General features: G+C 60.1%; 59 protein-coding genes (1 of these 59 cut by a window edge). 35 read left to right on the top strand and 24 right to left on the bottom strand.

Annotated elements, in window-relative coordinates; all coding sequences use genetic code 11:
- From ACXAG8_RS15055 to ACXAG8_RS15030, 6 genes are all read left to right on the top strand, one after another.
- Positions 1-319: the 3' end of a DUF2161 domain-containing phosphodiesterase gene (locus ACXAG8_RS15055; protein ID WP_475227735.1), read on the top strand. It extends 356 nt beyond the left edge of the window; the window shows 319 of its 675 coding nt (coding positions 357-675); its start codon lies beyond the left edge, outside the window; it ends in the stop codon at positions 317-319.
- Between the two features lie 151 nt (positions 320-470).
- On the top strand, positions 471-758 hold the full coding sequence (gene groES / locus ACXAG8_RS15050) for a co-chaperone GroES (protein WP_170423103.1): 288 nt from the start codon (positions 471-473) through the stop codon (positions 756-758).
- 57 nt (positions 759-815) lie between these two features.
- Positions 816-2,459, top strand: a complete 1,644-nt coding sequence (gene groL / locus ACXAG8_RS15045; RefSeq protein ID WP_475227731.1) for a chaperonin GroEL — start codon at positions 816-818, stop codon at positions 2,457-2,459.
- Positions 2,460-2,698: 239 nt separating this feature from the next.
- A complete protein-coding gene (locus ACXAG8_RS15040) occupies positions 2,699-3,541 on the top strand; it encodes a DMT family transporter (RefSeq protein WP_475227727.1) in 843 nt (280 codons plus the stop codon).
- Between the two features lie 38 nt (positions 3,542-3,579).
- A complete protein-coding gene (locus ACXAG8_RS15035; protein WP_475227724.1) occupies positions 3,580-4,353 on the top strand; it encodes an alpha/beta fold hydrolase in 774 nt (257 codons plus the stop codon).
- Positions 4,350-5,504 carry an alpha-D-ribose 1-methylphosphonate 5-triphosphate diphosphatase gene (locus tag ACXAG8_RS15030; protein WP_475227721.1) on the top strand — a complete coding sequence of 385 codons (1,155 nt, stop codon included), beginning with the start codon at positions 4,350-4,352 and terminating at the stop codon, positions 5,502-5,504. The genes ACXAG8_RS15035 and ACXAG8_RS15030 overlap by 4 nt, the downstream gene beginning before the upstream one ends.
- A gap of 67 nt (positions 5,505-5,571) precedes the next feature.
- Here the strand turns inward: ACXAG8_RS15030 and ACXAG8_RS15025 are convergent, their stop codons facing one another.
- The 3 genes from ACXAG8_RS15025 to ACXAG8_RS15015 all read right to left on the bottom strand — a co-directional run bounded on the left by ACXAG8_RS15025 (position 5,572) and on the right by ACXAG8_RS15015 (position 7,426).
- Entirely contained in the window at positions 5,572-6,639 is a 1,068-nt protein-coding gene (locus ACXAG8_RS15025) for a 5-(carboxyamino)imidazole ribonucleotide synthase (RefSeq protein ID WP_475227718.1), read from the bottom strand.
- Positions 6,632-7,120: a 5-(carboxyamino)imidazole ribonucleotide mutase gene (gene purE, locus ACXAG8_RS15020; RefSeq protein WP_475227715.1), complete on the bottom strand. Its 489-nt coding sequence runs from the start codon at positions 7,118-7,120 to the stop codon at positions 6,632-6,634. The genes ACXAG8_RS15025 and purE overlap by 8 nt, the downstream gene beginning before the upstream one ends.
- Positions 7,121-7,201: 81 nt before the next feature.
- Entirely contained in the window at positions 7,202-7,426 is a 225-nt protein-coding gene (locus tag ACXAG8_RS15015) for a YdcH family protein (RefSeq protein ID WP_475227709.1), read from the bottom strand.
- A gap of 164 nt (positions 7,427-7,590) precedes the next feature.
- Here ACXAG8_RS15015 and ACXAG8_RS15010 point away from each other — a divergent pair, with 164 nt between their 5' ends.
- From ACXAG8_RS15010 to ACXAG8_RS14995, 4 genes are all read left to right on the top strand, one after another.
- Positions 7,591-8,004: an Hsp20 family protein gene (locus ACXAG8_RS15010; RefSeq protein WP_475227706.1), complete on the top strand. Its 414-nt coding sequence runs from the start codon at positions 7,591-7,593 to the stop codon at positions 8,002-8,004.
- Positions 8,005-8,007: 3 nt separating this feature from the next.
- The gene (locus ACXAG8_RS15005) at positions 8,008-8,232 is read left to right on the top strand and encodes a DUF1150 family protein (protein WP_475227703.1); all 225 of its coding nucleotides are present in this window, start codon (positions 8,008-8,010) and stop codon (positions 8,230-8,232) included.
- 110 nt (positions 8,233-8,342) lie between these two features.
- A complete protein-coding gene (locus ACXAG8_RS15000; RefSeq protein WP_475227700.1) occupies positions 8,343-9,230 on the top strand; it encodes a PhzF family phenazine biosynthesis protein in 888 nt (295 codons plus the stop codon).
- Positions 9,227-10,087, top strand: a complete 861-nt coding sequence (locus tag ACXAG8_RS14995; protein ID WP_475227697.1) for a glycosyltransferase family 10 domain-containing protein — start codon at positions 9,227-9,229, stop codon at positions 10,085-10,087. Before ACXAG8_RS15000 ends, ACXAG8_RS14995 begins: the two co-directional genes overlap by 4 nt.
- Positions 10,088-10,193: 106 nt before the next feature.
- On the opposite strand, the gene ACXAG8_RS14990 is transcribed toward ACXAG8_RS14995, so the two are convergent.
- The 3 genes from ACXAG8_RS14990 to trxB all read right to left on the bottom strand — a co-directional run bounded on the left by ACXAG8_RS14990 (position 10,194) and on the right by trxB (position 14,871).
- Positions 10,194-11,912, bottom strand: coding sequence for a bifunctional sulfate adenylyltransferase/adenylylsulfate kinase (locus ACXAG8_RS14990; RefSeq protein WP_475227694.1), 1,719 nt, complete (start codon positions 11,910-11,912; stop codon positions 10,194-10,196).
- 195 nt (positions 11,913-12,107) lie between these two features.
- Positions 12,108-13,799: an adenylate/guanylate cyclase domain-containing protein gene (locus tag ACXAG8_RS14985; RefSeq protein ID WP_475227689.1), complete on the bottom strand. Its 1,692-nt coding sequence runs from the start codon at positions 13,797-13,799 to the stop codon at positions 12,108-12,110.
- Between the two features lie 130 nt (positions 13,800-13,929).
- On the bottom strand, positions 13,930-14,871 hold the full coding sequence (gene trxB / locus ACXAG8_RS14980; RefSeq protein WP_475227684.1) for a thioredoxin-disulfide reductase: 942 nt from the start codon (positions 14,869-14,871) through the stop codon (positions 13,930-13,932).
- A gap of 223 nt (positions 14,872-15,094) precedes the next feature.
- On the opposite strand from trxB, the gene ACXAG8_RS14975 reads away from it, so the two are divergent.
- Positions 15,095-15,595 carry an Lrp/AsnC family transcriptional regulator gene (locus tag ACXAG8_RS14975; protein ID WP_475227680.1) on the top strand — a complete coding sequence of 167 codons (501 nt, stop codon included), beginning with the start codon at positions 15,095-15,097 and terminating at the stop codon, positions 15,593-15,595.
- 119 nt (positions 15,596-15,714) lie between these two features.
- Here the strand turns inward: ACXAG8_RS14975 and ACXAG8_RS14970 are convergent, their stop codons facing one another.
- The 5 genes from ACXAG8_RS14970 to lgt all read right to left on the bottom strand — a co-directional run bounded on the left by ACXAG8_RS14970 (position 15,715) and on the right by lgt (position 19,936).
- On the bottom strand, positions 15,715-16,497 hold the full coding sequence (locus ACXAG8_RS14970; protein ID WP_475227677.1) for a Hint domain-containing protein: 783 nt from the start codon (positions 16,495-16,497) through the stop codon (positions 15,715-15,717).
- 333 nt (positions 16,498-16,830) lie between these two features.
- The gene (locus ACXAG8_RS14965) at positions 16,831-17,181 is read right to left on the bottom strand and encodes a hypothetical protein (protein ID WP_475227674.1); all 351 of its coding nucleotides are present in this window, start codon (positions 17,179-17,181) and stop codon (positions 16,831-16,833) included.
- A 48-nt stretch (positions 17,182-17,229) separates the two neighbouring features.
- Complete coding sequence (gene pgeF / locus ACXAG8_RS14960) at positions 17,230-17,988, bottom strand: peptidoglycan editing factor PgeF (RefSeq protein ID WP_475227671.1); 759 nt, start codon at positions 17,986-17,988, stop codon at positions 17,230-17,232.
- Complete coding sequence (locus tag ACXAG8_RS14955; RefSeq protein ID WP_475227668.1) at positions 17,985-19,052, bottom strand: class I SAM-dependent methyltransferase; 1,068 nt, start codon at positions 19,050-19,052, stop codon at positions 17,985-17,987. The genes pgeF and ACXAG8_RS14955 overlap by 4 nt, the downstream gene beginning before the upstream one ends.
- The gene (lgt, locus tag ACXAG8_RS14950; protein ID WP_475227663.1) at positions 19,049-19,936 is read right to left on the bottom strand and encodes a prolipoprotein diacylglyceryl transferase; all 888 of its coding nucleotides are present in this window, start codon (positions 19,934-19,936) and stop codon (positions 19,049-19,051) included. Before lgt ends, ACXAG8_RS14955 begins: the two co-directional genes overlap by 4 nt.
- Before the next feature lie 97 nt (positions 19,937-20,033).
- Between lgt and ACXAG8_RS14945 the strand changes: the two genes are divergently transcribed.
- The 4 genes from ACXAG8_RS14945 to ACXAG8_RS14930 all read left to right on the top strand — a co-directional run bounded on the left by ACXAG8_RS14945 (position 20,034) and on the right by ACXAG8_RS14930 (position 22,292).
- Positions 20,034-20,282 (top strand): accessory factor UbiK family protein, encoded by a 249-nt coding sequence (locus tag ACXAG8_RS14945; RefSeq protein WP_475227658.1) that lies wholly within the window; start codon positions 20,034-20,036, stop codon positions 20,280-20,282.
- Between the two features lie 324 nt (positions 20,283-20,606).
- A complete protein-coding gene (locus ACXAG8_RS14940) occupies positions 20,607-21,107 on the top strand; it encodes a type III secretion system chaperone family protein (RefSeq protein ID WP_475227655.1) in 501 nt (166 codons plus the stop codon).
- A 38-nt stretch (positions 21,108-21,145) separates the two neighbouring features.
- Positions 21,146-21,961: a pyrroline-5-carboxylate reductase gene (gene proC / locus ACXAG8_RS14935; protein WP_475227652.1), complete on the top strand. Its 816-nt coding sequence runs from the start codon at positions 21,146-21,148 to the stop codon at positions 21,959-21,961.
- Positions 21,954-22,292, top strand: coding sequence for a tRNA-binding protein (locus ACXAG8_RS14930; RefSeq protein WP_475227647.1), 339 nt, complete (start codon positions 21,954-21,956; stop codon positions 22,290-22,292). Before proC ends, ACXAG8_RS14930 begins: the two co-directional genes overlap by 8 nt.
- Positions 22,293-22,313: 21 nt before the next feature.
- Here the strand turns inward: ACXAG8_RS14930 and ACXAG8_RS14925 are convergent, their stop codons facing one another.
- Entirely contained in the window at positions 22,314-22,892 is a 579-nt protein-coding gene (locus ACXAG8_RS14925) for a thymidine kinase (RefSeq protein ID WP_475227644.1), read from the bottom strand.
- 359 nt (positions 22,893-23,251) lie between these two features.
- Between ACXAG8_RS14925 and ACXAG8_RS14920 the strand changes: the two genes are divergently transcribed.
- Positions 23,252-23,713 carry a hypothetical protein gene (locus ACXAG8_RS14920; protein ID WP_475227639.1) on the top strand — a complete coding sequence of 154 codons (462 nt, stop codon included), beginning with the start codon at positions 23,252-23,254 and terminating at the stop codon, positions 23,711-23,713.
- Positions 23,714-23,863: 150 nt separating this feature from the next.
- Here ACXAG8_RS14920 and ACXAG8_RS14915 read toward each other — a convergent pair whose 3' ends face one another.
- On the bottom strand, positions 23,864-24,991 hold the full coding sequence (locus ACXAG8_RS14915) for a beta-ketoacyl-ACP synthase III (RefSeq protein WP_475227634.1): 1,128 nt from the start codon (positions 24,989-24,991) through the stop codon (positions 23,864-23,866).
- A 154-nt stretch (positions 24,992-25,145) separates the two neighbouring features.
- Between ACXAG8_RS14915 and ACXAG8_RS14910 the strand changes: the two genes are divergently transcribed.
- The 3 genes from ACXAG8_RS14910 to ACXAG8_RS14900 are packed head-to-tail and all read left to right on the top strand — an operon-like array spanning position 25,146 to position 29,703.
- Complete coding sequence (locus ACXAG8_RS14910; protein ID WP_475227630.1) at positions 25,146-25,613, top strand: MarR family winged helix-turn-helix transcriptional regulator; 468 nt, start codon at positions 25,146-25,148, stop codon at positions 25,611-25,613.
- Entirely contained in the window at positions 25,610-26,647 is a 1,038-nt protein-coding gene (locus tag ACXAG8_RS14905; protein ID WP_475227626.1) for an efflux RND transporter periplasmic adaptor subunit, read from the top strand. Before ACXAG8_RS14910 ends, ACXAG8_RS14905 begins: the two co-directional genes overlap by 4 nt.
- A gap of 11 nt (positions 26,648-26,658) precedes the next feature.
- Positions 26,659-29,703 carry an efflux RND transporter permease subunit gene (locus tag ACXAG8_RS14900; RefSeq protein WP_475227617.1) on the top strand — a complete coding sequence of 1,015 codons (3,045 nt, stop codon included), beginning with the start codon at positions 26,659-26,661 and terminating at the stop codon, positions 29,701-29,703.
- Positions 29,704-29,795: 92 nt separating this feature from the next.
- On the opposite strand, the gene carB is transcribed toward ACXAG8_RS14900, so the two are convergent.
- Complete coding sequence (carB, locus tag ACXAG8_RS14895; RefSeq protein WP_475227610.1) at positions 29,796-33,140, bottom strand: carbamoyl-phosphate synthase large subunit; 3,345 nt, start codon at positions 33,138-33,140, stop codon at positions 29,796-29,798.
- Between the two features lie 171 nt (positions 33,141-33,311).
- Between carB and ACXAG8_RS14890 the strand changes: the two genes are divergently transcribed.
- The 4 genes from ACXAG8_RS14890 (at position 33,312) to aspS (ending at position 37,960) form a co-directional block, all read left to right on the top strand.
- A complete protein-coding gene (locus tag ACXAG8_RS14890) occupies positions 33,312-34,445 on the top strand; it encodes an aminodeoxychorismate synthase component I (protein ID WP_475227605.1) in 1,134 nt (377 codons plus the stop codon).
- Positions 34,400-35,056: an aminotransferase class IV family protein gene (locus ACXAG8_RS14885; protein WP_475227600.1), complete on the top strand. Its 657-nt coding sequence runs from the start codon at positions 34,400-34,402 to the stop codon at positions 35,054-35,056. The genes ACXAG8_RS14890 and ACXAG8_RS14885 overlap by 46 nt, the downstream gene beginning before the upstream one ends.
- A gap of 116 nt (positions 35,057-35,172) precedes the next feature.
- Complete coding sequence (locus tag ACXAG8_RS14880) at positions 35,173-35,724, top strand: CPBP family glutamic-type intramembrane protease (RefSeq protein WP_475227592.1); 552 nt, start codon at positions 35,173-35,175, stop codon at positions 35,722-35,724.
- 460 nt (positions 35,725-36,184) lie between these two features.
- Complete coding sequence (gene aspS, locus ACXAG8_RS14875) at positions 36,185-37,960, top strand: aspartate--tRNA ligase (RefSeq protein WP_475227585.1); 1,776 nt, start codon at positions 36,185-36,187, stop codon at positions 37,958-37,960.
- Between the two features lie 194 nt (positions 37,961-38,154).
- On the opposite strand, the gene ACXAG8_RS14870 is transcribed toward aspS, so the two are convergent.
- Positions 38,155-38,874, bottom strand: a complete 720-nt coding sequence (locus tag ACXAG8_RS14870) for a response regulator (protein ID WP_475227578.1) — start codon at positions 38,872-38,874, stop codon at positions 38,155-38,157.
- A 135-nt stretch (positions 38,875-39,009) separates the two neighbouring features.
- On the opposite strand from ACXAG8_RS14870, the gene mce reads away from it, so the two are divergent.
- Both mce and ACXAG8_RS14860 read left to right on the top strand, forming a co-directional pair.
- A complete protein-coding gene (gene mce / locus ACXAG8_RS14865) occupies positions 39,010-39,414 on the top strand; it encodes a methylmalonyl-CoA epimerase (RefSeq protein WP_475227575.1) in 405 nt (134 codons plus the stop codon).
- Between the two features lie 22 nt (positions 39,415-39,436).
- Positions 39,437-39,712: a DUF1467 family protein gene (locus ACXAG8_RS14860; protein WP_475227569.1), complete on the top strand. Its 276-nt coding sequence runs from the start codon at positions 39,437-39,439 to the stop codon at positions 39,710-39,712.
- A 3-nt stretch (positions 39,713-39,715) separates the two neighbouring features.
- Here the strand turns inward: ACXAG8_RS14860 and ACXAG8_RS14855 are convergent, their stop codons facing one another.
- Positions 39,716-40,414: an EI24 domain-containing protein gene (locus tag ACXAG8_RS14855; protein ID WP_475227563.1), complete on the bottom strand. Its 699-nt coding sequence runs from the start codon at positions 40,412-40,414 to the stop codon at positions 39,716-39,718.
- Positions 40,411-40,989 (bottom strand): nitroreductase family protein, encoded by a 579-nt coding sequence (locus ACXAG8_RS14850; protein ID WP_475227555.1) that lies wholly within the window; start codon positions 40,987-40,989, stop codon positions 40,411-40,413. Before ACXAG8_RS14850 ends, ACXAG8_RS14855 begins: the two co-directional genes overlap by 4 nt.
- Positions 40,990-41,124: 135 nt before the next feature.
- On the opposite strand from ACXAG8_RS14850, the gene ACXAG8_RS14845 reads away from it, so the two are divergent.
- Positions 41,125-41,400 (top strand): DUF167 domain-containing protein, encoded by a 276-nt coding sequence (locus ACXAG8_RS14845; RefSeq protein WP_475227548.1) that lies wholly within the window; start codon positions 41,125-41,127, stop codon positions 41,398-41,400.
- Here ACXAG8_RS14845 and ACXAG8_RS14840 read toward each other — a convergent pair.
- Complete coding sequence (locus ACXAG8_RS14840) at positions 41,388-41,633, bottom strand: hypothetical protein (RefSeq protein WP_475227540.1); 246 nt, start codon at positions 41,631-41,633, stop codon at positions 41,388-41,390. The genes ACXAG8_RS14845 and ACXAG8_RS14840 overlap by 13 nt on opposite strands.
- A 120-nt stretch (positions 41,634-41,753) precedes the next feature.
- Between ACXAG8_RS14840 and ACXAG8_RS14835 the strand changes: the two genes are divergently transcribed.
- From ACXAG8_RS14835 to ACXAG8_RS14815, 5 genes are all read left to right on the top strand, one after another.
- Positions 41,754-42,464, top strand: a complete 711-nt coding sequence (locus ACXAG8_RS14835) for a M48 family metallopeptidase (RefSeq protein WP_475227533.1) — start codon at positions 41,754-41,756, stop codon at positions 42,462-42,464.
- Positions 42,461-42,829 (top strand): YigZ family protein, encoded by a 369-nt coding sequence (locus tag ACXAG8_RS14830; RefSeq protein ID WP_475227525.1) that lies wholly within the window; start codon positions 42,461-42,463, stop codon positions 42,827-42,829. Before ACXAG8_RS14835 ends, ACXAG8_RS14830 begins: the two co-directional genes overlap by 4 nt.
- Before the next feature lie 71 nt (positions 42,830-42,900).
- Entirely contained in the window at positions 42,901-43,152 is a 252-nt protein-coding gene (locus tag ACXAG8_RS14825; protein ID WP_475227518.1) for a DUF6455 family protein, read from the top strand.
- A gap of 14 nt (positions 43,153-43,166) precedes the next feature.
- Positions 43,167-43,436 carry a DUF6455 family protein gene (locus ACXAG8_RS14820; protein ID WP_475227512.1) on the top strand — a complete coding sequence of 90 codons (270 nt, stop codon included), beginning with the start codon at positions 43,167-43,169 and terminating at the stop codon, positions 43,434-43,436.
- On the top strand, positions 43,328-43,693 hold the full coding sequence (locus ACXAG8_RS14815; protein WP_475228215.1) for a DUF6455 family protein: 366 nt from the start codon (positions 43,328-43,330) through the stop codon (positions 43,691-43,693). The genes ACXAG8_RS14820 and ACXAG8_RS14815 overlap by 109 nt, the downstream gene beginning before the upstream one ends.
- 5 nt (positions 43,694-43,698) lie before the next feature.
- On the opposite strand, the gene ACXAG8_RS14810 is transcribed toward ACXAG8_RS14815, so the two are convergent.
- On the bottom strand, positions 43,699-43,941 hold the full coding sequence (locus ACXAG8_RS14810) for a CDGSH iron-sulfur domain-containing protein (RefSeq protein ID WP_475227508.1): 243 nt from the start codon (positions 43,939-43,941) through the stop codon (positions 43,699-43,701).
- A gap of 225 nt (positions 43,942-44,166) precedes the next feature.
- Here ACXAG8_RS14810 and ACXAG8_RS14805 point away from each other — a divergent pair, with 225 nt between their 5' ends.
- Complete coding sequence (locus ACXAG8_RS14805; protein WP_475227504.1) at positions 44,167-44,355, top strand: hypothetical protein; 189 nt, start codon at positions 44,167-44,169, stop codon at positions 44,353-44,355.
- Between the two features lie 94 nt (positions 44,356-44,449).
- Here the strand turns inward: ACXAG8_RS14805 and rimO are convergent, their stop codons facing one another.
- Positions 44,450-45,847: a 30S ribosomal protein S12 methylthiotransferase RimO gene (gene rimO / locus ACXAG8_RS14800; RefSeq protein ID WP_475227501.1), complete on the bottom strand. Its 1,398-nt coding sequence runs from the start codon at positions 45,845-45,847 to the stop codon at positions 44,450-44,452.
- 98 nt (positions 45,848-45,945) lie between these two features.
- Here rimO and ACXAG8_RS14795 point away from each other — a divergent pair, with 98 nt between their 5' ends.
- Complete coding sequence (locus ACXAG8_RS14795) at positions 45,946-47,946, top strand: AsmA family protein (RefSeq protein WP_475227496.1); 2,001 nt, start codon at positions 45,946-45,948, stop codon at positions 47,944-47,946.
- A gap of 43 nt (positions 47,947-47,989) precedes the next feature.
- Here ACXAG8_RS14795 and ACXAG8_RS14790 read toward each other — a convergent pair whose 3' ends face one another.
- The 4 genes from ACXAG8_RS14790 to ACXAG8_RS14775 are packed head-to-tail and all read right to left on the bottom strand — an operon-like array spanning position 47,990 to position 52,576.
- Positions 47,990-49,486, bottom strand: coding sequence for a phosphomannomutase/phosphoglucomutase (locus tag ACXAG8_RS14790; protein ID WP_475227490.1), 1,497 nt, complete (start codon positions 49,484-49,486; stop codon positions 47,990-47,992).
- Positions 49,487-49,501: 15 nt separating this feature from the next.
- Complete coding sequence (kdsA, locus tag ACXAG8_RS14785) at positions 49,502-50,335, bottom strand: 3-deoxy-8-phosphooctulonate synthase (protein WP_475227484.1); 834 nt, start codon at positions 50,333-50,335, stop codon at positions 49,502-49,504.
- Between the two features lie 5 nt (positions 50,336-50,340).
- Positions 50,341-51,939: a KpsE/RkpR family capsule polysaccharide export protein gene (locus ACXAG8_RS14780; RefSeq protein WP_475227481.1), complete on the bottom strand. Its 1,599-nt coding sequence runs from the start codon at positions 51,937-51,939 to the stop codon at positions 50,341-50,343.
- Positions 51,917-52,576, bottom strand: a complete 660-nt coding sequence (locus ACXAG8_RS14775) for an ABC transporter ATP-binding protein (RefSeq protein ID WP_475227478.1) — start codon at positions 52,574-52,576, stop codon at positions 51,917-51,919. The genes ACXAG8_RS14780 and ACXAG8_RS14775 overlap by 23 nt, the downstream gene beginning before the upstream one ends.
- Positions 52,577-52,763: 187 nt before the next feature.
- Here ACXAG8_RS14775 and ACXAG8_RS14770 point away from each other — a divergent pair, with 187 nt between their 5' ends.
- A complete protein-coding gene (locus ACXAG8_RS14770) occupies positions 52,764-53,351 on the top strand; it encodes a uracil-DNA glycosylase family protein (protein WP_475227475.1) in 588 nt (195 codons plus the stop codon).
- Positions 53,344-54,132, top strand: coding sequence for an SseB family protein (locus ACXAG8_RS14765; protein ID WP_475227472.1), 789 nt, complete (start codon positions 53,344-53,346; stop codon positions 54,130-54,132). Before ACXAG8_RS14770 ends, ACXAG8_RS14765 begins: the two co-directional genes overlap by 8 nt.
- Positions 54,133-54,253 lie beyond the last annotated feature (121 nt).

Here is a 54,253-nt window from a genome sequence, read left to right as displayed (position 1 = left end):
AAGCAAGGCCAAGGCCGCCCGGCTGCTGCGCGAGTTTGAGCGGTTGGAGGGTGATCCCAATGCGGGCGGTGCGACGCGGCACGGAATTGTCACCGCCTATCGGCAGGACGCCTTGAAATGCGCGGCACATCTGGCTGTGCAGGGGGCCAGCAAGGGGGCGGATGTCGCCAAGGCCACCGGGGTCGCCGAGGCAACGCGGCTGATGCGTACCAATCACTATGGGTGGTTCGACAAGGTTGAGACCGGCACCTATGCCCTGACCCCCGAGGGGCAGGAGGGTCTGAAACACTGGGCCTACAGCTGGGAAGAAACCGGCTGAACCTGCGTTTGAAATTTTCCGCCAGTGCTTGTTGACTCGTGGCTTTCGACCGCCTAGCTATACGCCGTTATCACTCATATGACTTGAGTGCTAACGCCTCGCCGCAGGCGGGGAAAGGATAGATAAACTTTGAGCCCAAGGAGCTGCAAAGATGGCATTGAAACCGCTTCATGACCGTGTGCTGGTTCGTCGCGTGGAAAGCGAAGAGAAAACCGCAGGCGGCCTGATCATTCCTGACAGCGCAAAAGAAAAGCCCAGCGAAGGCGAAGTCGTCGCAACCGGCGAAGGCGCGCGCAAGGACAGCGGCGAGCTGATCGCAATGGCGGTCAAGGCTGGCGACAAGATCCTGTTCGGCAAATGGTCGGGCACCGAGGTTCAGGTCGACGGCGAAGAGCTGCTGATGATGAAAGAAAGCGACATTATGGGGATCATCGAGTAAGCGCGCAGCGCTTCACTCTGATCTTCATTCACAACTTATTTCTCAAGGAGAGACGACATGTCTGCAAAGGACGTCAAGTTTGACACCGATGCCCGTAACCGCATGCTGGCCGGTGTGAACATCCTGGCCGATGCTGTGAAAGTGACCCTGGGCCCCAAAGGCCGCAACGTGGTTCTGGACAAATCCTTTGGCGCACCGCGCATCACCAAAGACGGTGTTTCGGTTGCCAAGGAAATCGAACTGGAAGACAAGTTCGAAAACATGGGCGCGCAGATGGTGAAAGAAGTCGCCAGCCGCACCAATGACGAAGCCGGTGACGGCACCACCACCGCAACCGTTCTGGCACAAGCCATCGTTCGCGAAGGTCTGAAGCAGGTTGCAGCTGGTCTGAACCCGATGGACCTGAAGCGCGGCATCGACCTGGCAACTGCCAAGGTTGTCGAAGGCATCAAGAACGCGTCGCGTGAAGTCAAAGACTCGGCCGAAGTTGCCCAGGTCGGCACCATCTCGGCCAACGGCGAAGCCGAAATCGGTCAGCAGATCGCAGACGCGATGCAAAAGGTTGGCAACGAAGGCGTCATCACCGTCGAAGAAAACAAAGGTCTGGAAACCGAGACCGATGTTGTCGAAGGTATGCAGTTCGACCGTGGCTACCTGTCGCCTTACTTCGTCACCAACGCAGACAAGATGATTGCAGATCTGGATGACTGCATGATCCTGCTGCACGAAAAGAAACTGTCCTCGCTGCAGCCGATGGTTCCGCTGCTCGAGCAGGTGATCCAGTCGCAAAAGCCGCTGCTGATCATTGCGGAAGACGTTGAAGGCGAAGCGCTGGCAACTTTGGTTGTCAACAAACTGCGCGGCGGCCTGAAAATTGCTGCTGTGAAGGCACCGGGCTTCGGCGATCGCCGTAAAGCCATGCTGCAGGACATCGCGATCCTGACCGGTGGTCAGGTCATCAGCGAAGATCTGGGCATGAAGCTTGAGTCCGTCACCATGGACATGCTGGGCACCGCCAAGAAGATCGAGATCACCAAAGACGAAACCACCATCGTTGACGGTGCAGGCGAGAAAGCCGAGATCGAAGCACGTGTTGCCCAGATTCGCACTCAGATCGAAGAAACCTCGTCGGACTACGACCGTGAGAAACTGCAAGAGCGCGTTGCCAAACTGGCTGGCGGTGTTGCCGTTATCCGCGTCGGCGGCATGACCGAGGTTGAAGTGAAAGAGCGTAAGGACCGTGTGGACGATGCTCTGAACGCGACCCGCGCTGCCGTTCAGGAAGGCGTTGTCGTTGGCGGTGGTGTTGCACTGGTTCAGGCCGGTAAAGCACTGGAAACGCTGGAAGGCGCAAACGCTGACCAGAGCGCGGGCATCAACATCGTTCGCAAGGCAATCGAAGCGCCGCTGCGCCAGATCGCCGAGAACGCAGGTGTTGACGGTGCGGTTGTTGCGGGCAAGGTCCGTGAATCCGGCGATGTATCGTTCGGCTTCAACGCGCAGACCGAAGAATATGGCGACATGTTCTCGTTCGGCGTCATCGACCCGGCCAAAGTTGTCCGTACCGCTCTGGAAGATGCGGCATCGGTTGCTGGCCTGCTGGTCACCACCGAAGCAATGGTTGCCGACAAACCTTCGAAAGAAGGTGCAGCACCTGCCGGTGGCATGCCCGACATGGGCGGCATGGGCGGCATGATGTAAGCACGTCGAATTCGCCCTGGCGCGTTCGATGGCCTCAAGGCGGCGTGGCCAAACGGTCAAGCCGCCGGTTGAGGCGCCAAATACATGACAGGGTCGCCTTTGGGCGACCCTGTTTTCGTTTGTAATGCCCGCTGCGCAGGCATGCCTCCGGCGGGAGTATTTTCGAAAAGATGAAATGCGGTCTTGTCTCGCAGTAAAGTGAGTGGGATTTTTTGCGCGGAAAGGGCTATGGGGTTGATATGAGATTAGTTCTGCTCACTGCCCTGACCATGTGCGCCTTTGCGGCGAACTCTATCCTGAACCGTATGGCGGTCGATAGCGGGGCCAGTGATCCGGCGGGGTTTGCCGTGGTTCGGGTGTTGTCGGGGGCGGTGATCCTGGCTGTATTGGTTCTTGCGCGGGGTGGCGGCCTTTCATTGCGGTCCAGACGCAGGGTGGTGGGAGCAGGGGCGCTGTCGCTGTACATGATCGGCTTTTCCCTGGCCTACCTGACGCTGGATGCGGGTCTGGGGGCGTTGATTTTGTTCGGCGTCGTCCAAATCACCATGTTCGCGGCAAATTCGGTGGCCGGAGCCGTGCCCTCGGCGCGTCATCTGGCGGGTGCGGCCATCGCATTGGGCGGGCTGATCTGCGTTCTATGGCCCGCCGGTGCGCTGCGCGTGGACCTGACCGGTGCAGCCCTGATGACCGCGGCCGGGATAGGGTGGGCCTTGTATTCTATTGCCGGGCGGTCTGAACCGGATGCGCTGGCGGGTACGGCGGCGAATTTCGTCGTGGCCTTGCCGGTTACAGCCCTTGCCCTTTTGGCGGCAGGAGGCACCTGGCAGATGAACGGCGCCGGTTACGCGCTTGCGATTTTGTCGGGCGGCGTGACATCTGGGCTCGGATACGCCCTGTGGTACCGCGTTCTGCCCCAACTGGCACCATCCGTCGCGGCCGTGGTACAGTTGAGCGTGCCGGTCATCGCAATCTTGGCGGGCATCGCGCTGTTGGGTGAAGCGATCAGCCTGCGCCTCGTGCTTGGGGCAAGCCTGGTCTTGGGTGGCATCGCGATGGCGGTTTTGCGCGGGACGCGGCGCTAGGGGTTTCCCCTGTTCGGATTAGGGATTATCTGGCGGGAATGAGAGTTCTGATCGCGCTATTCTTGTGTCTTTCGCCGGCTGCCGCCGCTGCGAAATGCGTCGTCCTGCTTCATGGTCTGGCCCGTACCGAAGCCTCTTTTTCGGTCATGGAGCAGCTGTTTCGCATTCATGACTATACCGTGGTTGTTCCCGGCTATCATTCGACCGACCTGCCTATTTCCGAACTTGCGAGCCAAACGCTGCCGGATGCGTTCGAGGCTTGCGGAAAGGAAAAGATCAACGTGGTGGCGCATTCCATGGGGGGTATCCTGTTGCGCTATTGGCTTCAGGACAACCATCCGGGAAACCTGGGACGGGTTGTCATGCTTGGCCCGCCGAACCAGGGCAGCCAGCTTGTCGACGAATTGGGCGATTGGGAGGTGTTCGGCCTGCTGAATGGCCCGGCCGGTCTGGCGCTGGGCACCGGTCCCGAAGGGGTGCCGCGTCAACTGCCGCCGGTCGATTTCGAACTGGGTGTCATCGCCGGGAAAAACTCGTTGAACCTGGTGTTTTCTTCCCTGATCGACGGGCCGGATGACGGAAAGGTCTCGGTCGAAACGACAAAGGTGGACGGAATGGCCGATCACATCGTTCTGCCGGTGACGCATACATTCATGATGAACAATCCGCGCGTCATGGCCCAGGCCCTGCACTTTATCGAATTTGGCCAGTTCGATCCGCAGATTACGTGGCTTGACGGGGTATTGGACATCATTGACGAGATTTGTATCGGCCAGGACTGCTTGGAACCAGCGTCGGAGCCCACACGATGACACCTCTCGATTTGACTCTCTCCGGCGCCGAAGTTCTTCTGCCCGCAGGCGGTCTGTCACGGTCGGAACTGACCTTCGCAGAAGGGCGTGTTCAGCCGGGCCGACAGGATGGCCGGGTCATAGACCTGTCCGGCTACCTGGTCCTGCCCGGCATCGTGGACCTGCATGGCGATGGCTTCGAAAGGCATATCGCGCCGCGCCGTGGCGCGATGAAGCAGATGGCCGAAGGGATCGTTTCAGTTGAAGCCGAACTGGCGGCAAATGGCATCACCACCGCGGTCCTTGCCCAGTTCCACAGTTGGGAGGGCGGCGTGCGCGGCCCGGAATTTGCGGCACAGGTTTTCCAGGCGATTGCATCGGTGCGCGATCAGGTCGTGACCGATCTTGTTCCGCAACTGCGCTTCGAAACGCACATGCTGGACGCCTATCCGGGCCTGCCGGATCGTATTGCCGCATGGCAGGTGCCTTATGTGGTTTTCAATGATCACCTGCCACATGCGCGACTGGCGCAGGGGCGAAAGCCACCGCGGTTGACGGGGCAGGCGCTGAAGGCTGGGCGCAGTCCTGAAAACCATTTGTCGATGTTGCAAGCCATGCATGGCCGGCGCGGCGAAGTGCCCGCGGCGCTGGACGCGCTGTGCAAGGATCTGACCGCCCGGGGTGTAACACTGGGCAGCCATGACGACACAACGGCCGAAGATCGCGCACAATGGCGTGCAAGAGGCGCAGCGATTGCAGAATTCCCTGAAACTCCAGAGGCCGCCGAAGCCGCGCGCGCCGCTGGCGACCACATCATTCTCGGGTCTCCCAACGTGGTGCGGGGCGGATCGCACAAAGGAAATGCCAGCGCGCTGGATTTGATCGCGATGGGGCTGTGCGATGCACTTGCCTCGGACTATCACTATCCCAGTCCGCGTCGCGCCGCGCTGTTGCTGGCCAAAAGCGGCCTGTTGGACTTTGCCGCGGCCTGGGCGCTGGTTTCATCGGGGCCCGCGCGGGTGCTCAACCTCGATGATCGCGGAAGCCTTGAAGCGGGCAAACGGGCCGACATGGTCATCCTGGACGCCGAAACGCACCGGGTTGCCGCCACATTGGCTGCTGGCCGGATCAGCTTTATGTCAGGTGACATTGCGGCACGCTTCGTCGGCTAAACACCGGCGCAATTTCATCTTTTACCAAATACTCCCGCCGGAGGCATTGCGCGTCAGCGCGATTTTCTCAGCGGGTGATCCGGTTGAAGTGACCCATTTTCCGACCGGGTTTGACCTCGGCCTTGCCATATAGATGCAGCGCCACATCGCGTTCGCGGGCCAGGTCCGGAACCCGGTCCATGTCATCACCGATCAGGTTCTCCATCACGACGTCCGAATGCCGCTGCCCGTCGCCCAACGGCCAGCCGGCAACAGCGCGGATATGCTGTTCGAACTGATCCACGGCACAGCCGTTTTGCGTCCAGTGACCCGAGTTATGGACCCGCGGTGCGATTTCGTTCACGACCAGACCACCCGGTGTCACGAACAGCTCGACCCCCATCACACCGACATAGTCCAGCGCGTTCAATATGTTGGCCGCAAGCAGGATCGCATCGGTACGCTGCGATGGCGACAGCCGGGCCGGGACGGTAGTCGTGCGCAGGATGCCTTCGCGGTGAACATTTTCCCCCGGGTCAAAACAGGCAACCTGCCCATCCGGACCCCGCGCGGCGATAATGGAAACTTCGTGGCTGAAATCGACAAAGCCTTCAAGAATGGCAGGCGCGCCCGCCATATCTGCCAAAGCGGCCTCGGCGTCATCGGGGCTGTGCAGCCGCGCCTGACCCTTGCCATCATACCCGAAACGCCGGGTCTTGAGGATGGCAGGGACGCCAATGTCACCAATCGCGCGCTGCAGCCCGGCCATATCGGCAATATCAGCGAACGGGGCAGTATTCAGGCCGAGGTCTTGCAAAAAGACCTTCTCTGTCAACCGGTCCTGGCTGATCCGCAGGGCCTCGCGCCCGGGATGGATGGGGCAGTGCGCCTCAAGCAGGTCCAGGGCTTGGGTCGGGATGTTCTCGAACTCGTAGGTAATGACATCCACGGAATCTGCGAACCGGCGCAGCGCGTCCGCATCGTCGTAAGAGGCCGTCGTCACGCGGTCGGCCACTTGTCCGGCGGGCGGGTTTGCGCCGGGTTCGAAAATATGCGTGGCCAGGCCCAGCCTTGCTGCGGCCACCGACAGCATCCGGCCCAATTGCCCGCCACCGAGAATTCCAACAATGCCTCCGGGTTGCAGCGGGCTATTCATCGCGAGGCTCCTGCGGGATCGAATCCGACAGGGCAGCGCGCCATGCATCCAGCCGCCCGGCCAGCTTGCTGTCCTGCAACGCCAGGATACCGGCGGCCATCAGCCCCGCATTGGCCCCGCCCGCCGACCCGATGGCCATGGTGGCAACCGGGAACCCCTTGGGCATCTGGACGATGGAATACAGCGAATCGACCCCGGACAGGGCACGGGTCTGAACCGGAACGCCAATAACGGGCACCCGCGTTTTCGACGCCATCATCCCCGGCAAATGCGCCGCCCCGCCAGCACCGGCGATGATGACCTGCAATCCGCGGTCGACGGCGGTTTTTCCATAATCCCACAGGCGATCAGGGGTCCGGTGGGCCGAAACGATGCGTGCCTCATACCCGACGCCCAGTTCATCCAGAATATCCGCTGCGGCTTTCATGGTCGGCCAGTCCGACTGGCTGCCCATGATGATCCCGACCTTGATCTCATCCATCCGCAATGTCTCCGCCACTTCCAAAAGAGCGCGCACTATAGCCAAATCAGCCTAGGTGGCAATGCGGCAGAAGCATGCGATTCAGGCAATAATATCAGGGGTCAGCCTGTCCTCGATCAGCCGGATCGTATCTTTGAGCCGCAGTTTCTGCTTTTTCAGCCGCTTGATCGTCAACTGGTCCGATGTCCCCTTGGCCTGCAAAGCTTCGATTGCTTCGTCCAGGTCCCGGTGCTGACGGCGGAAGACTTCAAGCTCGACACGCAAAACTTCATCGGTTTTCATTGAAATGTCGGTTGGCGCGTTCATTGGCGACTCAGTCTGTCTGGTGGTGCTTGGGACACAAGATAGTGCGTTAAGGTTAAACCGCCTAGACCTTGTGGACATCCCGTTTTCTTCCCATATTCTATATTGCGCGGTTGCCGCTACGGGGCCGCTCGAAACGTCGCTTTGACAATAAAGGACGAGAATACGTGTCAAAACTTACTCTTGGCTCATACCCGCATCTTTTGGGATTCGAGCAATTGGAACGCCTTCTTGAACGCTCTGCCAAGGGCGGCAACGAAGGATATCCGCCGTACAACATCGAACAGACCTCGGATTTTTCCTATCGCATCACCCTGGCTGTCGCCGGTTTTGCCGAACAGGACCTGTCCATAACGATCGAGGATCGTCAGTTGGTCATTCGGGGCCGTCAGAGCGACGACAGCGATGGGCGCGTGTACCTGCATCGCGGTATCGCCGCGCGACAGTTTCAGCGCATGTTCGTTCTGGCCGATGGCGTCGAAGTCGGAGAGGCCATCATGGAAAACGGGCTGCTGCATGTCGACCTGACCCGCGCCGTTCCCGAAACCGTGGTGCAGACTATCAACATAAGAAAGGGGTAAGTCATGAATACACCGTATGAAATCAATACCGAAGGCGATCGGATTGTTTATGTAAAGGCGATCGACGTGGCCGACCTGCCACGGGACGTTCGCGATCAGGCCGGTGATCTTGATCACCTTTACGCCGTGCACGATTCCGACGGGCAGCAGCTGGCGCTTGTCGCGGACCGCAAGCTGGCTTTTGTATTGGCGCGCCAGCACGACCTTTCGCCGGTGGCCGTTCACTGAATTCGCACCATTCATCCCGAATATCCGTGACATTGACCACGGCACAGGCGAAACCGGCACCCCGGCAGCATCCGCCCGCCGGGTGCCGGGGCAGATAAGGAAAAACGCAGATGAGCTGGTATGATTTCGACTGGGTGGATGCCTTCAGCGACCGTGCGTTTGGCGGCAATGGCTGTGCCGTCGTACACGGCGGCGCTGACCTGCCCGAGGACGTCTGTACCAGCTACGTCCAAGAAACCTCGCTGGTCGAGTGTACCTTTACCGGCCCGTCCAACGTTGCCGATGTCAAAGTCCGCTATTTCCTGGCAAGCCGCGAAATCCCCTTTGCCGGTCATCCGACAATTGCGACCGTTGCCGCCCTGCGTTCACGGGGGTTGGTGCAGGGCAATACGCTGACGCTGGAAACCGGGGCGGGGCTTGTTGGCATTCGTCTGGATGGTGATCAGATCGAAATGACGCAGGTTGCGCCTGAGTTCGGGGCCATGGTTCCCGCCGAGCTTGTCGCTGATGCCATCGGCCTGCCGCGTGAGGCAATCGTTGCCCCGCCGCAAATGGTGTCTACTGGCCTGCCTTTCTGCATTACCCTGTTGCGGGACCATGACGCTTTGCGGGCCGCGAAACTGGATCCGGGGCCGTTGCGCAAAATTGCCGAAACAGCCGGATTTTCCGGAACCGACATGGCAGAGCCGTTCCTGGTAACCCTGAAAGGCGCCACCGGCGAGGGCGACACGTTCTCGCGCCTGTTGCTGGCGCCACCCAGCCCGCCCGAGGACCCGTTTACCGGCTCGGCCACCGGCGCGATGGCCGCGTATCTTTGGAAAAACGGATTGATGCAAAAGGACATGTTCATTGCCCAACAGGGGCATGACATGGGGCGCCCCGGCCAGGCCAAGGTTACCCGCGTTGGACCGGTCGACGCAATGACCGGGATCAGGGTTGCCGGACAGGGGCACATCCTGATGCGCGGGCAGGTCGATCTGCCCGAGCGCCTGCAATGAGCATCCCGGCAATCGGGATACTGCCTTACGGGACCCGCCTGGGGCCAAAGCTGTCTGCGGTGCCGCTGGCGGATCTGAACTGGCCGCTTGGGTGCCCCGACCGCCTGACGGGCAAGACGGTTGGCGATCTGTCCCCGGACGATCACCTGATCATGTATCCCAACTCGACTGTGCATCTGCGCCTGCGCCGGGGTACCAGCGCGCGTATCTCTTTGATGATGGGGGAGCCTTCGGCGATACACGGCAAGCATGATCGACTTCTGCGCCTGACCTGGCGTCGCTTTTTTCGCGTCCTCACGTTTCATGAGGTGCTGCTTGAGCGACTTCCAAACGCGGTGTTTCTTCCTTATGGCGCAACGCTTGTACCGGGGTGGCGCGACCTGGCGGTCGACAAGAAACGGTCCTGCTCGCTGATTGCATCGGCCAAACAGGACCTTGCGGGCCACCAGCTGAGGCACCGCGTCATCGACCGTGTGCGCCGGGACGGGGCCGATGTCGATATCATGGGGCGGGGGTATTTACCCTTTGATCAGAAATCTGACGGGCTGGCGCCGTACCGCTATTCGGTGGTGATCGAAAATGTGCGTGAAAAGAACTATTTCTCGGAGAAACTGATCGACGCGATCCTCTGCTCGACAGTTCCGATCTATTGGGGGTGCCCCAATATCGGCGATTTCATGGACACGTCGGGGATGATCCTGTGCGAGTCCGAGGCGGATATCATCGCTGCTGTTCAATCCGTTTCGGAATCGGATTTTGAATCCCGTTTGTCGCGCCTGCAGGAAATTCAGCCGCTGGCCGCAGATTTCGGTGCCTTCGAACGACGCGCAGCCCAGACCCTGCTTGATCAGCTTTAGGTCAGGGCAAGACGGGATCACCCGCCATATCTTGTCTGCGCGCCAGTGCGAACAAAAAAGGCCCCCGGCATCGCCAGGGGCCTTTTTTATTGGTTTTTACTGGTGCTTAGGACCCAGCGATCAGGCCCATGCTTTCCAGCTTGAGCAGGACCTGGTGCGCACAATTGTCGACATCGACATTTTCGGTCTCAACACGCAGTTCCGGGTTCTCGGGCACGTCATAAGGGTCCGAGATACCGGTGAATTCCTTGATCTTGCCTTCACGCGCCAACTTGTACAGGCCCTTGCGGTCGCGCCGCTCGCATTCCTCGATACTGGTCGCGACATGCACTTCGCAAAATGCACCAAACGCTTCGATATCTTCGCGAACAGCGCGGCGCGTGGTCGAGTACGGCGCGATGGGCGCACAGATGGCGATACCGCCGTTCTTGGTGATCTCGGACGCTACATAGCCGATGCGGCGGATGTTCAGGTCGCGGTGTTCTTTCGAAAAGCCCAGTTCCGACGACAGGTTCTTACGTACGATGTCACCATCCAGAAGGGTGACCGGACGACCGCCCATCTCCATCAGCTTGACCATCAATGCGTTGGCGATGGTTGATTTTCCCGACCCCGAGAAGCCGGTGAAGAAGACTGTGAAACCCTGCTGGCTGCGCGGCGGCTTGGTTTTGCGCAATTCAGCGACAACTTCGGGAAAGCTGAACCATTCAGGAATTTCCAGCCCCTCGGCCAGACGGCGGCGCAGTTCGGTCCCCGAGATGTTGAGGATCGTAACCGAGTCGCGATCCTGGATCTCGTCATTGGGTTCGTATTGGGCTCGTTCCTGCACATAGACCATATGCTTGAAGTCGACCATTTCGACGCCAATTTCGTCCTGGTATTTGCGGAACAGGTCCTGTGCGTCATAAGGGCCATAGAAATCTTCGCCGGCCGAGTTCTTGCCGGGGCCAGCATGGTCGCGACCAACGATGAAATGGGTGCAGCCATGGTTGGCCCGGATCAGGCCATGCCAGACGGCTTCGCGCGGGCCGGCCATGCGCATCGCCAGGTTCAGTAGCGACATCGATGTGGTCGAGGCCGGGTATTTGTCCAGCACCGCCTCATAGCAGCGGACGCGGGTAAAGTGGTCCACATCGCCGGGTTTGGTCATGCCAACAACCGGGTGGATCAGCAGGTTGGCCTGTGCTTCTTTCGCCGCGCGGAACGTCAGTTCCTGGTGGGCGCGGTGCAACGGGTTGCGGGTCTGGAACGCAACGATACGGCGCCAGCCCAGCTTGCGGAAATAGGCGCGCAATTCGTTGGGCGTATCGCGCCGTGCCTTGAAATCATAGTGGACGGGCGGCTGAATCCCGGTGACGGGTCCGCCCAGATATACCTTTCCGGCCACATTGTGCAGGTAGTTCACGGCCGGGTGCGCATCATCGTCGGCGCCAAAGACCTTTTCGGCCTCGCGGGATTTGTTCGGGGTCCAGCGATCGGTCACGGTCATTGTCGCCAGGATTACGCCTTCCTGGTCGCGCAGGGCGATGTCCTGGCCCAGTTCGATGGTGTCGGCAAAGTCCTCATTGACGTCCAGCGTGATCGGCATCGGCCACAGGGTGCCATCGGCCAGGCGCATATCTTCGACCACGGTGTCGTAATCGGCCTCGCTCAGGAACCCTTTGAGGGGGTTGAAACCGCCATTCATCAGCAGTTCCAGGTCGCAGATCTGGCGCGGAGACAGATCCCAACTTGTCAGGTCGGCCGCTTCGACCTTCAGCTTCTGCGCTGATTCATAAGACACGTATAGTTCGGGGATCGGGGCCAGATTGCTTAACATCGTCATCGTAATACTCTTATCGCAGTGGGGTTGAGCCAGTGATTCAGGGGTTTTCCCGGGCATGTGCCCCGGCATTTGGGTGAAGTCCATATACATTCATGAAACAAAGGAGGATATGCGTGGTTTTTGCCCGGATTGGAAGGATTTTCCGGTATTGATCGCGTTTAGCGACCGAATTCCTGCGCAATTGCAACAATCGGGTCAGGCAGGGATGCTCTGTTCCTGTGTGCCCAACAAGGCGTCAAGGTCCACCGCTTGCGGCAGCGCCAAGGCCGAAACCGCAGCAGCAACCCCGCGCAGTTCGAATGGACGCAGGTCCAGCGGCGCGCAATCCACGCCCGCCGCCTGCAATACGGCTTGGGATACCAGTAGTTCCGCTTTCAGTGCCTTTGTCTCGGCCTCCAACCTGCTGGCCACATTGACGGCATCTCCGATGATCGTGCGGGCGGCATGACCGGCTGCGCCGATCTCGCCCAGCACAAGGTCTCCCAGGTGCAACCCCATGCCGATACGGATCTCGGGGCTGTTCTCAGCCTTCAGCTGTTGGTTGAAACGCTGCAGGGCGCGGCTGACCTCGGCCGCCGCCTTCAACCCGGCCCTGGCGGAACTGGCGGCGTCGGGCATTTCGAAAACGGCCAGCAAACCATCGCCCATGTATTTGTCCACGACACCCCCGTCGGCCGTAATCGACGGTACGATGGCATCAAAGAACCTGTTCAGCAGAAAGACGATGTCATAGGGCAATTGCCCGGTCGTGCGCGCGGTAAAGCCGCGCATGTCCAGAAACAGAACCGCCAACTGGCGTTCCTGACCCTGGCTTGCATGGGCCCGGTTGCGGCCGCCTTCGGGGCGGAACACGCGAAACACCGTCAACGGGTCGTTGGGGCGGATCTGACAGGCCAGACGGGTGCCGTTGGGCGCGCCCACGGCCGAAAGACTGCGGGCCTCTACCGCGCTGGGCTGCGGCAGGCGATCGGCGCCATCCTCGACAATCACCCGGCAGGTCGTGCAGCGCCCTTTGCCGCCGCATAGGGCTGTATGGGGCACACCATTGGCCTGAGACATCTCAAGCAGGGTCATGCCTTTTTCGGACGTCACCTCTGGCCCGTCCACATAGCGCACGCGCACCGAGTGGCGACGGCGCCAGATCTTGGCCCCGACATAGTACAGGGCCGTTGCCGCCAGCGCCGCCCAAAACGCGACCATTGCGTTATTGGTGACACTGAACATGGTTTGGAACGCATCCGAAGACGGCCAGTTGTAATGTTCGATATATTGCGCGCGCAGGTCATCGTCGGCGAAGTCTGACCATATGCGGCGTCCTTCGGTCAGCAAGCCAGTGAGGGCAAAACTGGGCACGAAGACGGCGACACCGATCAGATAGGGAACACAACGACGCCACCAGCGCGTCAGGCGAAGCCACATATGCAGTCCGATGCAGCCGTGAATCCACACCAGCAACAGCAGAAGGCTTTGCATCCAGATCGTCGAATCCGGCCACATCAGGATAATGATGTAACCCATCTCGTCATTGACGTTGAAAATCTCGTGGGCATAGCGCGTTTGAACGATATGCGAGATCAGTTTCAGCGGGATCAGCAGCCCAAGTGTGACCTGTAGCGCGACGCTGAATGGCATACGCAGCGTTCGGCGCCGGGCAACCGAAACCAGCGCCAGCCCCGCATGGGTCAACAGTGCCAGGTACAAAAGCGTGCTGCCCAACAGATGCCGTGTGACGGCGTGGCGGCCATCCTGCATGTCGTGCAGGTAGTCCGTGTGAAACAGGCCCAGGCCGATGTTGAGAAAGTGAAAGAACGCGAAGGTGAACAGGACAAGACCGCTGGCGATCCTGAGCCGGGTTGACCAACTGCCCTGCCACAGAGCGCTTGCCACTGATGTCACCTGTTTTTCGCCGCGTCCCGGACAAGTCTGCTTTGACCGCCGTCGCGGGTCAAGTCGCCCCGCGCGCAGGCCCGGCGATCAAAGGGCGGGCAGGGCGCGGCGCGCCCAACCCGTGACAGGATCACTCTTGCTCTGCAAGAAACCGTTCGGCGTCCAGCGCGGCCATGCAGCCCATACCGGCCGAGGTCACGGCCTGACGATAAACGTGATCGGTCAGGTCCCCTGCCGCAAACACGCCGGGAACCGATGTCTCGGTCGACCCTGGCTTGGTCACGACATACCCGCCCATATGGGTTTCAAGCGTATCCTTGACCAACTCGTTTGCCGGTGCGTGGCCGATCGCGACAAAAACGCCCTTGCACGGGATTTCGGTGATCTCGCCTGTCTTGACGTTCTTGGCACGAACCGCCTCGACGCCCAGCGGCGTATCTGTGCCGATCACCTCGTCCAGCTCGTGGAACCACAACGGGGTGATCTTGTCGTTCTTGAACAGGCGGTCTTGCAGGATTTTCTCGGCGCGCAGCTCGTCGCGGCGGTGAATCAAGGTAACCTTGCTGGCGAAATTGGTCAGGAACAACGCTTCTTCCACGGCGGTGTTGCCGCCGCCGATAACCACGATTTCCTGGCCGCGGTAGAAAAAACCGTCGCATGTGGCGCAGGCCGAAACGCCAAAGCCCTTGAATTTGTCTTCGGACGGCAGCCCCAGCCATTTTGCGCGCGCACCGGTTGCCAGAATGACCGCATCGGCCGTGTAGACCGTGCCGCTGTCGCCGGTCGCGGTGAACGGACGCTTGTCGAGATCAAGGTTGCTGATGATATCGCCGATGACTTCACACCCCATCGCGGTGGCATGTTCTTGCATCTTGACCATCAGGTCCGGTCCCTGAACCTCGGTGAAGCCGGGATAGTTTTCGACCTCGGTGGTTGTGGTCAGCTGGCCGCCGGGCTCGATGCCCTGAACCAGGATCGGCTCCAGCATCGCGCGGCTGGCATATACGCCCGCGGTATAGCCCGCAGGCCCCGAGCCGATGATCAGAACCTTGGTGTGTCGTGTTTCGGCCATGGAACCCCCAGTCGATATGCCTTGGCGACGAATTGTGCGCCGGGCACCGATATAGCGACGGGTCCGCCGGGCTTAAAGCCCCAGAAATCACCTGATTGCCAAAGCCGGGCAGGTCCGGTCCGATCAAATCATGCATTGCGGATAAAGATTATTGCGCGATTGCGAAATAATATTGCGCATTGGCAGGGTGCTGATATAAGAACCGAAAACTCAGGAGCGTTAGATGGTCACGACACGGCTGGATGAAATCGACAGAAAGATTCTTGCTGAACTGCAGGCTGACGGCCGGATGACCAATGTCGAACTTGCAAAACGCGTGGGGATTTCGGCCCCGCCCTGTTTGCGCCGGGTTCGCACCCTGGAAGAATCGGGATTTATCCGCGGCTATCACGCAGAGGTCAACGCACGTGAGCTTGGGTTCGAGGTTCAGGTATTCGCGATGGTCGGGCTGGAAAGCCAGGCGGAATCGGAATTGAGTGCGTTTGAAGAACGCTGTCGCGACTGGCCGCTGGTTCGCGAATGCCACATGCTCAACGGCGAGGTCGATTTCATTCTGAAATGCGTTGCCCCGGACCTGAGCAGTTTTCAGCAGTTCCTTACAGGCGACTTGCTGACCACGCCGAACGTGGCCAGCGTCAAGACATCGCTTGTCATTCGCGGCGCAAAAGACGAGCCCGGCGTGCCGTTCGATGTATTGGAAGAACGGATGAACCGGACGGCGTAAAGCCTGCGCGTCTGTGCGATGCGCTACAGGTTGGTAAAAACGCGGCGATGGTCAGTGAAATGACCCAACTCAACAAAATCTGCATGATGCCCCCCAAAATGCAGTACTCGATACTTTGTTCACGCGGTGATCGCGTCGATCTCTCCGTCACCGGCGCGCGGCATCAGCAGCGGGCCGAAATCGTGCAGCGATTCGATATGCGCAAACAGGTTCAGATAGATAGATCGTAGCGAATGGCTGATCATTCGAACAGCGTTAACGCCCGGATGATAAGATTCAAACTGCAAGCCATCAACCCGAATCACGGAATGCCGGGCCAGACAGATATGAAACAGCTCGACCGGCGTCGGCGGCAGGGTTTCGATCACGCCCATCCCGTCCTGAAACTCGGAAACGGGTGTCAGCATTTCCCCCCCGCCACTGAGGTGGCGCATATGGGCCGGGGTCCCCAAAAGACGGGCTGCCGGGCCGACGATGACGCCGGACATTGGTTTTTGCATCCCAAACGTGTCCGCCATGATGCGGGTCAGCGGCCGTGTGCGCCCGCGTGAATCCTCGCGCCCCGGAATCAGCGTGACGGATCCTTTCCACAGGACCGGTTCGGGTGTTCCGTCCTGCGTCAGAACGGCGTCACCGGGCAACAGGTCCTCGATCGCCATCGGCCCGGTTGCAGTCTCGACAAGCGATCCACGGGTAAAGGCGCAAAATGCGTCTTCGAAAACGGGCAGGGCAGGGGCGATGTGCCGGACCTGCGAAATATCCCCGTTTTTCAGCAGCGAGCAGACCTCGTACCGGCGCAGCTGCGCCTTTTGTTGTGTCCCCGTCCTGGGCGCTTCGCGCAACAGAGGCGAAGTTTCCACCGCATTTCTGGCTGCTCGGGCCAGTGAGTTTGGAATGGTCATTTTTTGTTCAGTCCCCTTTAAATTCCGAACAGGCGAGGCGACCCCCGTGCAATCTCGCCAGACGGTTTTTGTTCTTTGTCTTGAAAACATGGATCACCCATGGGCACCCGCCATACTGGCGCAATGCAGCGATTGAATTTCGCATTCCATTGGTCAACACATTGACCCCCCAGACAAACTCGTACGGCGCAGACCAAAATTGCCTGCGCAAACACGCTCCGAAAACAACGCGCTGATTTTATCAGCGACGCGGAACGCACCAGACCGGAGCAACGCCCGGTACGCCCTATGCCCGTCGGGACCGGCAGCTTGGTCCCTTTGGGGTGGTACGGTTCAGCGCTGGCCCGCCAGGCGGCGGGCAACTCTGACCGAGTGACTTGAAACCCGCTTCCAGGGCATTTCCAGTTCCTGGTCCCGGACAGCCGTGACAACGGCTTTCAAAAAGCGCGATTTCGTTTTCATTTTCTGATCCTGCTCTGCTGGGGTCTGAAGCCCCGTATCCTGACAAGCCTGAATTTGACGCCGATTTGCGGCAGGGATGTGGCCTATCCGGGATGAATTGAGGACAAAAATGAAGTTTGGCAGCACCTCTTGGTTAACGGTGCCAGAAGTCAAACGTCTGAATGTCAGATAACCATCTGAGTACTGGCACAAATTCGATACGATTCTGATACCGGTAAACACAACAATTGTGGCGCAAGCGGGGCGTTCCCGCCTTAATTCCGCCGGGTTCTACAGCCGGATTGCCGAAATCAGACGGCCGTAATCCGCTTCGTTGGCGTGGGTTGCGCGCCGGTACGAATAGAACCTGGCCGGGTCGGAATAGGTGCAATGCCTGATCCATTCGGCATGTTTGACCCCTGCCTGGCGCAGGCGGTGCAGCCCAAAGGACGGAAGGTCGAATTGCAGCCGGTCGTCCTGACCATTTGCAAAGAAACGCGTGTTGTCGGAAGACTCTGCAAGAAACTGGTCCAGGAACTCTGGCCCGACCTCATATGCCCGCTGCGAGATCGTCGGTCCGATGACCGCAACCGTGTTGTCCCGCTGTGCGCCAAGGGCTTCCATCGCGTCCAGCGTCGCTTCCAGAACGCCATCCAGCGCCCCGCGCCAACCAGCATGTGCGGCGCCGATCACATTCGCGTCAGGATCTGCAAACAGCACCGGCTGGCAATCCGCGGTCAAAATCGTCAGCGCCAGGTTCGGGGTCGCGGTTACAACCGCGTCTGCCTTGGGTTTGTCGCCATTGATCGGCCCGTCGACCGTCAGAACGGTTGGCGAATGGACCTGATGCACCCCGATCAGCGCTTCGGGCGTTACATCCATGGCCTGAGCAACCCGCCGTCGGTTCAGGGCCACGGCCTCGGACAGGTCGGTCGAACCATGCCCGCAATTCAGCCCGGCAAATATGCCCGATGACGCGCCCCCGCGTCGGCAGAAGAACCCGTGCCGCACAGGGGACAGCATGTCTGAAGTCAGTATTTCCAGTGTCATGGTTCCAGTCCCGGTGGCGGCGCTGCATATGCTGGGTACAGCCCCAGCACTTTGAACAGGTTTCCCATTTCCTTGGGATGCGTCAACCGGCGATGTGCGGCAATCAGCGACGGTTGTTCCTGTTCGCCCAGCGAACCCGCCAGGCTGCGGGCGCGTGCCGTTATTCCAAGCCGTTCCAGAAACACGCCCTGCGGCGTCAGGCGCGTATGCGCGCAACCTTCGGCCCGCGCGGCGTGGGCAAGGGGTTCGAAATCCACATGCGCCGTCAAATCTGCCTGTCCCGGATTCTGCAACGGATTTGCCCGTTCATGCGCCCGAATGGCCTGAAAGGTATCGCCCAGCGAATGCCAGTCGCCGTAATCGACGACCAGGGCCGCCCCACCATGGGTGGCAACCCGCCCAGCGATCGTGGTGACAATCGGAATGGCTGCGGCGCACAGTTCGACCAGGTCGCCGTCCTTGGTATCCTGCACCCGCGTTCGCAGCGCGACATGCTCGGATATGGGGCCCAGCCCGAAGGTCAGCGTTTCGCCCTCCAGCCCGATCAGCCGTTCGCGCCATCCCGCGCCATCCCGTAGAAATTGACGGATCGGCAGCGCATCAAAGAATTCATTGGCCACAAGAAAGGTCGGCATCTCTGGCAGGTCGCTGACAGAGCCGACCCATTGCGGCGCATAGTCCTGCAATGTTTGGGCCTGTGCGTCGCGCAAGGTGGGCGAAGCTTCGATCAGTACAAGTTGCGCCGCAGCGTGAAATCCCGGGACCGAGCGCGTGGCCCGCAGCAGGTCCGCCATCAGGGTGCCACGTCCCGGCCCGAGTTCGACCAGCGCGAAAGGCGCAGGCTTTCCCTGATCCATCCAGGATTGCGCCAGGCTCAGGCCGATCAGTTCTCCGAACATCTGGCTGATTTCCGGGGCGGTGGTGAAATCGCCGCGCGCGCCCAGGGGGTCGCGCGTGGTGTAATAGCCCAATTGCGGATGAAGCAGGCATTCGCTCATATAGTCCGAGATGCGCATAGGCCCATCCTGCCGGATGCGCGCGATCAACTGGTCCTGCAGGCTCATGTGACCGGGCGCGCGCGCAGCGCGAAATACAGCCCCAGCGCGATCATCGGTAAGGACAGGAACTGTCCCATGGTCAGGCCATAGCCGCCGACATGCCAGGCCAGGCCCAACGGGTTGCCCGGCGATACGAATTGCAGATCGGGCTGGCGGAAGAACTCGACGATGAAACGCGACATGCCGTAGCCTGCCAAAAAGATGCCAAGGGTCAGGCCGGGCAAACGAAAGGCCCCGCGCCGATAGACCAGCCACAAAAGCGCCGCGCCCAGCAAAAGCCCCTCAAGCGCCGCTTCGTACAATTGCGATGGATGCCGGGCGCACAGCCCCGCCACGACACCGGGGCAGTCCTGCGCCGCCGTTCCGGGAAAGATCACGGCCCAGGGCAGGTCACTCGGCCGTCCCCACAATTCGGCATTGACGAAATTTGCCATCCGGCCAAGGAACAATCCCGGCGGGACGGTATAGGCGATCAGGTCCGCCAGGGACAGGGCCGGGATGGAATGGCGCCGCGCATAAAGAGCGGCGGCAATCACCACGCCCAGCAATCCCCCGTGAAAGGCCATGCCGCCTTGCCAGACCTTCAATATATCCAGCGGGTGCTGCAGGTAGTGGGACGGCTGATAGAAAAGAACGAACCCAAGCCGCCCGCCCAGGATGACGCCGAGGATGATCCAGGTCACCAGGTCCTCGACCTGCTCGGGGCGCATCGGTGGCGCCTTGTCCGGCCACAGGGCAGGCCTGCGCAGGGCCATGACGGCAAGCCGCCATGCGATGACAATGCCCGCGATATAGGCCAGCGCATACCACCGGAGCGCAAGTTCGATCCCGAACAATGAGATCGAGAACAGCTCGGGCGACAAATCGGGGAAGTTCAAAACAGCCTGCATGTGCGTCTCATTGCCCGGGGTATGCGGGGCAAGTCAACCTTGAGCCCGGCGCTTTCATTGCCCATATAGGATAGAACCGCGACACCGGAGTGAAAACATGCAAACCCGCAACAAGATCCTGGACGACGTTTCCCAATTGATGACCAACGCCATGGGCGTCGCGCAGGGCGCCCGGGAAGAGGCAGAAACCGCCATGAAGTCGATGATCGACCGGTGGCTGGCCGACCGTGACTTTGTAACCCGCGAAGAATTCGACGCCGTGCGGGCCATGGCGCAGAAGGCACGTGAAGAAAACGCCGCGCTGGAACAGCGTATTGCCGCGCTTGAGGCCAAGCTGGACGGGTAACGCTTTGGCGTAGGTCCAGACCAACAACAGTTTCAGGGAAAACGCGATCCGCCGCGCAATCCAATCGGGTTGTGCGGTGCGGTGTATTTTGGCGCATCCCGAAGATTAATCAAGCCAAAGCTGTATCTGCTGCCAATATTTTGGTCTTCGTTGCGGGCTGTCCACAACTTATTGCAGTTATCCCCAAAAATGGGGGTTGCCAGATATTCGACCACATCGCACCATATCTAGTACGAGCTCTCGGGGGAAGCCCGGCTTGTAGAGCAGGCAACTAGCGCTGGGGCGCTGCCAGCCCCAAATTGCTAGAGATTAGTGAGGTGGCAAATGGCCCTTTCCGAACAGTATCTCCAAGAAGACCTACATCCGATCGACATTGTCGAGCACCTGGCCGAACATCATGATTGGGATTTCGACCGGATCGGTGATGATCAAATTGCAATGGCTGTCGAGGGACAGTGGCGCACCTATTCGATCACCCTGGCCTGGTCGAACTATGACGAAACGCTTCGGATGGTCTGCTCGTTTGAAATGGAACCGCCGCAGGACCGCGTATCGGATCTTTATGAATTGCTGAACAAGATGAACGATCAGTGCTGGGCCGGTGCCTTTACGTATTGGGCGAACCAAAAGCTGATGGTTTATCGCTATGGTCTGGTTTTGGCTGGCGGCCAGATGGCCAGCCCCGAGCAGATCGACACGATGATCAGCGCCGCCGTCCTGAGCGCCGAGCGGTATTACCCGGCGATCCAGTTGGTGACCTGGGGCAATCGCACCCCGGAAGACGCAATGCAAGTCGCCATTGCAGAGGCTTACGGCCGCGCGTAAAGCTTTGCCCCGAACCATCAACAGCGGAAGGGGCCACCATGGACATGTCACGCGTTGCCGAGCAGGGGCTGGTGCTTTTGGGATGTGGCAAGATGGGGTCCGCGATGTTGGCGGGATGGCTAGATCACGGCCTGCCCGCCGCATCTGTCTGGGTGATCGACCCCTATCCGTCAGACTGGCTTAAGGCGCAGGGCGTCAACATCAACACCCCGCTTCCCCAAGCGCCTGCGGTGGTGCTTGTCGCCGTCAAACCGCAGATGATGGGCGATGCCCTGCCTGCAATTCAGGCGCTGGGCGGTGGCAGCAGCCTGTTCATCTCGGTCGCTGCGGGCACGTCGCTGGCGACATTCGAACAGGTTCTGGGCGCGGACACCCCGATCGTGCGGGCGATGCCGAATACACCCGCGGCGATCCGGCAGGGCATTACGGCGGTCATTGGTAACTCGAAAGTTGCAGCCGCAGATCTGGCCCTTGCCGAAGACCTGCTGTCGGCCATTGGCGAAACGGTTCGTCTTGATGACGAGGCGCAGATGGATGCGGTCACCGGTCTCAGCGGTTCGGGGCCTGCGTATGTTTTTCACCTGATTGAAACCCTGGCCGCCGCTGGGCAGGCGCATGGGTTGCCGCATGACCTGGCAATGAAACTGGCGAAATCCACCGTGGCCGGGGCCGGGGCATTGGCCATGGCCGCGGATGAAGACCCTTCTCAGCTGCGGGTCAACGTGACATCGCCCAACGGCACGACCCAAGCCGCGCTAGAGGTCCTGATGCATGAACAACAGGGGTTTCCCGCGCTGCTGCACCGCGCTGTGAAAGCCGCAACAGAACGATCCAGGGAATTGGCTGATGAGTGAGATTTCGTTTGACGATTTTATGCGGGTCGACATTCGCGTCGGCAAGGTGATCCGCGCCGAACCCTATCCAGAGGCCCGCAAGCCGGCGATCAAGATGTGGATCGATTTCGGTGACGAGATTGGCGAACGCAAGACCTCGGCGCAGGTTACGGCGCATTACGACCCCAAGGCCCTGATCGGCAAACAGGTGATGGCCGTCGTGAATTTCCCGCCGCGCCAGATTGGCCGGTTCATGTCCGAGGTGCTGGTTCTGGGTCTGCCTGACGAAAATGGCGAAATCGTCCTGATTGGCCCCGACGCCCAGGTGCCGGTCGGCGGCAGGATGCACTGACGCGGTTCAGGGTCTCGGTCGTCAGGACCCGACCGCCTCGCGCCAGTGTTTGCGGCAAAGCGAAACATAGGTCTCATTGCCGCCGATCTGGACCTGCGCGCCTTCGGTGATGGCCCGTCCGTTTTCGTCCTGCCGAATCACCATTGTCGCCTTGCGTCCGCATTTGCAGATCGTGCGCACTTCGCGCATTTCATCGGCAAGCGCCAGCAGGGCCGCCGATCCCGGAAACAACTTGCCCTGAAAATCGACCCGCAACCCATAGGCCAGGACGGGGACGTTCAGGTCGTCTACTGCGCGGGCAAGCTGCCACACCTGTTCTTCGGACAGAAACTGCGCCTCGTCGATGAAAACGCAGGCGATCGGCCCTTGCTCCAGGCGCGCGGCGATCATTGAACAGACATCGTCCTGCGGGCGGAAAACGTCGGCCTGTTCCGAAATCCCGATCCGGGATGCAATCCGCCCGGTCCCGGCGCGGCCATCGACGGCGGCCGTCATCAGGTACGTGTCCATGCCGCGTTCGCGGTAATTGTGCGATGCCTGCAGCAAAACCGTCGATTTACCGGCATTCATCGTCGAATAGTTAAAGTACAGCTTGGCCATGACGGGGGTCTAAATCCCGCGGGACATCGGGACAAGCCAACAATGTGCGAAATTGATCGGCGACGCCGCTGTCGCGGATACGGAGGCTGAGCAGATGCTCTTGGGGATGGATACCTCCGCTCCAACTACAGCGGCGCCGTAGGCCAACATGTGGCCTAGAACATGTAAAGCTGAAAATATTGCTCTACCGATACTCGTTACCGGCAAGAACTGCCGCCACTCACTCACAAAATCCCCCGCATATCTGAGGGATAGCCAACATATGACATTTCAATTAAAACTCGAGTATGGGAAATTTCCTTACCCTTTCCCCGGCAACACCAAACCGGGCAGGGCGTGCAGGTAGCAAAGGGAAAAGAATGGCAGATATCGGGGCCTATCTGAAGAAACACACCGAGGCATTGGTCAAAGACGTAGGAATCGAATCAGCGTGCGAGATTACCGGGAAATCCAAAGCCACTCTTGGCCGGTACTATTCCGACAATGACGAACATGCCGACCGGTTCATTCCTGTGGATGCGGTCGCGCGGCTTGAGGCGGTCGCCACGTATCCGCATGTGACGTCGGCTTTGGCCGATCTCAAGAATATCACCTTGTCTTATGATGGTCGAAACACCGACAGCCCGCGCACCGGCGGCGTCAATGCGGACGTCATCGCGCTGAGCCAGCGGTTCGCGATGCTCATGACCGAATACCAGGCGGCGATCGAAGACGGGATCATCACCGTGAACGAAGCCAAGCGTCTTTTGAAAGAGACCAGCATGCTTCAGCAAGTGCTGATCGAAATGAAGCTTCACCTGGAAGAAGAAAGCGTCAGCTAGCCGCAATCGCCTGCCGCGCACCCAGGACGTGACGCAAATGCGGGGCGGTGCAGGCGGGCACCTGCGCCAAACGGCCGGACATGCGTCCAAGGCCCCTGCGATTTGGCTGCGGCGTTCGCAGAACCCAACAGGGCAGGGTTTGGGAAAACGTCAGGCTATGTGTCGTTTCACGATAACTGATCCAACCGAGTATCCGGCACCGAAAGAGCAGATCAGGCCAATTTCGCCGTCCTGAAAATCATCCGAATGCTTGGAAAACGCGATGATTGAGCCCGCCGAGGACGTGTTCGCATAATCTTGCAGGATATTGGGCTGTTCGCCCGGATCTGGTTCACGGCCCAGCACTTTTTTCCCGATAAAGTCGTTCATGGTCTTGTTTGCCTGGTGCAGCCACAGCCGTTTCAGGTCGCCGCTGGTCACGCCTTCCGAGTCCATGTGGTCGCTGATGTGCTTGCTGACCATCGGCAGGACTTCCTTAAAGACCTTTCGGCCATTTTGCATGAATTGCATGTCGCGCCGGTCCTGCATCCCGTCGGGGCGCGACCTGCGGAGAAAGCCGTTGTTGTTGCGAATATTGTTCGAAAACTCTGTCGCGCACCGGGTCGAGACAACTTCGAAATGCGGACCTTGTGCGTTTTCGATCCGTTCAATCAGCGTCGCCGTCGCGACATCGCCGAAGATAAAGTGACAATCCCGGTCGCGCCATTCCAGGTGGCCCGAGCATATCTCGGGGTTGACGACCAGCGCCGAGCGGACAGACCCCGAGCGTACCATGTCTGCCGCGGCCTGGATGCCGAAGGTGGCGGACGAGCAGGCGACATTCATGTCAAACCCGAACCCGGTAATCCCCAGCGCCTGTTGAATTTCGATGGCCACCGCCGGATAGGCGCGTTCGTGGTTGGATGCTGCACAGATCACTAGGTCGACATCGTCGGCCGTGCGGCCGGCCTGGGCCAGGGCTTTGGTGCAGGCTTCGACCGCCATTTCGGTCATGATGCCGGGTTCGTCGTCACTGCGCTGGCGCAGGGTCGGGTGCATGATGTCGGGGTTCAGTACCCCGGCCTTGTCCATCACGTACCGGTTTTCGATCCCGGACGCCTTGAGGATGAACTCCTCCGAGGAATGTTGCATCGGCTCCATCCGGCCTGCGGCAATGGCATCGGCGTTCCTGGCGTTCTGCCGGTCGGCATAGGCGTTGAAGGCCTCGACGAGTTCGGCATTGGTGATGATGTTTTCGGGGGTGAAAACTCCGGTACCGGTGATGGCGGGCGTGTACATGGTGGGTCCTGACGTTTCGAATTCGCTCAAAATGCAGTCACAAGTGGTTTTGTTCAAGCCACGTTGACCTAAGGGAATGGGCTGAATCGCGGTTCATATATTGAATAGTTCAGAAACCGAAGTATTTTGCCCGCGTCGCAGGCGGAGAATCGATATGCATGATGACACCGAAACGGGCCTTGATCGGCTCAGCCCCGAGATTCAGGCGATGATGGGGGTCTATGCGCTGTACTGGAAGCTTGAGGAAAGCTTTGCGAGCATCGAAACCGGCCTGAGCCAGCAGGAATGTCACCTGTTGGTCAAGCTGGACCGGCCCAAGCGCATGGGTGTTTTGGCCGCGGATATGCTGACGGTCCCGTCGACGATCACGGCAACCGCTGATGCGCTTGCGACGGCAGGGTATCTGACACGCGAACAGGACCCTCAGGATCGGCGGGCCTTGTTGTTGGTGCTGACCGAACAGGGGCACGCCGCGCGCGACATGCTGGTCGCAGAAGCGGGCGAGCTGTTTCATCGGGCCTCGGGGCTGGACGCACAAGAGACATCTCAATTCGCCCGGTTGGCCCGAAAGATCAGAAACAACGTATTGAAATCCGGAATTCCAGAGGGATTGACGAAATGAGATTGCTGACCTCACTGGGCCTGGCCCTGACAGTTCTGGCGGCTCCGCTTTGGGCGGAAGGCGGTGCCAAGCCCGTCAAGCTGATGATCGTGAAGGAAAGTACACCGGGGTTTTCGCGTCAGTTCTTTGGCCGGGTCGCGGCGCGCCAGACGGTGGACCTGGCGTTTCAGGTCGCCGGGCAGATCGTCGACATGCCGGTGACCGAAGGGCTGATCATCGAAAAAGGCGGGTTGATTGCCCATCTCGACCAGGAACCGTTCGAATTGCAGCTGGACCGCGCGCGGCTGCAGAAGGACCAGGCTGACAGAACCCTGCAACGTCTGTCGCGGCTTCGTGGAACAGCAGCCAGCCAGGTTGCGGTCGACGACGCCGAAACCGAAGCGCAACTGGCCGCGATTGCCTTGCGCAACGCGGAATACGATCTTGAGCACGCAACGCTGACCGCGCCGTTTGACGCGCTGATTTCCAGCCGCTCGGTCGAGGCGTTCACCACGGTGTCCGCCGGAACGCCCATCGTTCGGATACATGACATGTCCGAGTTGCGGATCGAAGTGGACGTGCCAGAGATTTTGTTTCAGCGCACAGCGCGCGATGACGATATCACGATAACGGCGAAGTTTCCCGCCAGCGACCAGGTCTTCCCGCTGGAAATCCGCGAATTCGATGCCGAAACGTCCAGCGTGGGGCAGACGTTTCGGATGCAGTTCGGGTTGGAGCCACCAGAGGGGTTGCAGATCCTTCCCGGCTCATCCGTGACGGTGACGGCTCGGGTTCAGGACAACCACCCTGGGATCGTGGTTCCGGCAACGGCGATTGTCGCGGATGCAGATGGCGCATTGGGGGTCTTGGTGTTTTCGCCCGTGGGTGCGGATGAAGGCTCGGTTCGGCGTGTGCCTGTCACGATTGAACCGACACAGACCGGAGATGTCAGGGTCCTAACCGGGCTGTCCGATGGTGACGAAATCGTGGTCGCCGGGGGCGGCGCGCTGACCGATGGGCAGGCGGTGCGCCGGTTCGTCGGGTTTGCGAACTGAGGGGCCGGGGCATGAACATCGCGCGCGCCTCTATCGACCGGCCCATCTATACATGGCTTGTAATTTTGATTGCCCTGTTCGGGGGGGTCTGGGGGTTTTCATCGCTTGGGCGTCTGGAAGACCCCGCCTTCACCATCAAGAACGCGGTCATCTATACAGAATATCCCGGCGCCACCGCCGAGCAGGTGGCGCTGGAGGTTTCCGAGCCGCTTGAATCTGCGATCCAGCAGATGGGTGAGGTCGACGTGATCACCTCGGTCAACCAGCCCGGTCAGTCCCTGATCGAAGTCGAGATCAAGTCAACCTATGACGGCAACGAACTGCCCGACATCTGGACCCGTCTGCGCGCCAAGGTGCGCGATGCGGCGCGCGGTTTGCCTTCGGGCGTGTCGGCGCCTTATGTGAATGACGGTTTTGGTGACGTCTTCGGGTTGTTCTACGCCGTAACCGCCGAAGGGTTTACCGATGCCGAAAAGCATGAACTGTCGACCTTTTTGCGCCGGGAACTTCTGGCTGTTGACGGTGTGGCGGATATCGATGTCCAGGGCCTGCCGGAAGAGGCCATTTTTGTCGAACCCGACCTGGCAATTTCCGTTAACCAGAACGTTTCGTACCAATTGATCAACGAGGCGATTGCCAATGCCGACTCGGTCAACAATTCCGGCGTGCTGCGATCCGAAAACAACCTGACCACGATCCTGACTGCGGAAGGGTCAGACAGTGTTTCGGCGATTGCCGGGCTGACGGTCGGTGCGCAGGGGCAGGTGATCAACCTGTTCGACATGTCCGAAGTCTATAGGGGGCGCCAGACCGACCCGGACATCATGATCCGGTACAACGGGACCGAGGCCTTTACCCTGGGCATTGCCGGGCTCAAGACAGAAAACATCGTCGAAGTCGGCAAACGTGTCGACGCCAGGCTGGCCGAGCTGGATACGGCGATCCCCTACGGTGTGAACGTCCTGCCGATCTATCAGCAACATGTCGTGGTCGAGCAGGCCTCGAACGATTTCCTGGTCAACCTGGCGATGTCGGTTGCAATTGTGGTGGCGGTTCTGGCGCTTTTCATGGGGTGGCGCGCCGCGGTCGTGGTTGGGTCGACCCTGTTGCTGACGGTTGTGGGCACCTTGCTGTTCATGTCGTTGTTTTCAATCGAGATGGAGCGCATTTCCCTGGGCGCGCTGATCATTGCCATGGGCATGCTGGTCGATAACGCGATTGTGGTGGCCGAGGGGATGCAGATCGCAATGTTGCAAGGCAGGCCCTCGCGCGAGGCGGCCGAAGATACAGCATCAAAAACGCAAATCCCGCTGTTGGGGGCAACGGTCATCGGGATCATGGCCTTTGCGGGGATCGGCCTGAGCCCGGACGCGACAGGCGAGTTCCTGTTTTCGCTGTTCGCGGTCATCGGCATTTCGCTGCTGCTCAGCTGGGTTTTGGCGATTACGGTCACGCCGCTGCTGGGGCATTATTTCTTCCGGCAGGGCAAGGAAGGCGAGGCGGATGCCTATGGCGGTATCCTGTTTCGCATCTATGGTACGATGCTGCGCTGGGCGCTACGGTTCCGCTGGTTGGTTGTCGCGGGTCTGGTGATCGTCACGGTGGCCTGTTTTGCGGGGTTCGGGCTGATGAAACAGCAGTTCTTCCCGAACTCGAACACGCCGCTGTTTTTCGTGCACTACAAGTTGCCGCAAGGCACGCCGATTGCACGCACCGCGACGGATATGGCCGTGTTCGAAAACTGGCTGGCCGAACGCGATGATGTCGTGTCGGTGACCACCTTTGTCGGGCAGGGCGCGACCCGTTTCATGTTGACCTATTCGGCTGAAAAGCCGAACCCCAGCTATGGGCACATGATCATTCGGACAAATTCTCTGGAAGATATCCCGGCGCTTCAGGCTGATCTTGAGGCGTTTGGGTCAGAACAGTTCCCCGAAGGCGAGTTCCGGACCAAGCGGCTGGTCTTTGGTCCTGGTGGCGGAACCCCGATCGAGGCGCGTTTCTCGGGCAGTGATCCGGCCGTTCTTCGGCACCTTGCGGACCAGGCGGTTCAGATCATGTCAGCCGCGTCGCCAAATGTACTAAGCGTCCATCATGACTGGCGTGAACAGGAACTTGCCGTGCAGCCGATTTATGCCACGGAACGGGCACAAACGGCGGGCGTCTCGCGCGAGGATATCGCGGCGACGCTGCAGTTTTCCACGGACGGGGTTACCGGCGGTGTCTTGCGCGAACGCGATCGCCTTATCCCGATCATCCTGCGCCGACCCGCGGACGGGGATTATTCGATTGTGGATCAGGTCGTCTATTCAGACCAGTCGCAGAAATTCGTTCCGATCGAACAAATGGTCGATGGGTTCGAATACCGCGCCCAGAACACGCTGGTCCATCGTCGCGACCGGGTGCTGACGATCACCGTCGGCGCCGATATCCCCGCCGATAAGACCGCAGCGCAGGTCCATTCCGAAGTGCGCGGCGCAATCGAGGCGATGGAGCTTCCGCTGGGTTACCAATTGGCGTGGGGCGGTGAATTCGAGGATTCAGGCGATGCACAAGCCAGCCTGGGGCGGCAATTGCCGCTGAGCCTGCTGATCATGGTCCTGATCTCGGTGCTTTTGTTCAACGCGGTCAAACAACCGATCATCATCTGGCTGCTGGTGCCCATGTCGGTAAACGGCGTTGTGATCGGATTGCTGGGCACCGGCCTGCCCTTTACCTTTACCGCGCTGCTGGGGCTGCTCAGCCTTTCGGGGATGCTGATCAAGAACGGTATTGTCCTGGTCGAGGAAATCGACCTGGTCCGCGCGTCGGGCAAGGCTCTGCGGGATGCCATCATCGAAGCGTCGGTCTCGCGGTTGCGCCCCGTCATGTTGGCGGCGATCACCACGATTCTGGGTATGGCGCCCTTGTTGACGGATGCCTTCTTTGTCTCGATGGCTGTGACGATCATGGGCGGGTTGGCTTTTGCGACCGTCCTGACGATGGTCGCGGCGCCGGTGTTCTACCTGATATTCTTTACCCGCGAAGAACGGCGCAGGTTAGCCGGTTCGGCCTAGGGCGCGGCGGCCCGTATGGCCCCGGCCCAAGGGAAATACGAAAAAACCCCGGCAGTGCCGGGGTTTTTTGTGTTTGAACCACCGATTTACGGTCATCCTTGCAGCGATTTCACCTCGACGTCGCCTTCGGCCTGGGCCTTGATCGCCAAAGCGGCCGCATGGCTGCCTGCGGCAGTCGTGAAATACGGGATCTTGTCATACAGCGCGATCGAACGAATGACCTTGCTGTCCTCGACCGCCTGTGCGCCTTCGGTCGTGTTCATGACCAGTTGCACCTGGCCATCCTTGAGCATGTCGGCCACGTCGGGACGGCCTTCGTAGACCTTGTTGACCAGATCACAAGGCACGCCCTGAGCCTCAAGCCAGGATTGCGTGCCGCGGGTTGCGACCAGGACAAACCCCTGCGCGACCAGCACCTGCGCGGCTTCGAGCATCGCAGCGCCCTTGTCGGCGTCCTTGATCGACACAAAGGCGCGCCCGGACGATGGCAGAACCATACCCGCGCCCATTTGCGCCTTGAGGAAAGCCCGGGGGAAATCGCGGTCCCAACCCATCACCTCGCCGGTCGAACGCATCTCGGGGCCCAGGATGGTGTCGACGCCCGGGAAACGGGCAAAAGGCATCACCGCCTCTTTGACCGAGAACCACGGCATATCCGGGTCCGCAAGCGTCATCTGGTCGGCGATCTTGGTGTCCTGACCTTCTTCATAAGCGGGCCGCAGCGGGAATGCCGACAGTTTTTCGCCGGCCATGATGCGCGCGGCAATCGAGGCAATGGCGCTGTCGGTGGCCTTGGCCACGAACGGAACCGTGCGCGACGCGCGGGGGTTAACCTCGATCAGGTAGATCTCGTTATCCTTGATCGCGAACTGAACGTTCATCAGGCCGACGACATTCAATGCCTTGGCCAGCTTGAAAGCCTGATCCTTGATCTGGGCAATGATGTCCTTCGACAGCGAGTAGGGCGGCAGCGAACAGGCCGAGTCGCCCGAATGCACGCCCGCCTCTTCGATGTGCTGCATGATCCCCGCAACATGCACGTCGGTACCATCGCACAGCGCATCGACGTCCAGTTCGACCGCGCCGGACAAATAGCTGTCCAGCAACACGGGGCTGTCGCCCGAAACAACCACGGCCTCGTTGATATAGCGTTTCAACTGATCCATATCGCGCACGATTTCCATCGCGCGACCGCCCAGAACATAAGAGGGCCGGATCACCAGCGGGAAGCCAATTTCACCTGCGATTTCCAGCGCCTGCGCGTCGGTCGATGCAATGCCGTTCTTGGGCTGCTTCAGCCCCAGGTCGTTGACCAGCGCCTGGAACCGTTCGCGGTCTTCGGCCAGGTCGATGGCGTCCGGCGTGGTGCCCAGGATCGGGATACCCTCGGCCTCGAGCGCGTTGGCCAGTTTCAGCGGCGTCTGGCCGCCGAACTGAACGATCACGCCATGCAAGGTGCCGTTTTCCTGTTCCTTCGTCAGGATTTCCATGACGTGTTCAAAGGTCAGCGGCTCGAAATACAGGCGGTCCGAGGTGTCATAGTCGGTCGAAACCGTCTCGGGGTTGCAGTTGACCATGATGGTCTCATAACCCGCGTCGGTCAGCGCGAAACAGGCGTGACAGCAGCAATAGTCAAATTCGATCCCCTGACCGATCCGGTTCGGGCCACCACCAAGGATGACGACCTTTTTGCGGTCGCTCGGACGCGCCTCACACTCGACCTCGCCCATCATCGGGGCCTCGTAGGTCGAGTACATATAGGGCGTCTGGGCCTCGAACTCGGCGGCACAGGTGTCGATGCGTTTGAACACGGCCGAGACACCCAGATTGCGGCGCGCGCGGCGCACGTTGGCCTCGTCCCGGCCGGTCAGGTTGCCAAGGCGCGCGTCGGTAAAGCCCAGCATTTTCAGCTTGCGGATGCCCTCTTCGGTCATTGGCAAGCCGTCTTTGCGCACCGCGCGCTCGGCATTAATGATCTCGCGGATGCGGGCCAGGAACCACGGGTCGAACTTTGTGACGGCGAAAATCTCGTCATCGGTCAGACCGTGGCGCATGGCCTGCGCAATGGTGCGCAGCCGGTCAGGCGTTTGCTGGCTGATTGCCTTGATCACGGCGGCCTTGTCGTCGGCCTCGTCCCAGTGACCCACGTTCAGGCCGGGGATCTCGACCTCGTCAAATCCGGTCAGACCCGATTCCATCGACGCCAGTGCCTTTTGCATCGATTCGTGGATCGTGCGACCGATGGACATCGCCTCTCCGACCGATTTCATCGCGGTGGTCAGATAGGGTTCCGAGCCGGGGAATTTCTCGAACGCGAATTTCGGGATCTTGGTGACGACATAGTCGATGGTCGGCTCAAAGCTTGCGGGCGTGACCTTGGTGATGTCGTTGTCCAGCTCGTCCAGCGTATAGCCTACGGCCAGCTTTGCGGCGATCTTGGCAATCGGGAAACCCGTCGCCTTGGACGCCAGAGCGGATGAGCGCGAAACCCGCGGGTTCATTTCGATCACGACCATGCGGCCATCATCGGGATTGATCGCCCATTGAACGTTCGAACCACCGGTCTCGACCCCGATCTCGCGCAGAACGGCGATCGAGCCGTTGCGCATGATCTGGTATTCCTTGTCGGTCAGCGTCAGTGCCGGGGCCACGGTGATCGAATCACCGGTATGCACGCCCATCGGATCGACGTTTTCGATGGAACAGACGATGATGGCGTTGTCAGCGGTGTCGCGCACCACCTCCATCTCGTATTCTTTCCAGCCCAGCAGGCTTTCATCGACGAGGATCTGATTGACCGGCGAGGCATCCATGCCCGAGCGGCAGAAGTGAATGTAATCCTCGCGGTTATAAGCAACACCGCCGCCGGTGCCGCCAAGCGTAAATGCTGGACGAATAATCGCAGGAAGCCCGATTGTTTCCAATTCGTCCAAAGCGATCTGAACGCCAGCGTCCAGGTCTGCTTTGCCGTCTTCCTTGCGCGGCGCGGTCACGATGGTCGCCTTGGGGTTTTCCAGACCCAGCCGGTCCATCGCCTCACGGAACAGTTTCCGGTCTTCGGCCATTTCGATGGCGTCACGCTTGGCGCCGATCATCTCGACACCGAACTTGTCCAGCACGCCCATCTCTTCCAGCGCCAGCGACGTGTTCAGGCCGGTCTGCCCGCCCATGGTGGGCAGCAGCGCGTCCGGGCGTTCTTTTTCTATAATACGTGCAACAACTTCGGGTGTGATCGGCTCGATATAGGTGGCATCTGCCAAGCCCGGATCGGTCATGATCGTCGCCGGGTTCGAGTTCACCAGGATGACCCGGTACCCTTCTTCGCGCAGCGCTTTACAGGCCTGCGCGCCTGAATAGTCGAATTCGCAGGCTTGCCCGATAACAATGGGCCCAGCCCCGATGATCATGATCGACTGAATGTCGGTTCTCTTCGGCATGGCCTGGCCCCTTCAATATCAACGAGTCGCGGGCACCGCCCAAGCGCCCAAATTGTCCTGCGTTATAGGGACCGCGCGAAAAGGTTCAAGAGGGATCGGAAACTAAGCTGCAATTGCCGCTTTCTGCTCTTTCGTCCGGCGCCGATATCTCTATACCGCGCAACACGGCAGATGGGGGCGAAATTGCGTATTTGTTTCGATCAGGGTCCGGCGGGACCGGGAACGTCTTTTGAGACACCGGTCGAGGTGATCCAGGCGCAGAGCGCGGAACAGGTGCCGCAAGCGCTGGCCGCGCTGGATGAGGCACGCGCCGCGGGCGGTTGGCTGGCAGGGTATGCCAGTTACGAGCTGGGGTTTCTGCTTGAACCCCGCCTGATGCGGCTGCTGCCTGATGACCGCCGCCTGCCTCTGTTGTGTTTCGGCGTTTACGACCGCCCGGGTCAGCGCAGCTTGGCCAAGGCATCGGGACGGGTCCTGGAGTTTCGCCCCAGATGGGATGCCGGGCGTTACGCCACCGCGTTTCAGGCTGTGCATGATGCAATCGGCGCAGGCGACATATATCAGGCCAACCTGACCTTCCCCATCGACCTGACCGTCGCGGGCGGGTCCGAAGCGGTTTATGCGGCGCTTGCCGCAAACCAGGCCGTTGGCCACGGCGTATTGGTTCAGCAGGATGGTTTTCCCGATCTTCTCAGTCGGTCGCCGGAACTGTTTTTCCGAACCGATGCGGACGGCACCATCGAAACACGCCCGATGAAAGGGACGCAGCCGCGCAGCGAAGACCTGGCCGAAGACGCACGGCGCAGGGCGTTTTTGACCAAAGACGCAAAAAACCGAGCCGAAAACCTGATGATCGTGGACCTGTTGCGCAATGATATCAGCCGCGTGGCCCTGCCGGGATCGGTTCAGGTGCCCGAGTTGTTCAAGGTCGAAACCTATTCGACGGTGCATCAGATGGTGTCATTGGTCCGGGCCAGGCTGCATGTCGGGGTTGGTTTTTCCGATATTCTGACGGCCCTGTTTCCTTGCGGTTCCATTACTGGCGCACCCAAGATTCGTGCCATGGAAATCCTTTCGGCGCTGGAACCCTGGCCGCGCGATATTTACTGTGGCACGATCGGCTGGGCCGCCCCGGATGGGACCAGCGAATTCAACGTTGCCATTCGCACCCTTATGGTCGATGGCGCCGACGCGACCCTGAATGTGGGCGGCGGTGTCGTCTGGGACAGCACCGCCGCGTCAGAATACGAGGAGGCGCTATGGAAGGCGCGATTCAGCCGCCCGCAGACCCAGATTTCCGGCTGATCGAAACCCTAGGGTTCCGACCGGGGCAGGGGATCATCCGGCAGGACCGGCACCTGGCGCGCATGGCGCGGTCGGCGGCGGCTCTGGGCCTTGCATTTGATCGCGCGGGCCTGTCTGCCGATCTGGGACAGATCTCGGAACAGGCCGGAAACGAGGCCTTGCGCATCCGGGTGACGCTGGATGTTGCCGGGCAAACCGAGGTGACAACCGGCCCCCTGGCTGACAACCCGCCTTTCTGGCGGCTTGCCGTCTCGGATACGGCGGTGAACGCCGCGGACATATGGTTGCGGCACAAGACCACGCAGCGTCAGGTCTATGAAACCGCGCGCAGGGCGATGCCTGAGGGGGTGGATGAACTTCTGTTTCTAAACGACCGCGGCGAGCTGTGCGAAGGAACGATCACCAACCTGTTTCTCGAAACTTCCGACGGTCAGCGGCTGACACCTGCCCAGTCTTCCGGCCTGCTGCCGGGCATTCTGCGCGAGGAAATGTTGGCCACCGGGCAGGTCGCCGAGGCGGTCCTGACGTTGGCCGACCTGCATCAGGCGCCAAGGCTCTGGGTCGGAAACTCCCTTAGGGGGATGATCCGGGCAGAGCTGGCAACATCGTGAGCAGGACCGGGAACCTGGCGGAACCCACCGCCCCCAGATTGCGGCTGTGGTGCGAGTTCGGCGCCTTCTTCGTTTTGGCGCCCTTGCTGATCGCAGTGCTTTTTCCACCAAGCTGGATGTTTCCCGCGCTTTTTACCTTTACCGGTATCGGAATTTTCCTGTTGCACCGCACGCCCGGGTTTTCCTGGGCCGAGCTTCGGTACGGCTGGAACAACTGGTCCTGGGGTGAGCTTGCAGTTTTTGGCGGGGCGATGGCGGCGTTATGTACGGGTCTGGTGCTGTTGACCCGCCCGGACGCGGCGTTTTTTCTGCTGCTGAACCGGCCCGAGGTTCTGGCGGTGATCTGGGTGGCCTATCCACTTGTTTCCGCCTTGCCGCAAGAGCTGCTGTTTCGCCCGCTTTTCTACCGCCGCTACCACGCGATTTTGCCAGACGGGGTGGCGCTGCCCCTCATGAACGCGGCGCTCTTTGCCTTTGCCCATCTCATGTACTGGAGCTGGATTGTCGCCGCGATGACATTTGCGGGCGGGCTGTTGTTTTCCTGGGGCTACCGCGCCCGCGGCTCGTTTTATCTTGCTGTCCTGCTGCATGCGATTGCCGGCAACATCATCTTTGCCGCCGGGTTGGGCGTGTATTTCTATTCCGGCAATGTCCAACGCCCTTTCTAGGGGCCTGATGGCTGAACTTCGCAGTCGCGCGGGGCGTGTCTGCGCGGGTTTGCATGGCGTGCCAAAGGCGCGGCATTGCAAGAAGGTGGGCCGAATCGCAATCTGTCTGATGTATGGGGCGTCGTGATGGGTCAGGCGCGCTGTCCTTGCAGTTTCGCGGCCTTCGTCGCGCCGCTTACCAGATGGAACGGATGACCCCAGACTGTCATGAGGGGGCAGGTCGTGAAAAACGCGATCTCATTGGGCTTGTCGTCCCAGCCGAACACCAGCTTTCGAATGGGCCAAGTTTCCCCGGCAGGGGTTGCCCGTTCAGGATCGGCGTTCTGAAAACGGACCCCAAAATACGAATTTGCCAGCCTTTTGGCCACCAAGCAGCGTCAGGGGCCGCGCAACCCTTGACTTCCCTCGCCTATCGCGGTGTATCGGCGCGACCAATTCAGCGCCCGAAGGGATATGATCCATGCACGCTTACCGCAGCCACACCTGCGCCGATCTGACTGCCGCCAATGTCGGCGATACCGTCCGCCTGTCGGGATGGGTGCATCGGGTCCGGGATCACGGCGGCGTTCTGTTCCTTGATTTGCGCGACCATTTCGGTGTCACGCAGGTTCTGTGCGACGGCGACAGCGCCGCCTTTGCGGCACTTGAAAACGTGCGGTCGGAATGGTGCATTCGCATTGACGGCACGGTCAAGGCCCGTGACCCCGAGTTGGTCAACCCTAAGCTGCCGACCGGCGAAATCGAAGTTTATGTGCGCGACCTGGAAGTCCTGGGTGCGGCGGATGAATTGCCCCTGATGGTGTTCGGCGACCAGGAATACCCCGAGGAAACGCGCCTGCGGTACCGTTTTCTGGACCTGCGCCGCGAGGTGATGCAGCGAAACATGAGCCTGCGCTCGGACGTCGTGGCCTCGATGCGCCGCCGGATGTGGGATCAGGGGTTCCGCGAATATCAGACGCCGATCATCACCGCGTCCAGCCCCGAAGGTGCGCGCGACTTTCTGGTGCCGTCGCGTCTGCATCCGGGCAAGTTTTACGCATTGCCGCAGGCCCCGCAGCAATTCAAACAGCTGATCATGGTCTCGGGCTTTGACAAGTATTTCCAGATTGCGCCGTGTTTCCGCGACGAAGACCCGCGCGCTGACCGTTCGCCCACCGATTTCTATCAGCTTGACCTTGAGATGTCGTTTGTCGAGCAACAGGACGTGTTCGACACGATCCAGCCCGTTCTGACCGGCGTGTTCGAAGAATTCGGCGGCGGTCGCAAGGTTGATCAGGACTGGCCGCAGATATCCTACAAGGACGCGGCCCTGTGGTACGGCACCGACAAGCCCGACCTGCGCAACCCGATCAAGATGCAGGTGGTCTCGGACCATTTCCGCGGGTCTGGATTTGCCATCTTTGCCAAGCTGTTGGAGCAGGAGGGCACAGAGATCCGCGCCATCCCGGCGCCCAAAGGTGGCAGCCGCAAATTCTGTGACCGCATGAACGCCTTTGCCCAGAAAGAAGGCCTGCCCGGCATGGGCTATATCTTCTGGCGCGATCAGGGCGAAGGAATGGAGGCCGCAGGTCCGCTGGCCAAGAACATCGGCCCCGACCGGACCGAGGCGATCCGTCAGCAGCTGGGTCTGGGCGTTGGTGATGCCGCGTTCTTCCTGGGTGGCAAGCCGAAAGCCTTTGAAAAGGTTGCTGGCAAGGCGCGTGATGTAATCGGGGATGAGCTTGGCCTGACCGAAAAAGACCGTTTCGCCTTTGCCTGGATCGTCGACTTCCCGATCTACGAGCAGGACGAGGAGACCGGCGCGATCGATTTCGAACACAATCCGTTCTCGATGCCGCAGGGCGGGATGGAGGCCTTGCAGGGCAACCCGCTGGACGTGCGCGGTTATCAGTACGACCTGGCGTGCAACGGGTACGAACTGGTCTCGGGTGCGATCCGGAACCACAAGCCCGAGATCATGCTGAAGGCGTTCGAACTGGCCGGGTACGGCGCGGAAGAGGTCAAATCCCGATTTGGCGCTTTGTTCAACGCATTCCACTATGGCGCGCCGCCGCACGGCGGATGTGCAGCTGGGATCGACCGGATTGTGATGTTGCTGGCTGACGAGGCGAATATTCGTGAGGTCATGATGTTCCCGATGAACCAGCGTGCCGAAGATCTGATGATGCAGGCGCCTTCTGAACCGACATCGGATCAGTTGATGGAACTGGGGCTGCGGGTTATCCCGCAGGACTGAGAACCCGGCAAACGGGATCGCCCGCCTTGTGCGGGCGGGGCCCATTTTCAGCAGTTGCCCATGCGGCTGTCGGTCAATCCGTCAGGCCGTCATATCCCAAACAATTGGCCCGGATTGCCTTGGCGGCGCGCCGGGTTCGGCGGTAGCCCCACGCGAACAAAAGGCCCGCCGTTACGAAATAGGCTGTCGTCATCTCAAATCGCCTCTCGCTGTTCCAGACGGTTTTGTACAAGTCCGGCGACCCGCGCCGCCTGCGCAGTTACGGGAGTGCCGTCGAAACGTGTTGCGGCCAGTTTCCGAGCGGCATCTGCCAGCACCGTATCCTGGGCGCAAACGGCCACACCGCTTAGAAACCGTGCTGCATAGTCCAGCGTCGTCTGGTCGGTCGGGCCTGACAGAACATCGGCGATGTGTGCCATGTCATCCTGATAGGCCATTGGATCAGGGCGAATGACCTTGTCCCGTATGGCGTGCAATCCGCTGGGGCGGCGATCTTCGGGCAGCAGCTCCAGAATGGACTTCTGGAAAAACGCAAGCGATGACAACGGCTTGGGAAGAAAGCCGTCCGCACCCGCGCGCATGGCGGCGGCTTTGGTGTCTTCGTCGCCGGACATGCCCACAATGGCGCTGATCCGTGGTGTTGCCTGGCTGAGTTCGTCTATCAGGTCTGCACCGGACCCATCAGGCAGCCCCATATCCACGATGATAACAGTCGGGCGATAGATCTGCAGATGGCGGCGCGCAGATTTCAGGCAATCGGCCCGGCGGATGCGCGCGCCGCTGTGCAGGCACATCAGGCGCATGGCATCGCAGACATACCGGCTGTCTTCGACCACGAGGATGGTTTGCCCCAGCAGCGGCCGCATCGCGTTGGGCGGTGGGGTCGGGGCGGTGAATGGGTCCGAATCGTCCATTGCGAAACTCCTTTTCAGCAGATGCTTCACGCTAGGAACTTCTGGCTAACACAGGGTTAACAGGCGAATTCGCGCACTTGCCCTTTGCCAGCGCAACCACCATAACCGCTGCAACGCAGAACTGAGGAGGTTGCCATGATTGGCCGTTTGAACCATGTCGCCATTGCCGTTCCCGATCTCAATGCGGCCTCGGACCAGTACCGGACCGCGCTTGGCGCCAAGGTCGGCGCGCCGCAGGACGAACCTGATCATGGCGTGACCGTCGTTTTCATCGAACTGCCGAACACCAAGATCGAACTGCTTTACCCGCTGGGCGATGACAGCCCGATCAACGGTTTTCTGGAAAAGAACCCGGCTGGCGGCATTCATCATGTTTGCTATGAGGTCGAAGACATCATCGCCGCGCGCGATCACCTGAAATCGACCGGCGCCCGCGTTCTTGGATCGGGCGAGCCGAAAATCGGGGCCCACGGCAAGCCAGTGCTTTTCCTGCATCCCAAGGATTTCAACGGGTGCCTGGTCGAGTTGGAGCAGGTATGAACGCCCGGCAGGAGGGTCTGAAATGACGATTACCGCCGCAGCGGTTCTGTTCGCCGTTATCTGGTTTCTGACCCTGCTTGTGATTCTGCCTATACGAATCCGTACCCAGGGCGATGTTGGCGAAGTCGTTCCGGGCACCCATGCAGGGGCACCGGAAGAACATCACCTCAGAAAGAAATTGTGGATCACGACCGCTGTCTCGGTTGTTCTTTGGGCGATAATCGCGGGGATCATCCTGTCCGGGATCATTTCCGTTCGTGATTTCGATTGGCTCAACCAATTGGAGCCACGGCAATAACTGTCAGGGCCTGTTCCCTGACAGGCCATGAAAGATATGGGTGAATGTGGCGGCCCCAATAATCGGGATCACCAGGTTTACCAAGGGCACGGACAGAGGAATTGCCATAAGCGTGCCAGCAATCCAGATCGTTGCCGCATGCTTTGAACGCAGCTTTCGCGCCCCCTCGCGCCCCACTCTCCGCATCGCGGCGAGGGTGAAATATTCGCGCCCCAGCAGGAACCCGTTCATGCCCCAGAATATGAACAACGCAAGCGGGGCAAAGACCACGTACAGCACCAAGGCCAGCACATTGGCGGCGATCAGAACGCCGAGAAAGCTCAGCGTGTCGCGGGCCGCTTCGGAAAACGGCAGATCGGGAACCTGTGGCAGGGTCGGATAATGTTTGTCCTCAACGGCCTGGGCGACCTCGTCCAGAAACATTGACGTGATGGCCGAGGCCACCGGGATCATCAGGAAAACGGGCAAAATCAGGACCAGGACGATGCCGGAATAGCCCAGGATGTCGTTGAGCCAGGGTACCGTGCCGATGAAAGGCATCGAGATTTCCTGGCCAGAGGCCCGGTTGATCAGCCAGATCGCGCCTGCACAGGCGCCGATCAAAAGCAGGATGGTCAAGCCAACACCCCGCAGCAGGACCGAACGGAACCGCGGGTCACCGATTTGCCCAAGCGCCTGGAAAAAGGACTGAATGATGATCATTCGGAAACCCACTGGGTCAGGGCGTCAATATCGGGGCGGGGGCGTTCGGGTGGTTGTGCCCCTTCGGTTGCAATATGGATCAGCCCGGCGACGCGTTCGGTGTCGCCCAACCCAAATGCCTGTTGGCAGAATTCCCGATCATGGGTCTGCCAGCCGCTCAGCCAGTTCGCGCCCCATCCGGCGGCCAGGGCTGCGTTCAACAGCGCCAGGCACACCGCCCCCGCGGAATAGCTCTGTTCGATTGCCGGAACCTTGTCCGACGGTTTTTGTATTTCGATCACCGCAACCGCCAGATGGCCCATGTCGAACTGGTTGCAGGCCTTGGTAATTTCCTCTGGCGACTTGCCAAGAGCAATCCCGCGGTCTCGCGTCAGCGCCGACAAGCGTGGCATCGCCCCTATTTCCAGAACGATGAACCGCCAGGGTTCAAGCTTGCCGTGATCCGGGCTGCGGGCCGCGGCGGTCAGCAATGGCAATAATTCATCTCGGGTCGGCGCCGGGGCAACCAGCGTCTTGGCCGGACGAGACCGGCGGGACAGCAGAAAATCCAGGGCGGCCGGGTTTTTCAGGGACATATGTTAACTTTCTTTACATGGGCCTTCTGTATCTCGGTCAGAAGGCCATGTGTTTCAAGGGCTAAATCGGAAACTCTTGGCTCTGCCCGGCGCTGCCATAATATGATTGCCATCGCCGCCAATTCCGGAGGGACAATGGCCAAACCAAAACTGCGCGACTTGCCCGACCTGTCCGCGTTCGCCCGGCCCGGAACCGGGATCGACGTTCGGGTGACGCCGGGGGCGGCACGGGACCGGGTCGAAACCGCGGACGGGACGGTTCGCATCTATGTCACCACCGCCCCCGAAGCTGGCAAGGCGAACAAGGCCGTGCGGGCCCTGCTTGCGCGGGCCATGGGGGTGCCTGTGTCATCACTTGTTCTGAAACAGGGGCAGAGCGGACGCCAAAAGCGGTTTGTCTATGACCCCTGAGGTGTCTCACGAATCTGGTAAACACCTTCCGGCAGGTCAAGCGCAGCAGCCAGATCGCGCACCTGTTCCGGAGAAAGGGTTATTTTCTGAACCTGCTCGGTTCTGGGGTCCAGCTGTTCGAGCGTTACGCATTCGGCAAAGCTGTTTATGACGATATCCTCTTGCAAAGGCTTGGGGCCCTCGTCCACCAGAGTGATAACCGTCGAGTCGAATTCATGCTCAATCGTAAACATATGGGCACAGTGCCGGGCCAGTCTGTGCATTGCAACCCGCAGGTGACCATAGGGGTGTGGTCAGCATGGTCTTGCCGCGCTAAGCTGTTGGTCCGGCAGGGTATGTGGAAAGGTCATCGAATGCGTTGCTTCGTCTTGCTGCTGGCACCGCTTCTGTCTGCCTGCGCCCTGGGCTCGGAAAGTCAGCGGTTCGTGCCCGCCGAGGAATGGTCGCCTGCAAACCCGACCCTGCAGGACACGGCGCGAACGTTCCAAGAGGTCAGCCGCCGTGTCGGCGCGGCCGCCAGCACCGAATGCCGCAGGCAAACCAACAGGCCGAACTGTACCTTTGGTATTCTGGTCGATCTGGACCGGAACGCCCCCACCAATGCATTTCAAACGCTGGACGATTCCGACCGCCCATTCATCATTTTCACGCAGTCCATGATCCTGGCCGCCGATAACGGCGACGAAATGGCCTTTGTCATGGGGCACGAAGCGGCGCATCACGTTCTTGGGCATATCGACCGGCAGGCGGAAAATGCCAAGGAAAGCGCCAGGATTTTTGGCGATCTGGCCCGTGATACGGGTGCCAACGCAGAAGAGATCGAACAGGCCCAGCAACTGGGTGCCGAGGTCGGCGTCCAAACCTATGTCAGGGATTTTGAATTGGAGGCCGACCGGCTGGGCACGGTCATAACCTATCAAGCAGGGTACAACCCACTGGTCGGGATGGAGTTTTTCAAGCGCATCCCCGATCCCGGTGATCGGTTTCTTGCGTCGCACCCGCCAAATGCACGGCGGGTGCAGGTGGTCCTGGAAACCGCGGCCAAACTGGGTTTGACGCAATGACCAAGATTGCACGCCTTGGCGTGATCCTGACGGATAGGGGGTCAAAATACGCTGTTTCGGGGGCGCATGTGGCCACGCGCGCGCAGGTGGATGCGGTGCTGAAGGACCTGAAAACAGACAAGACCTATGCCCGCGCGACGCATAACACCTGGGCTGCCATATTGCCTTCGGGCGCTCTCAAGGCCGATGACGGCGAAACGGGCGCTGGGCTGGTCATCCTGCGCATGATGCAGCGGGCCGAGGTCGAAAACCACCTGATCATCGTGACCCGCTGGTATGGTGGCAAAAAGTTGGGCGGGGACCGCTTCCGCAGGGTGCAGGATGCGACGCGTGCCTACCTGGATGCGCTGGAAACCCAGGCTTGACCTGAATCAAGGGCAATTCCTGCGTGTTGGGGTACCTCTATTTCCATAGCGCGAACAGGAAAGGGAATGTCATGCCCACACGCGAGACATTAAAGCTTCACGCCGGTCTGGTAGATGACATGGCGGCGTCGCTTGGGGTTGATCTGGAAGAAGCGGCCATCGGCGGTCAGCTTACCATCGACGACCTTACCGACGCAGTACTGCGTTGCACGGGGTGCGCAAACCCTGCGCATTGCCAGGCCTCGTTGCAAAACGCGGCCGATGCCCGCCGAACACCGGAATACTGCAGAAACCGGACCCTGCTTCGCAAATTGATCTCCTGACCGAAGGGCCTGCCATGACACCGCTTGGACATTTGATGACCCATTTTCGATTGGTCCTGCAAATGGGCCGGGTGACCGGAACCGATCTGGTCAGGGCGCGGCATTCAGGTGATCTGAGCCATCAGGAATGGGCCGGCATGGTTCAATCCTGCAGGGGATGCGCCTGGGCAAAGGCATGCCCGCGCTGGCTGGAACAGCACGAGACCAGTGCAACCGCGCCCAGGAACTGCCCGAATCGCGCGCGATTCGCGCGGCTCAGGGACAAGCAATCACAGGTGAACTGATGCCATCGACGTCTTTGGGTGATATTGAAAAGCACTTTTGGCTAACGCGGTCTGTGGCCCGGTGCATGGGGCTTTCCCTGACCGAGGCAATGGCCGAGGGGCAGCTTTCTGCCAATGAATATGCCGAGTTGGTCACCCGTTGTCGCGGCGCCGATTGCAGTGAGAAATGCGCCTTTTGGTTGGCGATGCAACAATCCCGGGCAACGGCCGCGCCCGAGTTCTGCGCCAACGCGGCGATTCTGAACAATCTGACATAACGCTCTTACAGCCGGGAATGCGTTCCATCGCATATCGGGGCTGTCGCGCTTTGTTTGCAGCCACAAAAATAGACCTTTTTGCTGCTGTCCGCCAAAAATTTCACCGGCTCGAACCCTGTTTCCTTGTGGGATCCGTCGCAAAACGGTTGTCGCTTTGATCGTCCGCAGGCGCACCAGAAATAGGTTTTGCCTTCGGTGACGTCGACCGGATACGGGCCTTTTTGGGCAATCTTGGCATTTTCTGACATCTGGCTGCTCCGTCTTTGGCTGTGTCGCGCCCCAAGCATAGCCTGACGCGGCGTGATGCCAAAGCTTTGGCCGTGCATCCGGCATGAACCGCTGTTCCAGCGTGGTTTCGCCTCAAATCACGACGATGTGATTGAGTCTGTTGCCAGAAAGGAATGTACGGCCTATTCTGTCAGAGGCCCCGAAAAACTGGGCAATATCAGAAAAGTAATAGAGGATTGATGGACATGAAACTGAAATTCGCTGCTGTTGGCGCATTCGCCCTGGTCCTGACTGCATGCTCGCAGCAGGAAGAACCGACCCCGGTCTACGTCCAGCCCGACTATGACAAATACGGCACCCCGAGCTGCTCGGTCGGCTATGAACTGGCCACCACCGAAGCAGGCCAGACCGTATGTAACCCGGTCGCACAATAAGCACTTCGCGGGCGGTCCAATTTCGGGCCGCCTGCACCCTTTCGAAAAGTACCAGGCCGCCCGTGGGGCGGTTTTTTTGGTCCTGAAAGATGCCTCAGCGCCCGGCGCTCAGGGTTCCCCAAAGGTCGTATTCCCCGGCCTCGTCCACGTCGACGCTTACGATGTCACCGGGTTTCAAATCCTCGAACCCTTCGTCGATAAACAGGTTGCCGTCGATTTCAGGAGCATCGGACTTGGTCCGGCAGGTCGCGGCATCGCCGTCAACCTCGTCTACGATCACGTCAATGCGGCGCCCGACCTTGGCGGCCAGTTTCGCCTCTGAGATCGCCTGGGCCTTTTCCATGAAACGTTCCCAGCGGTCCTGTTTGACTTCGGCCGGAACGTGATCGGGCAGGTCATTTGATCGCGCGCCATCCACGTTTTCGTATTGGAAACACCCCACGCGATCCAGTTGCGCTTCGTCCAGCCAGTCCAGAAGCACCTGGAACTCGGCCTCGGTTTCGCCGGGATACCCAACGATAAAAGTCGACCGAAGGGTTATGTCGGGGCAGGTTTGGCGCCACGCGGCAATTTCATCCAGCGTTCGGGCGGCGGCAGCGGGGCGGGCCATACGTTTCAGAACGTCGGGATGCGCATGTTGAAAGGGGATGTCCAGATACGGAAGAACGTTGCATCCCGCGTCTGCCATCAAGGGGATCAGCTCGCGCACATGCGGGTAGGGATAGACGTAATGCAGGCGAACCCAGGCGTCCATCCGGCCAAGCTCGCGCGCCAGATCGGTAATGTGGCTGCGGACATCGCGATCCTTCCACGGGTTCACGTCGTATTTTCGGTCCAGCCCATAGGCCGACGTATCCTGCGAGATGACCAGCAGCTCTTTTACCCCGTTGTCGACCAGCTTTTCGGCTTCGCGCAGGACAGCATGGGCAGGCCGGCTGGCCAGTTTGCCGCGCATGTCGGGGATGATGCAGAACCGGCACTTGTGGTTGCAGCCCTCGGAAATCTTGAGATAGCTATAGTGGCGCGGCGTCAACTGCACGCTGCTGGCGGGCAACAGATCGACAAAGGGGTCGGGGTCGGGTGGCACTGCGGTATGGACCGCATCCAGAACCTGTTCGTATTGATGCGGGCCGGTGACGGCCATGATCTTTGGGTGATGTTCGCGGATGTAATCCGGTTCGGCCCCCAGACATCCGGTCACGATAACCCGGCCGTTTTCCACAAGCGCCTCACCGATGGCATCCAGGGATTCGGCCTTGGCGCTGTCCAGGAACCCGCAGGTATTCACGATGACGGCATCAGCCCCTGAATAGTCGGGCGAAATCCCGTACCCTTCGGCGCGCAGCCGTGTCAGGATACGTTCGCTATCCACCAGCGCCTTTGGGCAGCCCAGGGAAACCATACCGATGGTCGGCTGGTTCGAACGGGGTGTGTCAGTGATCCGGGCGGCAGGGGCCAGATCAGGGCGAAGGTCAGGCGGGTTCGTGCTCATGCGCGGCATATAGTGGGGAAAGCTTCCCCTTGCAAATACGATGCTCTCTGGGCGAACTGAAGACAGAGCAGACAAGCCGGAACGGCAGGAGGCAAGGCATGAAGTGGCTGATCCGAATTCTATTCATACTGGTTGCCGTCATCGGGCTGGTCATTGGCGCGGTGCTGCTGATGCCCGGCGACAAACTTGGCGCAATCCTGGCCGAGCAGGTCCGCGCGCAAACTGGTCGCGCGCTGACCCTTTCGGGGGATGTGCGGCTGTCCTTCTGGCCGGTTCTTGGGCTGGAAACCGGTCCGGTCACCTTTGGCAACGCGCCGTGGGCGGGACCGGAACCCATGCTGAGCGCGCAGAGCCTTGCTGTCGGTGTCGATGCCGCCGCCTTGCTGGACGGTGATATCCGTATCCGGCGGGTTCTGGCAGAGAACCCGGTTCTCAGGCTGGAGCTGTCTGAAGGGCGCGGCAATTGGGAATTGTCCGCAGGCGCCACCGCATCCGCGGATGCGGCGGGTAACGCGGGGGCCACTGGCGGAGGTGGCGCCAAGCCCGCCGAAGACAACAGCGCGGTCACGCTGGATCGCCTTGAGTTGACGCACGCGCGGCTTGTTTATGTGGAAAACGGTGAAACCCGGATGGATTTTGCCAGTGTCGACCTCAAGGCCAGCTGGCCCGATATTTCGGCCCCCATGCAGATGCAGGCGCAGATGCCGGTTCCCGGCGGCGCAGTCGCCGTGGACTTGACGATCCCGGACCTGCCTGCCTATGCCTCTGGCGCGGCGACGGGGCTGAAACTGCGCCTGCAGGCCCCCGGCGGAAGCATCGGCTTTGACGGCCGGGTGAATATCGCCGGTGAAATGGATGGCACGACCGAGGTTCGCACTGACAGCACCGACACGATGCTGGCGGCATTCGGCCAGGGCGGCGTTTCGGTGCCGCTGGGCCTGGGGCGGGTTGCCGATATTTCCGGGCATATGACCTATACTCGCGACGGGCGCATTGCCTTGCGCGACATGACCGCCGCGCTGGACAGCAACCGTTTCCAAGGAGAGGCAGATATCCTGATCGCCAATCCCCCACAGGTCACGGCACGGCTGAACGCAGGTGACTTGGACCTGACGCGGGTGTCCCAAACGGCCAAATCCGCACCGGCGCAAAAGGGCGAAGGGGCGGCCAAGGGCAACAAGGCGGCCAAGGGCGGCAAAAGCGGCTGGTCCAAAGCGCCTATTGATGCATCCGCGCTGGGCCTTGCCAACGGGTCGCTGCGGCTGCGGGCGAAATCGATTGCGGTGCCCGGTATGACCTTTGGTCAAAGCGACCTGACCCTGACGCTGGACCGGTCGCGCGCGGTCCTCAAGATGCAGCCGGCCACCTTGTTTTCTGGTCAGGTGAACGGCCAGGTTGTCGCCAACAACCGCAATGGTTTGTCCGTCGGCGGAAATCTTACAGCCAAGGGGATCGACCTCAGGCAGGCGTTGACGACATTGGGCGGCATCGAACGGCTGTCGGGAACCGCCTCGGGGTCGCTGGAGTTTCTGGGCGTCGGGCAGAATGAAAACCAGATCATGCGGTCCTTGAGCGGAAAAGGACGGATCGATGTCGGCAAAGGGGTGATTTCGGGCTTTGACCTTGATCGCCTCATGGGACGCGGAAGCGGCTCTGGCGGGACAACCGTTTTCAACAGCCTGACGGCCAGCTTTTTGATCGACAAGGGCAACCTAAGAAACAACGATTTGTTGATGCTGCTGACCAATTTCCGGGCCGACGGAAAGGGGCGCGTTGGGCTGGGCGCGCGTGATATCGACTATGTGTTCACACCGGCGGTTGTGCGGGCAAATTCGGAAACGGGTGTGTCGGTTCCGGTTCGTATTCACGGCCCCTGGAGTGATCCGTCGATCAAGCCGGACCTGACCAAAGTCATCGAGGCGGCCGCGGACGAAAAGGTGAAAGCACTGGAAGACGACGCCAAGAAAAAAGTGTTGGACAAGGTGGGCGAAAAGCTGGGCACCACGGTAACCGAGTCCGAACAAGTGGAAGATGCGTTGAAGGACAAGCTGGAAGACGAGGCCAAGAAGGGGCTTTTAAAGTTGTTCGGAGGGGATTGAGGCACGGCGGCTGCCATGCAACCGCCCCGCCATTCTTTACAGGTCAGATCGTCTGATCGTAATCCCCGACACCTGGTTCGGTTCGGATAACCGCATCGATTTCTGCGAAAATCGCGCGCATTTCTTCCTCGCTGTGGCTGCTTTCGCAAACCACCACCAGGTTCGGTGTGTTCGAAGACGCGCGCACCAGGCCCCAGCTGCCGTTGTCCAGTATGACGCGGGCCCCGTTTACGGTTACGACCTCTTTGATTGCGCGCCCGGCCAGGGGCTCGTTGGCTTTGGCGCGTGCAACCAGTTTCTCGACCAGCCGATCCAAGATATCGTATTTCTCGGTATCGGCGGCATAGGGCGACATCGTCGGGGTGGACCATGTTCTGGGCAAGGCCTTGCGCAGGTCTGACATGGATTTGTCCGGGTTGCGGTCCATCAGCTTGCAAATTTCAACCGCGACGCGCATTCCGCAGTCATACCCGCGCCCCACGGGTTCGGCCAGAAAGTAGTGACCGGATTTTTCGAACCCCGCCAGCGCACCGATTTCCTTGACCCGCCGTTTCATGTGGCTGTGGCCGGTTTTCCAGTAATCTGCCGTGACACCATGCGCCAGCAACTCGGGGTCGCTGGCGAACAGGCCTGTCGATTTCACATCCGCCACAAAGGTCGCGCCCGGATGCAGCTTGGCCAGGTCGCGCGCCATGATGACGCCGACCTTGTCGGCAAAAATCTCTTCGCCTTCGTCGTCCACCACGCCGCAGCGATCGCCATCTCCGTCAAAGCCCAGCGCAAGATCAGCGCCGCTGGATTTTACGGTGTCGGCCATGTCATGCAGCATTTCCATGGCTTCGGGGTTCGGATTGTAATTGGGAAAGGTATAGTCCAGCCGCGTATGGCTATGCACAACCTCAACGCCGATCCGTTCGAAAATTTCGGGCGCAAAGGCCGAGGCCGTGCCGTTCCCGGTGGCGCAGACGACCTTGAGCGGGCGCGACATCCTGAAATCGCCGACGATATCGTCGATATAGGCGTCTTTCACGCCGTCGACGAATTCGTAAGACCCGCCTGCGCGGGGCTGGCCGTCGCCGTTCAGAACGATGTCGCGCAGTTCGGACATCTCGTCAGGCCCATGGGTCAGGGGCCGGTCAAACCCCATCTTGACCCCGGTCCAGCCGTTGGGATTGTGGCTTGCCGTGACCATCGCCACCGCCGGGACATCCAGATGGAACTGCGCGAAATAGGCCATCGGGCTGAGCGCTGGGCCGATATCTTTGACCTGGATGCCCGCCTGCATAAGACCGACGATCAGCGCATTTTTGATCGACAGGGAATAATCACGATAGTCATTGGCCACAGCGATGACCGGGGCAATCCCCCGGCGGTGCATCTGGGTGCCCAATCCCAGCCCCAGCGCCGTCATACCCGGAAGATTGATGTCGTCAGGGTATTTCCAACGCGCATCATATTCGCGAAAACCTGTCGGCTTGATCATCGGGTCGCGCAGAAAGTTCCAGGTGTTTGGGGTCACCTCGGCAAGGGGTTTGGGCATTGCTGATCTCAATCGTTAAATCTGAATGGGGTTTTCTTTGGCCAACGCGTCAAAACGCATCAATGTGTCGACAAGCTGAGGCATCTGGTCCAGGTAAATCATGTTCGGGCCGTCCGAGGGGGCATTGTCGGGGTCCTGGTGTGTTTCGATGAAAACGGCACCAATACCCAGCGACACGGCGGCGCGCGCCATGACCGGTGCGAATTCCCGCTGGCCACCGGACGAACCGCCCTTGCCACCGGGTTGCTGGACCGAGTGGGTCGCATCCATGACGACCGGGTACCCGGTCTTGGCCATTTGCGGAAAAGACCGCATATCGGCAACCAGCGTATTGTACCCAAAGGATGTTCCGCGCTCGGTCAAAAGGATATTCGTGTTGCCGGTGCTTTCGACCTTGTCCACGATGTTGGTCATTTCCCACGGGGCCAGGAATTGCCCCTTTTTCACGTTCACGGCCTTTCCGGTCCGCCCCGCAGCCAGCAACATATCCGTCTGACGGCACAGGAAGGCCGGGATTTGCAGGATGTCCACGGCCTCGGCCGCGACCGCGCATTGCGCCTCGGTGTGAACATCGGTCAGAACCGGGATGCCCATGGTATTGCGAATGTCGTCCAGAACCTTCAGCCCCGCATCAATTCCAAGACCGCGCTTGCCGGACAGAGACGTGCGGTTCGCCTTGTCATATGAGGCCTTGAAAACATACTGCGCGCCTGCGGCATCGCAGGCTTCTTTCATGGCGCCCGCGATCATCTGGGCATGATCGGCAGTTTCAAGCTGGCACGGGCCTGCAATGATGGTCAGCGGAAGGTCGTTGCCGACGGTCAGGTCGGAGATTTGTACATGTTTCATGAGTTTTACGAGGATACCTGTTCACGAAGGACCGACGCGGTAAGCGAGATCATCAGGTAGATACCAGCAAACAACAGGAAAGCCAAAATCGTATTTTCGAACTTGCGCGGATAGCTCGCCTCCTGGCTGGGAACCGGGTTGACCGAGACCGTCAGATACCGAACCTGGCGGTTCGCTTCGGTTCGTGTTGTTTCCATGTGCTGCATGGCGGTTTGCAACATCATGTCCCGCGCGGCCAGGTCGGCCTGCGCCATCTGAATGCGCACGCTCAGCCGGGCCAGCGAGTTTTCGCCTGCCGAGACATCCACCATCTCGGCGTTCAACTCGTCCAGAACGGCCTCAAGCCGGGTGATGTCGCCCTGAACCCCGTCGACCTTGGCCTGGTTGGGGCGCAGGTTGTCCAGCAGCGCGGCAAGTTCCAGTTTCTTGTCCTGCAATTCATACTCGAATTGATCTATGCGCGCCCGCAGGCTGGCAATGACGCTTTGCGGGTCCAGAACCGCGCCCTGCAACTGCAGTTCGATCAGATCTTCCTGCGCCTGCTTTCGTGCGCCCTGCGCGGTTTCAAAGCTTTGCAGCGCGTCGCGCATCTGGTCTGCACGCTTTTTCTCGGACAGCGCATTTACCCTGTCCTCGGCGTAAGAGATCAGCTTTTCCGAAAAAAGGGTCGAGGTTTCCGGGTCCGGGGCTGCGACTTCCATCCGGATGACACCTTCGGTCGGGTCATAGCCGATGGTGACCATGCGCTGATACACTTTATACGCATCTTCAAGCGTTGAATCTGCGGCCAACCGCTGTATCGGGTCAATCCAGTCCTGCTGAAACACCTCGGCGAAACCCGCGTCACGGTCCAAAAGCAGCAGTGCCTCTTTTGATTCAAGGAACGACTGGACAGAGATCGAGTCCTGCGTGGTCGCGAATTGCGTGCCAGCCAGCAGCCCGCCAATGCTGCCGGGCCCGCCATCGGCCTGAAGGATCAGGAATTCGGAATCGCTGGCATACATTGGCGTCGCGAACCTGTAGAAATACAAACCCACGATCAGCGTCGGCAGCAGTACAAAGGCGGTCAGTCGCGCAAACAGGGTAATCAGCTTGCGCCGGCGGCGGCGGGCGATGTCTTTCTGGATCTGCCCGATTTCATATTCACGGCGCTGGGCCGGGCTCAGTTCCGGGCCGGGCAGGTTTTGCGGAGTTTCCTTCACGGTTTGCGGCAAGTGGACCGTGATCGTGTCTTTTGCAGACTCAGTGTTTGTCTTGTCGGGCGTGGGCGGGGTCGCGGCCTCTAACAAATTGGCGCGTTGGAACGGGTCGACCCCCTTTTTGCGCAGCAGGCGCACGGCATCATAGTCGGACGTTGCCGCCAGCCCGTGTTTTTGCGCCAGCCGCCGCGCGATGCGCAACTGTCGCCCCGTCAGGCCTTCGCGCTTGATGGCGTCCAGCTCGGTTCCCGGCTGTGGCGCGGCATCGGTCGACGGTTGTTCTGGCCCAGAGCTCTGTGTCGCCTCGCGAATACGCGAGATCGCGTCTGACCGCGCCTCGGGCGTGCCTTCGGCCCGGGGCGCACGTCCGGGATTGTATTTCTTAGCCTTGGGTCTGGTAGTCATATAGCTGCTTTGCCTCTTCCAAGGATTCAAACATATGTAGCTGCCCATCGACAAGAACGGCAGCCTGCCGCGCGAATTTTTCCAGCACCTTGGGATTGTGGGACACGATCACCAGTGTTGTCGTCCGCAGCCGTTCCTGCAGGATCGCGCCCGCCTTTTTGTTGAATTCGACATCCGTCGTCGAGGGCATCCCCTCGTCGATCAGGTACATGTCGAAATCCAGCGCCAGCATCAATGAAAATGTAAACCTTGCGCGCATCCCCGCAGAATAGGTGGCAAGCGGCTGATTGAAATATTCGCCCAATCCGCACAGCCAGCTACAATATGCTTCGACGTAATCGGGGTCCATCCCATAGATATTGGCGACGTATCGTGCGTTTTCCAACGCTGACAACCGTTTCGACACGCCGCCGGTAAAGCCCATCGGAAACGAAACGCGGCACGCACGTCGGATCACCCCTTCGTCGGGTTTTTCCAGGCCCGCCATCATATTGATAAGGGTGGTTTTCCCGGTGCCGTTCGGTGCAAGAACGCCAAGGGATTTTCCCAGCTCGACCCGGAACGAAACCCGGTCCAGGATCACCTTTCGGCGAGATCCCGTCCAGAAGGATTTACTGACATTGTCAAACTCAAGCATACAGGGCCTGTTGATCGTCCCAATTGGGTGGCGCGCAGCCGCTACCGCGAAACAGCGCATCGGATATGCGTCTATGTTGGCTACATTATGTCGAAATGTGAAACAAATGATCAATGCGACCCGGGCACGCCTGCGCGATTTGTGATCGGGCACAGGTGGCGTGGGCCAAAAGGAATGGTGGTCTAGGATGAGCGCACTGGTGCACCAGATCCGCGCATGCCGGATCTGCACGGAAAGCTTCGCACAAACCGCGACCGCGCATGAACCCCGCCCGGTCGTGTGGTTTCGGAGCGGCGCCCGTTTGCTGATCGCGGGGCAGGCCCCCGGCGCAAGGGTCCATGCCTCGGGCAAACCGTTCACGGACCCCTCCGGTGACCGGCTTCGTGACTGGCTGGGCCTGAACGCAAATGAATTCTATGACCGGGACCGCGTGTCGATTGTTCCCATGGCGTTTTGCTTTCCCGGCTACGATTCCCGCAATGCGGACTTGCCGCCGCCAAAGATCTGCCGACAAACCTGGCATGACCAGGTGATGAAAGAACTGGGCGATGTCCCCCTGACCGTTCTGGTTGGCGGGCACGCCCACAGCTATCACCTGGGTGCAAAAGCAGGCGTCACCGAAACCGTGCGGTCGTGGCGGGACCATGCGCCGCGGGTCTTTGCCTTGCCTCATCCGTCCTGGCGCAATACGGCATGGTTGAAAAAGAACCCGTGGTTCGAGGCAGATCTGCTGCCGGTTCTGCGCGCCCGGGTGAAAGAGGTGATGAATGACTGAAACCACGGCATTGGATGCGGCCCATTCCGAAATGCAAGCCGCCCCCCAGGACGACGCCGCGCGTTTGCGGTTCTTTGAACGGCTGGCCGATGCTGAACTGTTCCTGATGCTGACCGAAGAGGCGCGGGGCGAAAATATCTCGCCCGAACTGTTCGACGTGGCCGATGGCCGTTTCGTATTGGCATTCGACCTAGAGGAACGTCTGGCCCGGTTCGCAGGCCAGCCGGTTCCTTATGTGGCCCTGTCGGGGCGGGTTCTGTCGGCGATACTGTCGGGCCAGGGTATCGGTTTGGGGCTGAACCTGGATGCGGCCCCGTCATCCATGCTGATCCCTTCCGAGGCGCTGGGATGGCTCAGCGAAACGTTGCAGCACGGGCCCGAAGAGGTGCAGCAAGCCCTGTCCGAGTTCAGCGCCCCCAAAGGGTTGCCCGAAACCCTGCTGAAGGCGCTGGATGCCAAGCTGGCAACCGCCGTGGGCCTGGCGCAAAACGCCTATCTTGCCGGAACGAAAACCGCCGCGGGCGGGCAGGGGCACCTTTTGGGTTTCGTGGGTGCCGTTGAGGGCGCCGAACCGGCGCTGGCCAAGGCCGTATCCGAGGCGCTTACCTTTTCTGGGATCGAGGCCGGTGCCCTGGATGTCGGGTTTTTTGACGCAACCGACGGCGCGGCAGCGGCGCTTGCGCGCGTGGCGCTGCGATTTGACATCCCGCAACCGGAAGTCAGGGCAGAACCCCTGCCGATACCGGGATCGGACCCAAACAAACCGCCAAAGCTGAAATAGACGTCGGTTCGGTGCCGCTGTCGGGGGGGGAGCAAAAAAAAGAGAGCGAAAGAGGGAGCCCCCCCCCCCCAGGTTTTCCCTCTCCCTGTTTTGGGGGTTTCAAACCCCTCCTTTTTTCTTT

The organism is Ruegeria sp. ABD4_443 (assembly GCF_056160865.1).
The sequence above is the reverse complement of the archived record's forward strand: the minus strand, read 5'-3'. Positions and strand labels throughout refer to the sequence as shown.

Bases quoted from the DNA above. Each gene is read 5' to 3' on its own strand.
- ACXAG8_RS14790 (WP_475227490.1), bottom strand. From the start codon at position 49,486: ATGCCCAAACCCCTTGCCGAGGTGACCCCAAACACCTGGAACTTTCTG.
- ACXAG8_RS15000 (WP_475227700.1), top strand. From the start codon at position 8,343: ATGAGCTGGTATGATTTCGACTGGGTGGATGCCTTCAGCGACCGTGCG.
- ACXAG8_RS14840 (WP_475227540.1), bottom strand. From the start codon at position 41,633: ATGTTTACGATTGAGCATGAATTCGACTCGACGGTTATCACTCTGGTG.
- ACXAG8_RS14945 (WP_475227658.1), top strand. From the start codon at position 20,034: ATGCAAACCCGCAACAAGATCCTGGACGACGTTTCCCAATTGATGACC.
- ACXAG8_RS14990 (WP_475227694.1), bottom strand. From the start codon at position 11,912: ATGACGATGTTAAGCAATCTGGCCCCGATCCCCGAACTATACGTGTCT.
- ACXAG8_RS14970 (WP_475227677.1), bottom strand. From the start codon at position 16,497: ATGACCATTCCAAACTCACTGGCCCGAGCAGCCAGAAATGCGGTGGAA.
- ACXAG8_RS14940 (WP_475227655.1), top strand. From the start codon at position 20,607: ATGGCCCTTTCCGAACAGTATCTCCAAGAAGACCTACATCCGATCGAC.
- ACXAG8_RS15005 (WP_475227703.1), top strand. From the start codon at position 8,008: ATGAATACACCGTATGAAATCAATACCGAAGGCGATCGGATTGTTTAT.
- ACXAG8_RS15030 (WP_475227721.1), top strand. From the start codon at position 4,350: ATGACACCTCTCGATTTGACTCTCTCCGGCGCCGAAGTTCTTCTGCCC.
- ACXAG8_RS14860 (WP_475227569.1), top strand. From the start codon at position 39,437: ATGACGATTACCGCCGCAGCGGTTCTGTTCGCCGTTATCTGGTTTCTG.
- ACXAG8_RS14890 (WP_475227605.1), top strand. From the start codon at position 33,312: ATGGGGGCGAAATTGCGTATTTGTTTCGATCAGGGTCCGGCGGGACCG.
- proC (WP_475227652.1), top strand. From the start codon at position 21,146: ATGGACATGTCACGCGTTGCCGAGCAGGGGCTGGTGCTTTTGGGATGT.
- purE (WP_475227715.1), bottom strand. From the start codon at position 7,120: ATGGATGAGATCAAGGTCGGGATCATCATGGGCAGCCAGTCGGACTGG.
- ACXAG8_RS14905 (WP_475227626.1), top strand. From the start codon at position 25,610: ATGAGATTGCTGACCTCACTGGGCCTGGCCCTGACAGTTCTGGCGGCT.
- ACXAG8_RS14775 (WP_475227478.1), bottom strand. From the start codon at position 52,576: ATGCTTGAGTTTGACAATGTCAGTAAATCCTTCTGGACGGGATCTCGC.
- groL (WP_475227731.1), top strand. From the start codon at position 816: ATGTCTGCAAAGGACGTCAAGTTTGACACCGATGCCCGTAACCGCATG.
- ACXAG8_RS14925 (WP_475227644.1), bottom strand. From the start codon at position 22,892: ATGGCCAAGCTGTACTTTAACTATTCGACGATGAATGCCGGTAAATCG.
- ACXAG8_RS14900 (WP_475227617.1), top strand. From the start codon at position 26,659: ATGAACATCGCGCGCGCCTCTATCGACCGGCCCATCTATACATGGCTT.
- ACXAG8_RS14835 (WP_475227533.1), top strand. From the start codon at position 41,754: ATGCGTTGCTTCGTCTTGCTGCTGGCACCGCTTCTGTCTGCCTGCGCC.
- ACXAG8_RS14845 (WP_475227548.1), top strand. From the start codon at position 41,125: ATGGCCAAACCAAAACTGCGCGACTTGCCCGACCTGTCCGCGTTCGCC.
- ACXAG8_RS14975 (WP_475227680.1), top strand. From the start codon at position 15,095: ATGGTCACGACACGGCTGGATGAAATCGACAGAAAGATTCTTGCTGAA.
- ACXAG8_RS14795 (WP_475227496.1), top strand. From the start codon at position 45,946: ATGAAGTGGCTGATCCGAATTCTATTCATACTGGTTGCCGTCATCGGG.
- ACXAG8_RS15035 (WP_475227724.1), top strand. From the start codon at position 3,580: ATGAGAGTTCTGATCGCGCTATTCTTGTGTCTTTCGCCGGCTGCCGCC.
- ACXAG8_RS15025 (WP_475227718.1), bottom strand. From the start codon at position 6,639: ATGAATAGCCCGCTGCAACCCGGAGGCATTGTTGGAATTCTCGGTGGC.
- pgeF (WP_475227671.1), bottom strand. From the start codon at position 17,988: ATGACACTGGAAATACTGACTTCAGACATGCTGTCCCCTGTGCGGCAC.
- ACXAG8_RS14910 (WP_475227630.1), top strand. From the start codon at position 25,146: ATGCATGATGACACCGAAACGGGCCTTGATCGGCTCAGCCCCGAGATT.
- ACXAG8_RS15040 (WP_475227727.1), top strand. From the start codon at position 2,699: ATGAGATTAGTTCTGCTCACTGCCCTGACCATGTGCGCCTTTGCGGCG.
- ACXAG8_RS14850 (WP_475227555.1), bottom strand. From the start codon at position 40,989: ATGTCCCTGAAAAACCCGGCCGCCCTGGATTTTCTGCTGTCCCGCCGG.
- ACXAG8_RS14885 (WP_475227600.1), top strand. From the start codon at position 34,400: ATGGAAGGCGCGATTCAGCCGCCCGCAGACCCAGATTTCCGGCTGATC.
- ACXAG8_RS14930 (WP_475227647.1), top strand. From the start codon at position 21,954: ATGAGTGAGATTTCGTTTGACGATTTTATGCGGGTCGACATTCGCGTC.
- aspS (WP_475227585.1), top strand. From the start codon at position 36,185: ATGCACGCTTACCGCAGCCACACCTGCGCCGATCTGACTGCCGCCAAT.
- ACXAG8_RS14810 (WP_475227508.1), bottom strand. From the start codon at position 43,941: ATGTCAGAAAATGCCAAGATTGCCCAAAAAGGCCCGTATCCGGTCGAC.
- ACXAG8_RS14955 (WP_475227668.1), bottom strand. From the start codon at position 19,052: ATGAGCCTGCAGGACCAGTTGATCGCGCGCATCCGGCAGGATGGGCCT.
- kdsA (WP_475227484.1), bottom strand. From the start codon at position 50,335: ATGAAACATGTACAAATCTCCGACCTGACCGTCGGCAACGACCTTCCG.
- ACXAG8_RS14920 (WP_475227639.1), top strand. From the start codon at position 23,252: ATGGCAGATATCGGGGCCTATCTGAAGAAACACACCGAGGCATTGGTC.
- lgt (WP_475227663.1), bottom strand. From the start codon at position 19,936: ATGCAGGCTGTTTTGAACTTCCCCGATTTGTCGCCCGAGCTGTTCTCG.
- ACXAG8_RS14855 (WP_475227563.1), bottom strand. From the start codon at position 40,414: ATGATCATCATTCAGTCCTTTTTCCAGGCGCTTGGGCAAATCGGTGAC.
- ACXAG8_RS14870 (WP_475227578.1), bottom strand. From the start codon at position 38,874: ATGGACGATTCGGACCCATTCACCGCCCCGACCCCACCGCCCAACGCG.
- ACXAG8_RS14915 (WP_475227634.1), bottom strand. From the start codon at position 24,991: ATGTACACGCCCGCCATCACCGGTACCGGAGTTTTCACCCCCGAAAAC.
- trxB (WP_475227684.1), bottom strand. From the start codon at position 14,871: ATGGCCGAAACACGACACACCAAGGTTCTGATCATCGGCTCGGGGCCT.
- ACXAG8_RS14765 (WP_475227472.1), top strand. From the start codon at position 53,344: ATGACTGAAACCACGGCATTGGATGCGGCCCATTCCGAAATGCAAGCC.
- ACXAG8_RS14780 (WP_475227481.1), bottom strand. From the start codon at position 51,939: ATGACTACCAGACCCAAGGCTAAGAAATACAATCCCGGACGTGCGCCC.
- rimO (WP_475227501.1), bottom strand. From the start codon at position 45,847: ATGAGCACGAACCCGCCTGACCTTCGCCCTGATCTGGCCCCTGCCGCC.
- ACXAG8_RS14820 (WP_475227512.1), top strand. From the start codon at position 43,167: ATGACACCGCTTGGACATTTGATGACCCATTTTCGATTGGTCCTGCAA.
- mce (WP_475227575.1), top strand. From the start codon at position 39,010: ATGATTGGCCGTTTGAACCATGTCGCCATTGCCGTTCCCGATCTCAAT.
- carB (WP_475227610.1), bottom strand. From the start codon at position 33,140: ATGCCGAAGAGAACCGACATTCAGTCGATCATGATCATCGGGGCTGGG.
- ACXAG8_RS14805 (WP_475227504.1), top strand. From the start codon at position 44,167: ATGAAACTGAAATTCGCTGCTGTTGGCGCATTCGCCCTGGTCCTGACT.
- ACXAG8_RS14830 (WP_475227525.1), top strand. From the start codon at position 42,461: ATGACCAAGATTGCACGCCTTGGCGTGATCCTGACGGATAGGGGGTCA.
- ACXAG8_RS14770 (WP_475227475.1), top strand. From the start codon at position 52,764: ATGAGCGCACTGGTGCACCAGATCCGCGCATGCCGGATCTGCACGGAA.
- ACXAG8_RS14815 (WP_475228215.1), top strand. From the start codon at position 43,328: ATGCCCGCGCTGGCTGGAACAGCACGAGACCAGTGCAACCGCGCCCAG.
- ACXAG8_RS15015 (WP_475227709.1), bottom strand. From the start codon at position 7,426: ATGAACGCGCCAACCGACATTTCAATGAAAACCGATGAAGTTTTGCGT.
- groES (WP_170423103.1), top strand. From the start codon at position 471: ATGGCATTGAAACCGCTTCATGACCGTGTGCTGGTTCGTCGCGTGGAA.
- ACXAG8_RS14825 (WP_475227518.1), top strand. From the start codon at position 42,901: ATGCCCACACGCGAGACATTAAAGCTTCACGCCGGTCTGGTAGATGAC.
- ACXAG8_RS14880 (WP_475227592.1), top strand. From the start codon at position 35,173: ATGTTTCCCGCGCTTTTTACCTTTACCGGTATCGGAATTTTCCTGTTG.
- ACXAG8_RS14995 (WP_475227697.1), top strand. From the start codon at position 9,227: ATGAGCATCCCGGCAATCGGGATACTGCCTTACGGGACCCGCCTGGGG.